Origin of the sequence: Desulfobulbus oralis (genome assembly GCF_002952055.1) — a bacterium.
In the GTDB taxonomy this organism is placed as follows: Bacteria; Desulfobacterota; Desulfobulbia; order Desulfobulbales; family Desulfobulbaceae; genus Desulfobulbus; species Desulfobulbus oralis.
The window spans coordinates 1,201,422-1,259,092 of the sequence record NZ_CP021255.1; the positions used below are offsets into that span (position 1 = coordinate 1,201,422).

The 57,671-nt window shown below is 57.5% G+C and carries 49 protein-coding genes, 1 tRNA gene and 4 pseudogenes (2 of these 54 cut by a window edge); 45 read left to right on the forward strand and 9 right to left on the reverse strand.

Annotation, left to right across the window (positions count from 1 at the left end):
- The 12 genes from hpsN to larAH5 form a co-directional block, all read left to right on the forward strand.
- Positions 1-99: the final stretch of a sulfopropanediol 3-dehydrogenase gene (hpsN, locus tag CAY53_RS05330; protein ID WP_104936247.1), read on the forward strand. 1,215 nt of this gene lie to the left of the window's left edge; 99 of the gene's 1,314 nt are visible here — the last part of the coding sequence; the start codon falls outside the window, past its left edge; the stop codon is at positions 97-99.
- Between the two features lie 19 nt (positions 100-118).
- The gene (locus CAY53_RS05335) at positions 119-889 is read left to right on the forward strand and encodes an SDR family NAD(P)-dependent oxidoreductase (protein ID WP_104936248.1); all 771 of its coding nucleotides are present in this window, start codon (positions 119-121) and stop codon (positions 887-889) included.
- A gap of 33 nt (positions 890-922) precedes the next feature.
- Positions 923-1,924, forward strand: coding sequence for an alcohol dehydrogenase catalytic domain-containing protein (locus tag CAY53_RS05340; protein ID WP_017865925.1), 1,002 nt, complete (start codon positions 923-925; stop codon positions 1,922-1,924).
- A gap of 70 nt (positions 1,925-1,994) precedes the next feature.
- A complete protein-coding gene (locus CAY53_RS05345) occupies positions 1,995-3,065 on the forward strand; it encodes an ABC transporter substrate-binding protein (RefSeq protein WP_219842732.1) in 1,071 nt (356 codons plus the stop codon).
- Between the two features lie 98 nt (positions 3,066-3,163).
- Complete coding sequence (locus CAY53_RS05350; RefSeq protein ID WP_104936250.1) at positions 3,164-4,006, forward strand: ABC transporter permease; 843 nt, start codon at positions 3,164-3,166, stop codon at positions 4,004-4,006.
- Positions 4,003-4,782, forward strand: a complete 780-nt coding sequence (locus tag CAY53_RS05355) for an ABC transporter permease (RefSeq protein WP_104936251.1) — start codon at positions 4,003-4,005, stop codon at positions 4,780-4,782. The genes CAY53_RS05350 and CAY53_RS05355 overlap by 4 nt, the downstream gene beginning before the upstream one ends.
- Entirely contained in the window at positions 4,779-5,543 is a 765-nt protein-coding gene (locus tag CAY53_RS05360; protein WP_104936252.1) for an ABC transporter ATP-binding protein, read from the forward strand. The genes CAY53_RS05355 and CAY53_RS05360 overlap by 4 nt, the downstream gene beginning before the upstream one ends.
- A gap of 9 nt (positions 5,544-5,552) precedes the next feature.
- Positions 5,553-6,326, forward strand: a complete 774-nt coding sequence (locus CAY53_RS05365) for an ABC transporter ATP-binding protein (RefSeq protein ID WP_104936253.1) — start codon at positions 5,553-5,555, stop codon at positions 6,324-6,326.
- A 72-nt stretch (positions 6,327-6,398) separates the two neighbouring features.
- On the forward strand, positions 6,399-7,361 hold the full coding sequence (locus CAY53_RS05370) for a tripartite tricarboxylate transporter substrate binding protein (RefSeq protein WP_104936254.1): 963 nt from the start codon (positions 6,399-6,401) through the stop codon (positions 7,359-7,361).
- A gap of 87 nt (positions 7,362-7,448) precedes the next feature.
- Positions 7,449-9,011: a tripartite tricarboxylate transporter permease gene (locus CAY53_RS05375; protein ID WP_104936255.1), complete on the forward strand. Its 1,563-nt coding sequence runs from the start codon at positions 7,449-7,451 to the stop codon at positions 9,009-9,011.
- Positions 9,004-9,465, forward strand: coding sequence for a tripartite tricarboxylate transporter TctB family protein (locus CAY53_RS05380; RefSeq protein ID WP_104936256.1), 462 nt, complete (start codon positions 9,004-9,006; stop codon positions 9,463-9,465). Before CAY53_RS05375 ends, CAY53_RS05380 begins: the two co-directional genes overlap by 8 nt.
- Before the next feature lie 53 nt (positions 9,466-9,518).
- Entirely contained in the window at positions 9,519-10,772 is a 1,254-nt protein-coding gene (gene larAH5, locus CAY53_RS05385; RefSeq protein ID WP_104936257.1) for a nickel-dependent malate racemase, LarAH5 family, read from the forward strand.
- Positions 10,773-10,907: 135 nt separating this feature from the next.
- On the opposite strand, the gene CAY53_RS05390 is transcribed toward larAH5, so the two are convergent.
- The gene (locus tag CAY53_RS05390; RefSeq protein WP_104936258.1) at positions 10,908-11,642 is read right to left on the reverse strand and encodes an IS5 family transposase; all 735 of its coding nucleotides are present in this window, start codon (positions 11,640-11,642) and stop codon (positions 10,908-10,910) included.
- Positions 11,643-11,784: 142 nt separating this feature from the next.
- Positions 11,785-11,943: a hypothetical protein gene (locus CAY53_RS05395; RefSeq protein ID WP_104936259.1), complete on the reverse strand. Its 159-nt coding sequence runs from the start codon at positions 11,941-11,943 to the stop codon at positions 11,785-11,787.
- A 304-nt stretch (positions 11,944-12,247) separates the two neighbouring features.
- Between CAY53_RS05395 and CAY53_RS05400 the strand changes: the two genes are divergently transcribed.
- The 14 genes and pseudogenes from CAY53_RS05400 (at position 12,248) to CAY53_RS12905 (ending at position 27,228) form a co-directional block, all read left to right on the forward strand.
- A complete protein-coding gene (locus CAY53_RS05400) occupies positions 12,248-12,481 on the forward strand; it encodes a helix-turn-helix domain-containing protein (protein WP_104936260.1) in 234 nt (77 codons plus the stop codon).
- A pseudogene (locus CAY53_RS05405) lies at positions 12,478-14,607 on the forward strand (type I restriction-modification system subunit M). Before CAY53_RS05400 ends, CAY53_RS05405 begins: the two are co-directional and overlap by 4 nt.
- Complete coding sequence (locus CAY53_RS05410) at positions 14,604-16,070, forward strand: ATP-binding protein (RefSeq protein WP_104936261.1); 1,467 nt, start codon at positions 14,604-14,606, stop codon at positions 16,068-16,070. Before CAY53_RS05405 ends, CAY53_RS05410 begins: the two are co-directional and overlap by 4 nt.
- A gap of 414 nt (positions 16,071-16,484) precedes the next feature.
- Positions 16,485-17,258, forward strand: a complete 774-nt coding sequence (locus CAY53_RS05420; protein WP_104936263.1) for a restriction endonuclease subunit S — start codon at positions 16,485-16,487, stop codon at positions 17,256-17,258.
- A 79-nt stretch (positions 17,259-17,337) separates the two neighbouring features.
- Positions 17,338-17,751, forward strand: a complete 414-nt coding sequence (locus CAY53_RS12530) for a restriction endonuclease subunit S domain-containing protein (RefSeq protein ID WP_146106413.1) — start codon at positions 17,338-17,340, stop codon at positions 17,749-17,751.
- Positions 17,748-18,896, forward strand: coding sequence for an ImmA/IrrE family metallo-endopeptidase (locus tag CAY53_RS05425; protein WP_104936264.1), 1,149 nt, complete (start codon positions 17,748-17,750; stop codon positions 18,894-18,896). Before CAY53_RS12530 ends, CAY53_RS05425 begins: the two co-directional genes overlap by 4 nt.
- Positions 18,893-19,386: pseudogene (locus tag CAY53_RS05430) on the forward strand (DUF4411 family protein). Before CAY53_RS05425 ends, CAY53_RS05430 begins: the two are co-directional and overlap by 4 nt.
- Entirely contained in the window at positions 19,383-22,418 is a 3,036-nt protein-coding gene (locus CAY53_RS05435) for a type I restriction endonuclease subunit R (RefSeq protein WP_104936266.1), read from the forward strand. The pseudogene CAY53_RS05430 and the gene CAY53_RS05435 overlap by 4 nt, the downstream one beginning before the upstream one ends.
- Positions 22,419-22,433: 15 nt before the next feature.
- Positions 22,434-22,992: pseudogene (locus CAY53_RS13885) on the forward strand (Fic family protein); the annotation flags it as partial.
- A gap of 33 nt (positions 22,993-23,025) precedes the next feature.
- Complete coding sequence (locus CAY53_RS05445) at positions 23,026-23,577, forward strand: hypothetical protein (RefSeq protein ID WP_104937455.1); 552 nt, start codon at positions 23,026-23,028, stop codon at positions 23,575-23,577.
- Positions 23,558-25,951: a TOTE conflict system archaeo-eukaryotic primase domain-containing protein gene (locus CAY53_RS05450; protein ID WP_181040440.1), complete on the forward strand. Its 2,394-nt coding sequence runs from the start codon at positions 23,558-23,560 to the stop codon at positions 25,949-25,951. The genes CAY53_RS05445 and CAY53_RS05450 overlap by 20 nt, the downstream gene beginning before the upstream one ends.
- Before the next feature lie 46 nt (positions 25,952-25,997).
- Complete coding sequence (locus tag CAY53_RS05455; protein WP_104936267.1) at positions 25,998-26,240, forward strand: helix-turn-helix domain-containing protein; 243 nt, start codon at positions 25,998-26,000, stop codon at positions 26,238-26,240.
- A 73-nt stretch (positions 26,241-26,313) separates the two neighbouring features.
- Complete coding sequence (locus tag CAY53_RS05460; RefSeq protein WP_104936268.1) at positions 26,314-26,928, forward strand: IS630 family transposase; 615 nt, start codon at positions 26,314-26,316, stop codon at positions 26,926-26,928.
- Between the two features lie 123 nt (positions 26,929-27,051).
- Positions 27,052-27,228, forward strand: coding sequence for a hypothetical protein (locus CAY53_RS12905; protein WP_181040441.1), 177 nt, complete (start codon positions 27,052-27,054; stop codon positions 27,226-27,228).
- A 130-nt stretch (positions 27,229-27,358) separates the two neighbouring features.
- Here CAY53_RS12905 and CAY53_RS05470 read toward each other — a convergent pair whose 3' ends face one another.
- Together CAY53_RS05470 and CAY53_RS05475 are read right to left on the reverse strand one after the other, a co-directional pair.
- Positions 27,359-27,826 carry a GNAT family N-acetyltransferase gene (locus CAY53_RS05470; RefSeq protein ID WP_219842736.1) on the reverse strand — a complete coding sequence of 156 codons (468 nt, stop codon included), beginning with the start codon at positions 27,824-27,826 and terminating at the stop codon, positions 27,359-27,361.
- A 23-nt stretch (positions 27,827-27,849) separates the two neighbouring features.
- Positions 27,850-28,332 carry an MlaD family protein gene (locus CAY53_RS05475; RefSeq protein ID WP_104936270.1) on the reverse strand — a complete coding sequence of 161 codons (483 nt, stop codon included), beginning with the start codon at positions 28,330-28,332 and terminating at the stop codon, positions 27,850-27,852.
- Between the two features lie 198 nt (positions 28,333-28,530).
- Between CAY53_RS05475 and CAY53_RS05480 the strand changes: the two genes are divergently transcribed.
- The 6 genes from CAY53_RS05480 (at position 28,531) to CAY53_RS05505 (ending at position 32,086) form a co-directional block, all read left to right on the forward strand.
- Positions 28,531-28,605 (forward strand) — tRNA-Gly (locus tag CAY53_RS05480).
- Between the two features lie 61 nt (positions 28,606-28,666).
- Positions 28,667-29,098 (forward strand): 50S ribosomal protein L13, encoded by a 432-nt coding sequence (rplM, locus tag CAY53_RS05485; RefSeq protein WP_017865911.1) that lies wholly within the window; start codon positions 28,667-28,669, stop codon positions 29,096-29,098.
- An 11-nt stretch (positions 29,099-29,109) separates the two neighbouring features.
- A complete protein-coding gene (gene rpsI, locus CAY53_RS05490) occupies positions 29,110-29,502 on the forward strand; it encodes a 30S ribosomal protein S9 (RefSeq protein WP_104936271.1) in 393 nt (130 codons plus the stop codon).
- A 159-nt stretch (positions 29,503-29,661) separates the two neighbouring features.
- Positions 29,662-30,702 carry an N-acetyl-gamma-glutamyl-phosphate reductase gene (gene argC / locus CAY53_RS05495; RefSeq protein ID WP_104936272.1) on the forward strand — a complete coding sequence of 347 codons (1,041 nt, stop codon included), beginning with the start codon at positions 29,662-29,664 and terminating at the stop codon, positions 30,700-30,702.
- On the forward strand, positions 30,702-31,472 hold the full coding sequence (truA, locus tag CAY53_RS05500; RefSeq protein ID WP_104936273.1) for a tRNA pseudouridine(38-40) synthase TruA: 771 nt from the start codon (positions 30,702-30,704) through the stop codon (positions 31,470-31,472). The genes argC and truA overlap by 1 nt, the downstream gene beginning before the upstream one ends.
- A 2-nt stretch (positions 31,473-31,474) precedes the next feature.
- Complete coding sequence (locus CAY53_RS05505; protein ID WP_017865908.1) at positions 31,475-32,086, forward strand: Maf family protein; 612 nt, start codon at positions 31,475-31,477, stop codon at positions 32,084-32,086.
- A gap of 3 nt (positions 32,087-32,089) precedes the next feature.
- Here the strand turns inward: CAY53_RS05505 and CAY53_RS05510 are convergent, their stop codons facing one another.
- From CAY53_RS05510 to CAY53_RS05520, 3 genes are all read right to left on the reverse strand, one after another.
- Positions 32,090-33,403 carry a TRAP transporter large permease gene (locus CAY53_RS05510; RefSeq protein ID WP_104936274.1) on the reverse strand — a complete coding sequence of 438 codons (1,314 nt, stop codon included), beginning with the start codon at positions 33,401-33,403 and terminating at the stop codon, positions 32,090-32,092.
- Positions 33,400-33,993: a TRAP transporter small permease subunit gene (locus CAY53_RS05515; RefSeq protein WP_104936275.1), complete on the reverse strand. Its 594-nt coding sequence runs from the start codon at positions 33,991-33,993 to the stop codon at positions 33,400-33,402. Before CAY53_RS05515 ends, CAY53_RS05510 begins: the two co-directional genes overlap by 4 nt.
- 82 nt (positions 33,994-34,075) lie before the next feature.
- Positions 34,076-35,395, reverse strand: coding sequence for a TRAP transporter substrate-binding protein (locus CAY53_RS05520; RefSeq protein WP_104936276.1), 1,320 nt, complete (start codon positions 35,393-35,395; stop codon positions 34,076-34,078).
- A 1,117-nt stretch (positions 35,396-36,512) separates the two neighbouring features.
- On the opposite strand from CAY53_RS05520, the gene CAY53_RS05525 reads away from it, so the two are divergent.
- From CAY53_RS05525 to CAY53_RS05535, 3 genes are all read left to right on the forward strand, one after another.
- Positions 36,513-36,758 (forward strand): hypothetical protein, encoded by a 246-nt coding sequence (locus CAY53_RS05525; protein ID WP_104936277.1) that lies wholly within the window; start codon positions 36,513-36,515, stop codon positions 36,756-36,758.
- Between the two features lie 253 nt (positions 36,759-37,011).
- Complete coding sequence (locus CAY53_RS05530; protein ID WP_104936278.1) at positions 37,012-38,472, forward strand: sigma-54 interaction domain-containing protein; 1,461 nt, start codon at positions 37,012-37,014, stop codon at positions 38,470-38,472.
- Between the two features lie 404 nt (positions 38,473-38,876).
- Positions 38,877-39,362 (forward strand): C-GCAxxG-C-C family protein, encoded by a 486-nt coding sequence (locus CAY53_RS05535; RefSeq protein ID WP_104936279.1) that lies wholly within the window; start codon positions 38,877-38,879, stop codon positions 39,360-39,362.
- A 315-nt stretch (positions 39,363-39,677) separates the two neighbouring features.
- Here the strand turns inward: CAY53_RS05535 and CAY53_RS05540 are convergent.
- Positions 39,678-40,583: pseudogene (locus tag CAY53_RS05540) on the reverse strand (IS30 family transposase); the annotation flags it as partial.
- Positions 40,584-41,582: 999 nt separating this feature from the next.
- Here CAY53_RS05540 and CAY53_RS12535 point away from each other — a divergent pair.
- From CAY53_RS12535 to CAY53_RS05580, 8 genes are all read left to right on the forward strand, one after another.
- A complete protein-coding gene (locus CAY53_RS12535; RefSeq protein ID WP_146106414.1) occupies positions 41,583-41,897 on the forward strand; it encodes a transposase in 315 nt (104 codons plus the stop codon).
- Between the two features lie 145 nt (positions 41,898-42,042).
- Entirely contained in the window at positions 42,043-42,990 is a 948-nt protein-coding gene (locus CAY53_RS05550; protein WP_104936282.1) for a tripartite tricarboxylate transporter substrate binding protein, read from the forward strand.
- Between the two features lie 55 nt (positions 42,991-43,045).
- The gene (locus tag CAY53_RS05555) at positions 43,046-43,492 is read left to right on the forward strand and encodes a tripartite tricarboxylate transporter TctB family protein (protein ID WP_181040442.1); all 447 of its coding nucleotides are present in this window, start codon (positions 43,046-43,048) and stop codon (positions 43,490-43,492) included.
- 20 nt (positions 43,493-43,512) lie between these two features.
- Positions 43,513-44,997, forward strand: a complete 1,485-nt coding sequence (locus tag CAY53_RS05560) for a tripartite tricarboxylate transporter permease (RefSeq protein ID WP_104936284.1) — start codon at positions 43,513-43,515, stop codon at positions 44,995-44,997.
- A gap of 36 nt (positions 44,998-45,033) precedes the next feature.
- Positions 45,034-46,806 carry an adenylyl-sulfate reductase subunit alpha gene (locus CAY53_RS05565; RefSeq protein WP_104936285.1) on the forward strand — a complete coding sequence of 591 codons (1,773 nt, stop codon included), beginning with the start codon at positions 45,034-45,036 and terminating at the stop codon, positions 46,804-46,806.
- A 15-nt stretch (positions 46,807-46,821) separates the two neighbouring features.
- Positions 46,822-47,151 (forward strand): 4Fe-4S dicluster domain-containing protein, encoded by a 330-nt coding sequence (locus tag CAY53_RS05570; RefSeq protein WP_104936286.1) that lies wholly within the window; start codon positions 46,822-46,824, stop codon positions 47,149-47,151.
- A gap of 11 nt (positions 47,152-47,162) precedes the next feature.
- Positions 47,163-47,852, forward strand: a complete 690-nt coding sequence (locus CAY53_RS05575) for a Crp/Fnr family transcriptional regulator (RefSeq protein WP_104936287.1) — start codon at positions 47,163-47,165, stop codon at positions 47,850-47,852.
- A gap of 896 nt (positions 47,853-48,748) precedes the next feature.
- On the forward strand, positions 48,749-49,723 hold the full coding sequence (locus tag CAY53_RS05580; protein WP_104936288.1) for an omptin family outer membrane protease: 975 nt from the start codon (positions 48,749-48,751) through the stop codon (positions 49,721-49,723).
- A 333-nt stretch (positions 49,724-50,056) separates the two neighbouring features.
- Here the strand turns inward: CAY53_RS05580 and CAY53_RS05585 are convergent, their stop codons facing one another.
- Positions 50,057-55,165 (reverse strand): alpha-2-macroglobulin family protein, encoded by a 5,109-nt coding sequence (locus tag CAY53_RS05585; protein WP_181040443.1) that lies wholly within the window; start codon positions 55,163-55,165, stop codon positions 50,057-50,059.
- A 331-nt stretch (positions 55,166-55,496) separates the two neighbouring features.
- Between CAY53_RS05585 and CAY53_RS14090 the strand changes: the two genes are divergently transcribed.
- Entirely contained in the window at positions 55,497-55,688 is a 192-nt protein-coding gene (locus tag CAY53_RS14090) for a hypothetical protein (protein ID WP_104936290.1), read from the forward strand.
- Positions 55,689-56,487: 799 nt separating this feature from the next.
- Positions 56,488-57,671: the 5' portion of an aldehyde dehydrogenase family protein gene (locus CAY53_RS05600; protein ID WP_104936291.1), read on the forward strand. 304 nt of this gene lie beyond the right edge of the window; only the first 1,184 of its 1,488 coding nucleotides appear in the window; its start codon is at positions 56,488-56,490; its stop codon lies off the right edge, out of view.

Below are 57,671 nucleotides of genomic sequence, written 5' to 3' on the forward strand. Positions count from 1 at the left end.
CTGGAAGGCATGGAGGCCCACGCCCGCACCGCGGACGCGCGCCTGGCCAAATACGCCCCGGGCCAGAGTTTCGACCTGGGCACTCCAGTCAAGGAATAGGCCTCCGTGAGGTGCAATCATGAACAGCATTACCAAACTGTTTGATCTCTCAGGCCGGACGGCCATGGTGACCGGTGGCAATTCCGGCATCGGCGAGGCCATTGCCCGTGCCTTGGGTCTGGCCGGTGCTCGTGTCATTTTGGTGGCCCGGCGGGCTGAAGTACTGGCCAAAGCCTGTACAGACATGCAGACGGCGGGTATCAATGCCCAGTTGCTGGCCGCCGACCTCTCCACCCCGGAACAGGCGCTTGCCTGTGGCAAAAAGGCCCTTGAGCAGTTCAGGCGGATTGACATCCTGTGCAACGTGGCCGGCGTCAATCTGCGCCAGCCCTTCATGGACGTCAGGCCTGAGGCCTTTCTTCTGCACATGAACCTGCATCTGGCCGCACCCTTCTTCCTCACCCAAACCCTGGCGCCGGCCATGGCCACACGGCAGTGGGGCCGCATCATCAATATTGCCTCTCTGCAATCCTATCGTGCCTTTGCCAGGAGTGCGCCCTACGGCGCTGGCAAGGGCGGCGTGGTGCAGCTGACCCGCGCCATTGCCCAGGAATGGAGTTCCTGCGGCATTACCTGCAATGCCATCGGCCCGGGCTTTTTTCCCACGCCACTGACCGAACCGGTGTTCTCCGATCCGGACTTGGCAAACAAAAACGCGGCACAAACCTGCATCGGCCGTAATGGGCAGCTTGAGGACCTTTACGGTTGCGCGGTCTTTCTGGCCAGCGATGCATCGGCCTATATTACCGGCCAGACCATCATGATCGACGGTGGCTTTACGGCACGCTGAACGCACAACTCCTTCATCCACACAGGAGGCGTCATGAAAGCACTGGTTTACAAAAAACCGGAACTGATGGCTCTGGAGGACTATCCCGATCCCGTGCTCGCCAGCGGAGAAGTCATCATCAAAATTGAATCATCCGGCATCTGCGGTTCGGACATGCATGCGTACTTTGGCCATGACCCGCGGCGCATGCCCGGTTTGGTCATGGGACACGAAGTCTCGGGAGTCATCCACCAAAGCGCTTCGCCACTGTACAAACCCGGCAAAAAAGTGACCGTCGACCCGCTGATCACCTGCGGCTTCTGCTCCTACTGCCGCACCGGGCGCGACAATCTCTGCGAAAACCGCACAATGATTGGGATGAACCGACCCGGCGCCTATGCCGAATACATGGCGATCCCGGCCGCCTCGGTGGTGCCCATTCCCGAAGACATGCCGCACAGGGTGGCGGTGCTGACCGAGCCGGCCGCAACGGTCGTCCATGCCCTCAGCATCTCGGAAGCCCGCATGCACCGTCCGGTACAGGAACAGCAGGTTCTGGTCATTGGTGGCGGTGCCATTGGCATGCTGATGGCTCTTCTCCTGACCTCGCGTGGCGTCCGCCACGTGGATCTGGCAGAAACCAACGCTCTGCGCCGGGTCTCTGCCGCCGAGCATCTGCCGGCCCGTATTATAGATCCCGTGGACACGCCCCCTGCGGAATCCTCCTACAACTTTGTGGTCGATGCGGTGGGTCGCAAGGTCACGCGCGACATGGCCATCCAGGCGCTCAAGCCAAACGGGGTGCTGATGCACATGGGTCTGCAGGACTGGAGCAGCGAAGTGGACATGCGCAAGATCACCCTGGCCGAGCTGATCGTGCTGGGCACCTACACCTACAGCTATGCGGACATACAGGCCACGGTCCAAGCCCTGCACGATCAGGTCTTTGGCGATCTCGGCTGGGTTGAGTATCAGCCCCTGGCCGATGGCCCCGGGGCCTTCGCGATGCTGGCCCGGCACAAGATCAGGGCGGCAAAAATAGTGCTGCAACCCTGAGCGCCGGCAGGCTGCCTGTGCTGCGGTTTCCCATATCAACAAGCGCCGGAAACGGCCAAGGAGCAAGACCATGAAAAAATCGACTCTTGGAATGCTCGCGCTGTGTCTTTCCCTGTTCTGCGCCATACCCCAGGCTCCCGCGACCGACAAACCCGAAGTACGCACCAGCGCCCAGCCCTGCCTGCACGGGCTGCCGCTCTGGTACGCCGACAAGGCTGGCTGGCTGCAGGACGCGCCCTTTGTCAACAAATTCATGCTTTTTTCCTCGGGTGCGCCGCAAACCGAAGCTCTGGCCGCCGACCAGTGGGATATTGGCTCCATGGGCACTGTGCCCACCATGATGGCCAGCATACGCTACGGTTACAGGCTTATCGGCATTTCCAATGAGGAGGGCTTTACCAACGACCTGTGGGTGCGGCCTGATTCACCGCTTTTGCAGCATAAGGGTGTCAATCCGGAATACCCGGATATTTACGGATCCGCCGAAGACTGGAAGGGCAAAAAAGTCCTTGTCACCACCATTTCCACAGGCCATTACGCCCTGACCTCGACCCTGAAACGTCTGGATCTCAGGGACAGCGATGTTAACATCGTGCACATGGAGCAGGGCCAGGCCATGACCGCCTTCACTGCCGGCGAGGGCGACATTCTGCAGCTCTGGGCGCCCTTGAGCTACATGGCCGAGGTCAGGGGCTGGAAACGCGTTTCTTCCGGCAGGGCCGCAAAGGTGGCCGTAATCGGCGGCATTGGCGTGCGCAAGGATTTTGCGGAGCAGCACCCCGATCTGGTGGTTGCCTGGCTGGATCTGTACATGCGTGCGATTGAGGGCATGAAGGCCAAGCCGGACCAGTATGTCGATCCGCTGCTCTCTTATTTCAACGAATACTGCGGCTTAGACATGAAGAAGGACATGGTGCAGAAGGAGTTTCAGTATCGTCCGCTGTTCACGGTTTCCGAGCAGATCGAGGCTATGGAAAACCCGGAAAAGCTGCCCAAATGGCTGCAGGGCGTGGCTGAATTCATGCTCTCCCAAGGCCGTATCCGGCAAAAGGAGTACGACCGTTACCTTAGGGAGAACTTCTTTATTGATCCGTCCTTTATGAAAAAACTGGCTGTAGAGCGGGCCAAAACGCAATCATAACCGGAAAATTTATTGCCTCGGAATTGCCTTGGCGTCTTCTCTCCATCCCTGGGGCGCCAGGGCAGGCTCTCAGGAGCAGACAGGCAGGAGGAAGTCATATGCCGGACGCCATTCCCCCCAATCTGGATGAAATTCTTGATCTTGAAGTAAAAAAGGCCAATTATTTCGCAACGGCCGCCAGGGAAAACTGGATTTCCGTGATCAGCTTCATCATGTTTCTGGTCGTCTGGGAGCTGATCTGCGGCCTGGAAATAATCGGCCCCTATCAACTCGTTCCACCCTCGGAAGTTCTCACCGTTTTTTTTGAAAAAATCACGGAATCCAGTCCGGACGGCGCCCGACTGCACGAGCACGCCATGGCCAGTCTCACCCTGGCTTTTTCCGGTTTCATCGTTGCCATGCTTATCGGCGTGCCCCTGGGCTTGCTCATGGGCTGGTATCCCAAAGTCAACCTTCTGGTTCGTCCCATCTTTGACGCCATCCGGCCGATTCCTCCCATTGCTTGGATTCCCATAGCCATTTTGTGGCTGGGCATTGGCATCAAGGCCAAGGCCTTCATCATTTTTCTGGCGGCTTTTGTGCCCTGCGTCATCAATTCGTTCACCGGCATCCGGCTGACCAATCCGGTTCTGATCCGGGTGGCCCTGATCTATGGCGCTTCCGATTTCGAGACGTTCCGCAAGATCGGTATTCCGTCGGCTGTTCCCATGATTTTCACCGGCATGAAACTTTCGCTCAACGCCGCCTGGACCACCTTGGTTGCGGCCGAGTTGCTGGCCGCATCCACCGGCCTGGGTTTCATGATCCAGCAGGGCCGCCGTCTGGCCCGGCCGGACATTATCATCGTGGGCATGCTCGCCATCGGTTTTCTGGGCGCTTTGATGTCCTGGATGCTGACTAAGATCGAGGCCCGTTTTGCCTCGTCAAGGAGGCTGGCATGAAGGGCAAGGTCATTTTCCCGGGCTCTCAGCTTGTTCCTCTTGCCTCGCTCGGCACCTTTGTGGCTCTGTGGGGCCTCGTCTCCCTGTACGCTGACCCTGAATTTCTGCCTTCGCCCCGGCGCGTGTGGAACGAATTTCTCTATCTGCTGGACAACCCCATCGGCGGCAACAGCATCTGGGCTCACATGGGCTACAGTCTGCGCCGGGTCATGATTGCCTTTGGCCTGGCAGTGTTGCTTGGGCTGCCCTTGGGCCTGTGGATGGGCTGGAGCCGCGTCTGCGAGAAAATCGTGACTCCTATCTTCGAGGTGCTCCGGCCGATTCCTCCCATTGCCTGGATTCCCATCGCTATCCTGTGGCTGGGCGTGGCTGAAGGCTCCAAGATCTTCATCTGCTTTGTGGGTGCCTTCGTCATCATGGTGCTCAATTCCTTCACCGGCATGCGCTACGTGGATCCCCTTCTGATCGACGCGGCCAGGTCCTTTGGCGCCACCCGCTCGCAGCAGTTCTTCAATGTAGCGGTACCATCCTGTATGCCCTCGATCTTCGCGGGCGTGCAGAATTCCCTGTCCATGGCCTGGATGTGCGTGCTGGCAGCCGAAATGGTGGGTGCACGCGAAGGTGTTGGCTTCATCATCATTCAGGGCATGGATCTCAACAAGTCGGCCATGATCGTGGTTGGCATGATTCTGATCGGCATTGTCGGTTCGCTGCTGGCCATGGTGTTCCGCTGGTTTGAACGGTTCGTCTGTCCGTGGCGGGGAGAGCTGGTATGAGCAGAAAAATAAAAATCGAATGCCAGAGCGTGTCCAAGGCCTTTCACGTGCCTGGCCAGAAGCATCTGCTACACGTGCTGGACCGGGTTTCGCTCAAAGTCTATGAAAACGAATTTCTGGTCATCCTGGGTCCAGGACAGAGTGGCAAGACCGTGCTGCTCAACTGTGTTGCCGGTCTCCTTGAACCCACGCGGGGCGCCATTCTCATCAACGGTCAAGCGACCGCCGGCCCAGGTCCAGACCGGGGCATGGTCTTCCAGCGCTACGCACTTTTTCCCTGGAAAAACGTGGAAAACAACGTGGCCTTCGGCCTCGCCGTCCGCGGCGTGCCCCGTGGGGAGCGCCTGGACACGGCACGGCGCTACATTGAACTGGTTGGTCTGAAAGGCTTCGAAAAGGCCTATCCGGCCCAGCTTTCCGGCGGCATGAAGCAGCGGGCGGGCATTGCCCGCGCCTACGCCAACAACCCGGACATTCTTCTGATGGACGAGCCCTTCGGCGCGCTGGATGCGCAGACTCGCTACGCCATGGAGCAGGAACTGCGCAGCATCTGGGAAAAGGAAAAGCGCACGGTCTGCTTTGTCACCAACAACATTGAGGAAGCCATCTATCTGGGCGACCGCGTGATCGTCATGTCCGCGTTGCCTGGCCGGGTGAAAAGCGAATATCCCATCGACATTCCCGCACCGCGCGCCTACACGGAAACCGCTTTTCTGGCCTTGCGCAAACACATTTCCGCAGATACCGATCTGGTCCTGTAGGAGGGCGGCATGCAGACTGGAACCAAGGGAACCTACGCCAAAAATCGTGCAATCAAGGTCCGCGTCAGCAATCTGACCAAGTACTACGGCGATCTGCTGGTACTGGATAACATCAACTTTGACATCTACAAGGGTGAATTGCTCTGCATCGTTGGGCCCACAGGCTGTGGCAAGACCACCTTTCTGAACTGTCTCTCCCGCTTCATTCCCATCACCACGGGGAGCATTGATGTGGACGGCCAGCCGGCTGATCCCAGGCTGCACAACATTGCCTTTGTCTTTCAGGAGGTCTCGGCCATTCCCTGGCTCACGGTGGAGGACAACATCCGCTTCGGCCTGCGCGTCAAACGGTTGCCGCACGAGGAAATCGAGCGAAGGACCGAGCGCATGCTGGAGATTGTGGGCCTCACAAGGTACCGTGCCTACTATCCGCAGCAGCTTTCGGCCAGCATGGAGCAACGGGTGGTCATCGCACGCAATTTCGCCATCAATCCGGACCTGCTGCTTATGGACGAACCCTACGGTCAATTGGATGTGAAGCTGCGCTACTATCTGGAAGACGAACTCATGCGCATCTGGAGGGAGCTGGGCAGCACCGTGGCCTTCATTACGCACAACATCGAGGAAGCGGTCTATCTGGCGGAGCGGATTTTGATCCTCTCGCCCAAGCCTGCGACCATCAAGGAGGAAGTCATCGTGGCACTGCCCCATCCACGGCAGTACGACGATCCGGAGTTCGTCAAAGTCCGCGATTATGTCACGGAAAGCATCAAGTGGTGGTGATGGGGGCACCCGTCAGACATTGCCGCCGGGCAAAACCCAAGGAATGCAACTCTTAAGCACAAGGAGATTCAGATGAAAATGACAAAAACATGGTGTCTTTTCCCTGTGGTTCTGATGCTGATCCTGGTCGCTCCTTTGCTGGCGTCCGCAGCGTATCCCGAAAAGCCGATCAACATGATCATTGCCTTCACGGCAGGCGGTTCCAGCGATGTGCAGGCGCGCATCATGCAAAAGTACTGGAACAAGTATGTCAATCAGCCCTGGGTTTTCGTATACAAACCCGGTGCGGGCGGTATCATTGGTTTTACTGAAATCGCCAAGGCGAAGGCTGACGGCTACACTATCGGTGGGCTGAACGTACCGCACATGGTTCTCCAGAATCTGGCGCAACGTGCCGCTTTCGACATTGACAGCTATGAATATTTGGCCCAGGTGGTCAATGATCCCCAGTGCGTCGTGGTGCTCAGGAAAAGCAGATTCAAAAGCCTCGCCGAAATTCTCGACCACGCCAAGGCCCATCCGGGCAAGTTGAAGGTGGGACTGGTCGGGCCTCTCAGCGGGCATCATATGATGTTTCTTGAATTCAAGCGTCTCTTTCCCGAGGCCAGATTCAGTCCGGTCTTTTACAAGGGCGCTGCCGACCAGAACGCTGCCCTGCTCGGCGGCGAGGTGGATCTGATGTTTGGCAACATCAACGACGTCATGCGTTCGATTGACGAGTTTAATGTGCTCAATGTGGCATCTGAAGAGCGCAATGCCTTTCTCCCTGAGGTGCCGACGCTGAAGGAGCAGCATGTCGATTTTGTTTCCGATATTCGCCGGGTATTCGCCGTGCCTAAAAACGTGCCGGCAGACAGACTCGCCTTTCTGCGCGAGGTTTTCCGAAAGATCTGTGCGGATCCCGAATACCTGGCCGATATGAAAAAGGCCGGGCAGCCGGAGGAATATCTGGATAGTGAGGCCACCCATGCCTACATCCTGAAACAGGAGGCCAGGATCCGCAGATTGCTGGAGGAAGAAAATCTGCTCCAGTAAACCGCGACGGTGCGGGCTGGGAGGTAGTGGCAGCCCCAAGGCGAAGAATATAAACAAAGTCGGCGTGTTTCCCTTCAGGAGGGCCCAATGACCGAATTCATCCTCCCCTCCCTGCTAAATTTGGCGGATCCCCTGAGCATATTTCTGATGGTTGCGGGCCTTGCAGGCGGCATCGTCATCGGCGCCTTGCCGGGGCTGTCAGCCACCATGGGCGTGGCCCTGATGGTACCGATCACCTTCGCCATGTCGCCCGCTCAGGGCCTGGTCATGCTGGGGGCCATCTACGTCGGCGCCATTTACGGTGGCGCCAATTCGGCCATTCTCATCTGCACGCCGGGCACGCCATCTTCCGTAGCCACCACCTTTGATGGCTGGCCGCTGACCCAGCAAGGCAAAGCGGACAGCGCCCTGTATACCTCGCTGCTCGCATCCGCCTTCGGTGGGATTGTGGGCGTGTGCTTTTTGCTCTTTCTTGCGGCCCCTCTGGCCCGCTTTGCGCTGAAATTCGGTGGACCGGAGAATTTCTGGCTCTGTCTCTTCGGTCTGAGCACCATTGCCGTTATGAGCCCTGGCAACATGGGCAAGGGCGTTGTTTCCGGCGCCATTGGTCTTCTGGTCGCCACCATTGGACTTGACCCCAATGTCGGCGTGCCTCGTTTCACTTTTGGCAATTATGGGTTGATGCAGGGCATTTCCGTTATTCCCTGTATGATTGGATTGTTTTCCTTCTCACAGGTTTTGTACCTTGTCGGCACCAACAAGACTTTTGTGGCGGAATACAATCCGCACAGCGGCACCTTCATGCAGGTGTGCCGGCATCTGAGCGGCCGTTGCAAGGCGATCCTGCTCCGCTCCTCGCTGATCGGTTCCTGGGTGGGCATGCTGCCCGGTGCGGGCGGCGAAATTGCCTCGATCATTGCCTACAACGAAAGCAAGCGCTGGTCAAAGACCCCGGAGATGTACGGCAAGGGCTGCATAGAAGGCGTAGCCGCTTCGGAGAGCGCCAACAACGCCGTCATTGGCGGCGCTCTCATTCCTCTGCTCACGCTGGGCATTCCCGGTAGTGCCGTAGCCGCGGTTATTCTGGGGGCACTGATGGCCCACGGCATCCAGCCGGGATTCAAAATCTTCACAGAAACCGGCACGCTGGCCTATACCTTTATCTTTTCCCAGTTTGCCGTCAACCTGCTCGTGGTGCCTGTGGGGTTTGCCCTGTGCCGTTGCATGGCGCGGCTTCTGACCATCCGCCTGACTTACGTGGCGATCAGCATTGTAACGCTGTCCTTCATTGGCGCCTATGCCATTGCCAACAGCATGGTGGATGTCTGGACCGTGGTGGTCTTCGGTTTTGTGGGCTATTTCGGAGGCAAGGTGGGCATGGATGCCGGCGCCATGGCGCTCGGCGTCATTCTCGGGCCCATGATTGAGGAAAATCTGGGCAAGTGTCTGGATTTGGCCCATTCTGTTGACGGTGGCCTGCCGGCCATCATGTTTGGCGGTCCCATCAATAAGGTGCTCATAGCCGCTCTGCTGCTCTCCTTATCGACCCCCTTTCTTTTGCGCCTGAAGAGACTACGCAAACAGGAGCTGAAGGCCGCGCACCGCTTCCAGCGGGAACACAAAATGAAAGGAGGTGAAAGACATGCGTAAAAGTTCCAGCGACTTTCTCTGCGGTCTCGCTTTTCTTGCCGTCAGCATCGCCTTCGCCCTGCAGATGGGCACCTTGGAGGGCAAGAGTCTGATCTTCCCGCGTACCCTGGCAGCGGTCATTGCGCTGGGTGGATTGTGGTTCATGGGCAAGGGGCTGATCCTGCGCCGCCTGGAAAAGAATCCCCATCCCCACGGCGACCCAGTGGCTTGGAAGCTGGTCACCATTATCGCTGTGGTTTCCATGGGCTATGCACTGCTCATCCTGTGGCTGGGCTTTTTCAGCGCCACCTTCTTGTTCGTTGTCACAGCATCATTGCTCTTGGGCGACAGAGCGCGTGGCCTGTCCTGTTTATTGGGCGTTGGCGTGCTCTACAGTCTGATTTTTGTAGCTCTGATTTGGCTCGTTTTTGTGAAACTGCTCAGCGTGCCCACACCTTCGGGGCTGCTGTTCTGAAGAGCCTTGTCCGTTGTCGGCTTGGCTCCGCATGTGTAACGAGAGCTATTCCCATGAAGTACAGCATCAGATATGGGCCAGGTGCGTTGAGCATCATCCTGCCCGATTCCTTGCACGTTGACGTATTCACCCCCCGTTTCGCTCAACCGCTGGCCGATCCCCTGGCCTTGTTCGCCCGTGCTCTGGACAATCCCGAAGGCGTGCCGCCGCTGGAGGCCATGCTTGAGCCACGCTCCGTCGCCATTGCAGTGCCGGACGAAACGCGGCCCTTTCCCCTGAAAGCGCTCCTGCCCGCCCTGTTGGACCGGCTCTTTGCGGCTTTTCCCAAGCTGGCGCATGAAAAGGTTCGCATCGTGGTCGGCGGCGGCCTGCACGAAGCCCCGGATCAGGCACAGCTTGCGCGCATTCTCCCCCAGGATTTACGTGGCTGTTCGGTAGTAAGCCACGACGCGCGCCGCTCCGCAGTGCGGCATATGGGTTGGACCAGTCGTGGAACGCCGGTGGAAATCAACACTGCCTATGCCGATGCCGAATTGAAAATCGTGATGGGCATGGTGGATGTTCACCAGTTTGTGGGCTTTACCGGCGGTGCCAAGGGCGTGGCAGTGGGTTGCGCCTCTGCTGCCATGATTACAGCCAATCACCGGATGTTGAGCGAAGCGGGCGCCTTTGCCGGCAACATCGAGGGCAATCCGGTGCGGGATGATCTTGACGAGGCGGGTGCGATTGCCGGCGTGAAGCTGGCCATCAACGTGGTCCTTACGCCCGAAAAAGAGATCGCTGCCCTGTTCGTGGGCGATCCGCCCCGGGTCATGCGTTCAGCTGCGGCTGAAAGCCGTCGGCTCTGCGGCCTTTCGCTGTATGACCGATACGACATCGTTATAGCCTCCTGTGGCGGGGCTCCCAAGGACATCTGTCTCTACCAGGCCCAAAAGGGGCTGGAACCGGCTCGTCATTGTGCCCGGCCGGGAGGTAAAATACTGCTGCTCGCCCAGTGCCCGCAGGGTATCGGCGACGAGCGCTACACGGCCTATGTGGCCCGATTTTTCAGCCATGACGCTGTGTTGCGCGATTTCAGGCGGCACGCATTCGCCATGGGGGCACACAAGGCTTTCCTGTTTGCGCGGACGGCTGCGGAACATGAGCTGGTGCTGCATACCGATCTGCCGGATGCCGATACGGCCCGATGCCTGCTTAACAAGGGCGATGCCCAGACGACCCTGAATGGCTGGTTCCGGCAGATTCCGGCCGCCAAAGTGGCCATTTTGCCCTACGCCAATACGACTTTCTTTCGGCGCACAGACTGATCCGTTTAGTTTCCTCAGCCCCGACTGTCGTCATTGGAGGCGGCCGGGCTGTCACCCGTTGTTTTTATCGTCACTTAGTACGGCCGCTGCACCGTCTCTGTCAGCTTCGGAAGGGATGTCCGGGCTCAGTCCTTATTAATCGAGATAGCATATGACGGAAGCCGCGAGGCACAGAGCTGAAAAGAAGGTATGCGCGCAGCGGTCATAACGCATGGCTATTCTCCGCCAGTCCTTGATCCTGCCAAACATGATCTCAATCTTGTGCCGCTGTTTATACAGATCTTGATCGTACGGGCAGGCTTTCTTCCGGCTCCTTCTGGGCGGGATGCAGGGCGTAATGCCTCTGGCACGCAGGGCATCACGGAACCAGCCGGCGTCATAACCACGGTCCGCCAGAAGCGCCCTGGCCTCGGGCAAAGCATCCATGGCATCCATAAGCAGGGTGGCTCCTTTGTAGTCGCTCACCTGGCCTGCCGTGAGCGTCGCAGAGGGCATGGTTTTGGAGTTCAGCCCGCCCTTTGTACGTCCGATGCAGCGGGAAAGAGCCCTTTTTTGAGCAAACTGGCGGCGGTACGATGCGCCTTGAGGTGGGTCGCATTGATCATCACCTGGCCATCCCCGCTGTTTTTGCCAATTCGGTAAAAATATTGTTGAAGACGCCCATCCGGCTCCAGCGCAAAAAACGATTGTAGAGCGTCTTGTACGGGCCATACTCGCGCGGCGCATCTTGCCACTCAGGCCATGTTTGATGACATAAATGATGCCGTTGATGACTTTCCGGTTATCGACCCGCGGAATACCATGAGAACGTGGGAAGAAGGGCTTGATACGTTCGAGTTGTTCGGCAGAAAGGTAGAAAAGTTGGCTCATGGCGTCCTCCCTGAGCACAACCAACCAGATTTTCTGCTTTTTGGCAATTAATAAGGCCTGAGCCTAGTGGACGGGTTTTGTTTTTCTGCGTCTTGTCATCGAATTACACCGCTTTCAGGGTGTTGGCGCTGCCGCTCCCCGATCACTCTATTTTCGGAAAACTTGTCATATCCCGCTTCTCTTTCACCTCAAAACTCTCCGCGTTCTTACCCCCAAACTCCTGCCCACGTCCAGTGTCCTGCATTTTTTGCTGTAACCGCTGTTCGGCGATCTCATCGGTAAACTGGTTGATACTCTTCATGATTTATATCAAACAGGTCGTTGATGTACTGGCCGGTCGTTCCTTATGGGTTCTACCCTTACTTGCCGGAGACCCGGAAAACATGTCGGGGGATGCCGGTAAAATTTTTTCGTGCTGGCCTGCTGAGGAGAACTGACCAGGTGGCGGCGGGATGTTTCGAGAAATTTGAAAAGAATCACCATATTCCAACTTTTCACATGCTTTGTCACCTGCTATATTGGAAGGCCGTCATTGTACCTTGGACAAATTACATTCGCTCGCCGCCGGTGAGTTGAGGGCGCATCAGGAATTTAGGCAATCCGATATGGCAAAGGCTCCGGAAAATTTTGCGGAGACGGTCAAAGGAGTCCGCCAGCAACTGGGGCTCAGCCAGGAAGAGCTGGCCCATGAACTGGGCGTGAGCTTTTCCACGATCAACCGCTGGGAAAACAGCAAGACGGTTCCTTTCAAGCTGGCGAGAAGGCAATTCGAAGCTTTTTGTAAAAGGATGGCAGGACAGGGCAAGCTGAATCTCGATAACAAGGATATGCAACCATGACCCCAGGCAATTTTCAGCAACTGGCGAATTTCATCTGGTCGGTGGCTGACCTGCTGCGTGGGCCGTACCGGCCGCCGCAGTACGAACGGGTCATGCTGCCGCTGACGGTGCTGCGCCGTTTCGATGCTGTGCTGGCCCCCACCAAGGAGGCGGTGCTCAAACGCTGCGAGACCTTGAAGGATAAAGACCCGCAGCTGGTGGACCGGGTATTGAACGAGCTGGCAAAGGACGAGGACGGTAAACCGCTGGGCTTTCACAATCGCAGCCAGCTCGACTTCCGTAAACTCAAGGGCGACCCGGACAATATCGGCCGTCACCTGGCCGATTATATCAACGGCTTCTCCGAGAACATTCGCAAGATCTTCGAACGTTTCGAGTTTGATAAGGCGATCGAAAAACTTGAAGAAGCCAACCGCCTCTACTAGGTGGTTGCGCAGTTCGTCGAAATCGACCTGCATCCACGCCGCGTGGACAACATTACCATGGGACTGGTGTTCGAAGACCTGATCCGACGCTTCAACGAGGCAGCCAACGAGACCGCCGGTGACCACTTCACCCCGCGCGAGGTCATCCGCCTGATGGTCAATCTGCTGCTGGAACCCGATACCCAGGTGCTCACCCAGGCGGGCAAAATCGTCACCATCTGCGACCCGGCCTGCGGCACCGGCGGCATGCTGGCCGAAAGCCAGCACTGGCTGCGCGCCCACAACGAACAGGCCACGGTCAAGGTCTACGGCCAGGACTACAACCCGCGCTCCTACGCCGTCGCCGCCTCCGACCTGCTGATCAAAGGGCACAAGGACAGCCTCATCGAATACGGCAATACCCTGACCAACGACCAGTTTTCCGACATGCGTTTCGACTACCTGCTGGCCAATCCACCCTTCGGCGTGGACTGGAAAGGGGAGAAGGCGGAGATCGACCGCTGGCCCGACTTTCGCGGCTACAACGGCAAGTTGCCGCGCATCAACGACGGTGCGCTGCTCTTCCTGCTCCACATGATCGCCAAGTTTCAGCCGTGGCAGCAGGGCAACCGCGACAAGCCCGGCTCGCGCATCGCCATCGTCTTCAACGGCTCGCCGCTCTTCACCGGCGGCGCGGGCAGCGGTGAAAGCGAAATCCGCCGCTGGATCATCGAACACGACTGGCTGGAAGCCATCGTCGCCCTGCCCGAGCAGATGTTCTACAACACCGGCATCGGCACCTTCGTCTGGGTGCTGAGCAACCGCAAAGAGGCACACCGCAAGGGCAAGATCCAACTGATCGACGCCCGCGAGCGCTGGACGCCGATGAAACGCAGCCTCGGCAACAAGCGCCGCTGGCTCGATGAAAAGGCCATCGATGAAGTGACCCGCGAGCACGGCGCGCTGACCGAATCGAAGACAAGCAAGATCTTTGACAATGCCGATTTCGGCTACCGTCGCGTCACCATCCTGCGCCCGCTGCGCCTCAAGTTCCAGTTCACCCAGGAGGCCAAGGAACGCTACCTCGACACCTGCCCTGAACTGCTCGATGCCGTGCTGGCCATCGAAGAGGTATTCGGCAGCGAGCCGCATTACGACTGGAATCAGGTTCGGGACGAGGTGCAGAAGATTGTCAAAAGGTTGCCCGGCGATGTCGAAGGCTGGGCCAGGGGTGCCAGGGGCACGGCACAGAAAAAGGCCTTCCGCGATGCCTTCACCGAGGTTGCCCCCGAGGCCGAGCCGGTTATCGCCAAGGTGCACAAGGAAGCCGCGCTGGATATCGAAGCCCTCTTTCCCGGTCAAACCCTGCCCGAACTTTCGCCCGATGAGCTGCAATCCTTGTTGGGACTGCACCCGACGGGCAAAGGGAAATATGTTGAGTACGAGGCCGACTCCAACCTGAAGGATTTTGAAAACATCCCCCTCAAGGAAGACGTGATCAGCTACGTGCTGCGCGAGGTACGCCCCTATGTGGCGGACGCCTGGGTCGACCGCGACACCCTGGACGAGCAGGACGGCGGTATCGGCAAGGTGGGCTATGAGATCAACTTCAACCGCGAGTTCTTCCAGTACCAGCCGCCGCGCCCACTCGCCGAGATCGATGCGGAGCTTGCTGCGGTGGAGAAGCGGATCATGGGGCTGTTGCGGGAGGTGACGGAGTGAGCATCGACCGACCGGAAAGCGAGTTGCATGGCATCTTGGCCGAGTTGCGCAAACTGCCCAGCGAAACCGAGTGGGTCGAGTTCAAGCACAACAATGACGAACCGGACGAGATCGGCGAATACCTCTCCGCCCTGGCCAATGCTGCCGCCCTGACCGGGAAGGTGAGCGCCTGGCTCGTCTGGGGCGTAAGCAATGACACCCACGAGGTCATTGGCACTACATTCAACCCAACGGCGGCCAAGGTCGGCAACGAGGAGCTGGAAAGCTGGTTGCTGCATCTGCTCTCACCCAAGATCAACTTCCGCTTTTACACGGTTCAGCTCGAAGACAACATGGTCGTCCTGCTGGAAATCAGTGCGGCCTTCCGTCATCCGGTGCAGTTCAAGGGGACAGAGTTTATCCGCGTCGGCTCCTACAGAAAGAAGCTGAAGGACTTCCCGGAAAAAGAGCGCGAGCTGTGGCGGGTGTTTGATCGCACGCCCTTTGAAAAGGAGATCGCCGCCGAAAATATTGCTGCCGAGGAGGTGCTCCGGCTGCTCGATTATCCCGCCTATTTCGACCTGCTCTCTCTGCCGCTTCCCGAGGGGCGGGACGGTATTCTGTCCGCCCTAGCGGCCGACGACATGATCGCTCCGGGCAAGGGCGGCAAATGGAATATCACCAACCTCGGCGCCGTGCTGTTCGCCAAACGGCTGGCCGATTTCCGCACCCTAGCCCGCAAAGCGGTGCGCGTTGTTCTCTACAAAGGTGAAAACCGTGTAAAAACCGTGCGCGAGCAGGAGGGCAGCAAGGGGTACGCCGCCGGATTCGAGGGGCTGATCGGTTTTGTCACCAACCTGCTGCCCAGTAACGAGGTCATCGGCCAGGCCCTGCGCAAGCAGGTGCCCATGTTCCCGGAACTGGCCATCCGTGAGTTGGTGGCCAATGCCATCATCCACCAGGACTTTCACCTGACCGGTACCGGCCCCATGGTGGAGCTCTTTGCGGGCCGCATGGAAATCACCAACCCCGGTCTGCCGCTGGTGCAGACCGACCGCTTTCTCGACAGCCCGCCCCGCTCCCGCAACGAAGCCCTGGCCTCCTTCATGCGCCGCATCGGCATCTGCGAGGAGCGCGGCAGCGGCGTGGACAAGGTGGTCATCCAAACCGAGGTCTTTCAGCTTCCCGCACCTTTTTTTGAAGCCACGGACGAACACACCCGCGTCGTCCTCTTCGCCCACCGTGAGTTCAAGGCCATGGACAAGACCGACCGCATCCGTGCCGCCTACCTGCATGCCTGCCTGCGTTACGTGCAGCGGGACTACATGACCAACACCAGCCTGCGTGAACGCTTCGGCATCGACGAGAAGAACAGCTCCATGGCCTCCCGCATCATCAGGGATACTGTCGAAGCCGGTCTGATCCGCTGCCATGACGAGACTGTCGGCAGCCGGGCCAGAAAATACCTGCCGAGGTGGGCATGATGAAAAAAAAGACTTTTGCTTGACCGTTGTTTGACTGGACGCCGCCACCCAGGGGCCTTGTCCTGCTCTAACATGCGCTATTCCCACAGGTTTGGCAGATTCCCATTGCTTGACCGTTGTTTGACTGGCCAGCCCGAATCCCAAGTGGCGGAGAAGCGGGTTACGGGCCTCTTGCGGGGGATGCCGGTGGCTTCAGTTGTCAAGGAATGCTTGTCTACTGCCGAGGGCGGGCAGTGGCCTGGGGCGGCAACTGTCAAGGCATCCTTGACAGTTCAAAACGGGGACGGTCACAGCGCCCATTTCAGGGGGATCGCGGAGCTGGAGCGGATTGAAAAACAGCTTGAACAGAAAAAGGCAAGGCGATGAAGCCGGGCGTAATGATGGCCTCACACGAAGGCACGAAGACACGAAGGATTGAAACCCGGCGACTCCGCTTTCTTGTTTGATACGAAATCGGGTGCCACTCCGTCCAGTGGTGTTGAAGAGTACTGGGATGGCGACATCAATTGGGTGACGCCAGAAGATTTGGGGAAACTTGAAAGCCGATACATTCAAGATACTCGTCGCCGCATCACAGAAGAAGGGTACAAAAATTGTGGTGTAAGCCTTGTTCCCGCGGACTCCTTGATCTTGTCAAAACGAGCACCGATTGGGCTGGTGGCTATTCTGTCCGTCGATGCCACATGCAACCAAGGTTGCTTCCTCCTTACAAAGCAAAATGGTGTCGATGAACGGTTCTATTATTACGCACTGCTTTACCTTCGGCCATTACTTGAGATTCTAGGCCGTGGCTCAACTTTCATGGAATTATCCGCAGATGACCTGCGATCTGTGCGGCTACCATACCCCGATGTCGAAACCCAACGCCTGATCGCCGGCTACCTCGACCGCGAAACCGCGCGCATCGATGCGCTGGTGGCGGAAAAGGAAAAGATGCTGGCCCTGCTGGAAGAAAAGCGCGCCGCCCTCATCAGCCGCGCCGTCACCCGCGGCCTCGACCCCACCGCCCCCCTCAAACCCTCCGGCCTCGACTGGCTGGGAGATATTCCGGCACATTGGGAGGTTTGGCGCCTCAAATATTTGGCAGAAGTGCGCGGCGGTTTAACCCCCTGGGCAAAAAGTATTCGCGAAACGACCTTATCGAAATGGTATATCTCAGGGTTGCTAATGTGCAAGATGGCTACTTGAAGCTTGATGAAATGCAAACAGTCGAGGGGTTACCCCAGAGGAAGCTGAAAATTACCTTCTCCAGCATGGCGATGTTCTGATGAACGAAGGCGGCGACATTGATAAATTAGGCCGTGGTTGTGTATGGCGGGAAGAGATAAAATCATGCCTTCATCAAAACCATGTTTTCTCTGTGCGACCACGCCTTGTCGAACCTGAATGGCTTGCACTTTGGACCTCTACGCTTGAAGCAAAGCGTTACTTTGAACAACGCGCCAAAAGATCGACCAATCTGGCGTCCATCTCAGGAACAAATATCAAAGAGTTGCCCGTTCCTATGCCTTCCATGGATGAGCAGCTCAGCATAAAAACACATATCGAGATTTCAACGAAAAAGATCTTGGCGATTCAGTTGGAGATGCAACAGTCCATCGAACGACTCAAAGAACGCCGCGCCGCCCTGATCACCGCCGCCGTGACCGGCCAGATATCTGTCGAGGAGATGCAGACATGAACACCGTCCCCGCCTCCATTCCAGTTTTGCGCTGGGCAGCGGATCGGGCCTGTCTCTCCGATGCCATACTGGAAAAGCATTTTCGCAAATGGCCACTGTGGCTCACCGGCGAGGCGCAGCCAACCTTGAAGCAATTGGAGAACTTTGCCCGACTCACTCACACCCCCATCGGTTATTTCTTCCTGCCCGAACCGCCGGAACTGGAACTGCCTGTGCCGGATTTCCGCACCTTGCGAGATGAAGCCATGCTTGAGCCCAGCAGCGCCTTGCTGGATACCCTCTATCTCTGCCAACAACGGCAGGAGTGGTTCCGCGACTATGCCCGCATGCACGGCCTGCCCCGGCTGACTTTTGTCGGCAGCGTGACCCTTGCGGATCAAGCTGAGGATGTGGCTGAAGCAATGCGGCAGTCCTTGTCTCTCTCCATTGCCGAGCGGAAGGGCCTGCCGACCTGGATGGATGCCCTGCGCCAGCTCATCGCCAAGGCCGAGGAGGCCGGGGTGTTGGTAATGGCCAGTTCCATTGTCGGCAGCAACAGCCATCGAAAACTGAACGTGGATGAATTTCGCGGCTTTGCCCTGGCCGATGATTTGGCGCCGCTGGTGTTTTTGAATGGCGCGGACAGCAAGGCAGCTCAGATGTTTACCCTGGCCCACGAATTAGCCCATATCTGGCTGGGTGAAAGCGGGGTGTCCGATCCGGAGGCGGGAAATATCCCCGAGCAAGGGATTGAAAAATGGTGCAACCAGGTGGCCGCTGAACTGTTGATGCCGCTGGATGAACTGCGCCAGGTGTATGAACCTGGTTCGTCAGTGGCCGCGGAGATTCAACGTCTGGCCCGCCTGTTCAAGGTGAGTACCCTGGTGGCCTTGCGCCGCCTGTTCGATGCAGGATTTATCGATCAAACCACCCTGTGGCAATGCTACCGCAAAGAGGTCGAGAGAATCAGGGGACTGGAGCGTAGCAGTGGCGGCGGTGATTTTTATCGCACCCTGGGTGCGCGTACCGGCAAACTCTTCGCCCGGGCGATTCTCTCCAGTACCCTGGAGGGGCAGACCCTGTTTCAGGACGCCTTCCGTATGCTTGGTGTGCGCAAGACTTCCACCTTTTATGAAGCTGCACGCGAGTTGGGGGTGATGCTATGACCTACCTCCTCGATGCCAATGTGTTCATCCAGGCCAAGAACCTTCACTACGGGCTGGATTTCTGTCCTGCGTTCTGGGAGTGGTTGATCGATAACAATGTCTCCGGCCGGGTATTCAGCATCGACAAGGTGGCTGATGAGATCGCCGCCGGTGCGGATGAACTGACCGACTGGATGCGAAATAGCGGTAACGGCCTTTTTCTGAAAACCGATACGGCGATAGCTGCCCAATCCGGCAGAGTAAGCGCCTGGGCTACCGGCCAGCAATACGAACCAGCTGCAATCAATACCTTTTTGCAGGTAGCGGATTTCTATCTGGTAGCGCATGCGCTGGCAGGCGGGCATGTGGTGGTTACCCACGAGGTGCCTGCCAATTCCACCAAGCGAATCAAAATTCCCAACGCCTGTATCGGACTGGATCTGCGCTTCATGACCCCTTACGAAATGTTGCGAGGGAGAAGGCGAAGTTTGTTTTGGGGGCGAAACCATGAAGCAAACCTCCGAAGCCGCCTTTGAAACCGCCATCGAAGCGGTGTTGCTGCATGACGGCTACAGCAAGCTGGCCTCCGGCGCTTTCGATACCGAGCGGGCCATCTTCCCCGGCGAGGCGCTGACCTTTATCCGCGAGACCCAAGCCAAGACCTGGGAGAAACTCGAAGCCCTGCACGGGGCGGAGACCGGCGAGCGGGTACTCTCGGCGCTCACCAAATGGCTGGACACCCACGGCGCCCTGACCACCCTGCGTCACGGCTTCAAATGCTTCGGCAAGACCCTGCGTATCGCCTTTTTCCGCCCGACCCACGGACTCAACCCGGAGCTGGAGGCGCGCTACCGCGCCAACCGGCTGGGCATCACCCGGCAGCTCCATTTCAGCGGCAGGAACAAGAAATCGCTGGATGTGGTCTTATCGGTCAACGGCATTCCGGTGGTGACCCTGGAGCTGAAAAATGCCCTCTCCGGCCAGACGGCGGCCAACGCCATCCACCAGTACCGTCACGACCGCGACCCGCGCGAGCCTATCTTCCTCTTTACCAAGCGCACCCTGGTGCATTTCGCCGTGGATACCGAAGAGGCGCACATGACCACCCGCCTGGCCGGAACCAGCACCCACTTTCTGCCCTTCAACCGGGGCTGGAACGGCGGCGCGGGTAACGCACCGGACAGGCAAGGACGCAACTACAAGACCGCCTACCTGTGGGAAGAGGTGCTCTCGCGTGACAGCCTGCTCGACCTGCTGGCGCGGTTCCTTCATCTCGAGATTGACGAAACGGTCAGCGACGAAGGCAAGAAGGTGCGCAAGGAGACGATGATCTTCCCCCGCTACCACCAGTTGCAGGCGGTACGGCAGATGGTGACGGCGGCGGGCAGCGAAGGCGTCGGCCATAACTACCTGGTGGAACACTCGGCGGGCAGCGGCAAGAGCAACACCATCGGCTGGCTGGCGCACCGGCTCTCCTCTCTGCACAACGAGCGGGACGAGCGCATTTTCGACAGCGTGGTGGTGATCACCGACAGGGTGGTGCTCGACCGCCAGTTGCAGAACACCATCTACCAATTCGACCACCGTCAGGGGGTGGTGCAGAAGATTGACGAGGACTCGCGCCAACTGGCCGAGGCACTGGAAGCGGGCGTGCCGATCATCATCACCACCCTGCAGAAATTCCCCTTCGTCTCCAGACAGTTGATGAAACTGGCGGAGGAGCGCGGGGCAGGCAACAGCTATCTGCCGACGCGCAACTATGCGGTGATCATCGACGAGGCGCACAGCTCCCAGTCTGGGGAGACGGCCACTGAGCTCAAAGGTGTTTTGGGCGGTGCTGAATTGATCCGCAAAGCGCTGGAAGCGGCCCAGGAAGAAGGTGAGGAGGAACTGGAGCGGTTGTTTCGCGCCATGGCCAAGCGCGGCCGCCAGCCCAATATGAGCTTTTTCGCCTTCACCGCCACGCCTAAACATAAAACCCTGGCGATCTTCGGCCGGGGTGGCGAGCCTTTCCACCGTTACACCATGCGGCAGGCCATCGAAGAAGGCTTTATCAAGGATGTGCTGAAGAATTACGTCAGCTACAAGACCTACTACAAGCTGATCAAGAAGGTCGAGGACGATCCCAACGTCGAACGCAAGAAAGCGGCCCGGGCGCTGGCCCGTTTCATGCGCCTGCACCCACACAACATTGGCCAGAAAACCGAGGTGATGGTCGAGCACTTCCAGCAGCATACCCGCCACAAGATCGGCGGCCACGCCAAGGCGATGGTGGTCACCGGTTCGCGGCTGGAGGCGGTGCGCTACAAACAGGACTTCGACCGCTATATCGGCGAGAAGGGCTATCCCATCAAGAGTCTGGTGGCCTTTTCCGGCACGGTGGAAGACGACAAGGTGCCCGGGAAGACCTACACCGAGGTCGAGATGAATAGCGGCTTGCAGGAAAAGGAGCTGCCGGAGAGCTTCGCCAAAACCGATTATCGGGTGCTGCTGGTGGCGGAGAAATACCAGACCGGTTTTGACCAGCCGCTGTTGCACACCATGTACGTGGACAAGCGGTTGGCCGGGATTCAGGCGGTACAGACCCTTTCGCGCCTGAACCGCACCCATCCGCTGAAGGACGACACCTTCGTGCTTGATTTCGTCAACGACCCGGATGAGATCCGGGAGGCGTTTCGCCAGTATTACGACGGCTCGATCATGGGGGAGGAAGTCGACCCGGATCGGCTGTATGAGGTGAAAGCCGGGCTGGACAGGTCGGGCATCTATTTGCAAGACGAGGTGGACGAATTTTCGCGCATTTTCTTCGCGCCCAAGCGCCGCCAAAGCCCGGCCGACCACAAGAACATGAACGCCCTGCTGGATCAGGCGGCGGCCCACTTTGCCCAACTGCAAAATGATGAAGAGGAAGAGGCTGATCTGTGGCGCGGCAAAACCCAGGCGTTTCGCAATCTCTACAGCTTTTTGAGTCAGGTCATTCCCTATCAGGACAGCGATTTGGAAAAGCTCTTTACCTATCTGCGCCACCTGGCCTTGAAACTGCCCAAGCGCAAGACCGGGCCGGGGTACCAGTTTGACGAGGAGGTGGAACTTGACTACTACCGGCTGCAGAAGATCAGTGAGGGCTCGATCAATCTGGCCGAGGGGTATGCCAAGCCGCTCGACGGGCCGCGGGAGGTTGGCACGGGCGAGGTTCGGGAAGAATACGTCACGCTCTCCCGCCTCATCGACATCATCAACGAGCGTTTCGGCACCGGGTTGAGCGAAGCCGATCAGCTTTTCTTCGATCAGATCGCCGAGGCGGCAAGCCAGAACGAAGCCTTGCGTAAAGCCGCCGAAGTGAACTCCCTCGACAAATTTCAGCTGGTCTTTCGCCAGGTGCTGGAGTCTTTGTTCATTGAGCGCATGGAGCTCAACGAGGAGCTGTTTACCGACTACATGAGCAAGCCGGAACTGCGGGACCTTGTTTCTACATGGCTTGGCAGTCAGGTATATGACCGGCTGGGCGGCTCAAAAGACGGCATTGTCTCTTGGAAGACGTGAGGCGGAAGAGACAGCATGAAATATCAGCCGCCTGCACCGTCACCGGCGATCCTGAACCGGGTCGCCGCCATCAGCGGAGCCATCGGGCGGTTCCGTGCTCGCCGATCAGGCCGGAGCCTTGCGGCTGCGGCGCATCAACCGTATCCGCACCGTTCACGGTTCATTGGCCATCAATGGCAACACTTTAAGCGAGGCGCAGATCGCCGCGTTCTGGAGGGCAAGCGGGTGATTGCCCCGCTCCGCGAGGTGCAGGAGGTGAAAAAGGCCCTGGCTGCCTACGAACGCTTCTGCACTTGGAAACCAGAGGCCGAAAAGGACCTGCTGGAGGCGCACCGGATTCTGATGTCCGGCCTGGTCGACGGGACTGTATTGGCATGGCGGCGTGGCGTCATAGCGGGAAACCAAGTAATTCACATGGCTCCGCCCGCCGATCTGGCGCCACATCTGATCGCCGCTTTGTTCCGTTGGCTGGCCACCACCGACGCCCATCCGCTTATCGCCAGCCCGGTCTTTCACTACGAGTTCGAACGCCTGCACCGAGGGCAACGGCCGCATGGGGCGGCTGTGGCAGAGTGATTCGGGCCATCAGGAGCAACCAACGGATTTCATGAAAAAATCAAACAAGAAAAAACCGACCTGGACCGATCTCAAGCGCCAGCTTGCCGGCTTCGACCGTCCGGAGCTGCTGGCCCTGATTCAGGACCTGTACGCAGCCAGCAAGAACAATCAGGCTTTTCTCCATGCCCGCTTCGCTCTGGGCGAGGATGTGCTCGAACCGTACAAGGTCACCATCGACCGCTGGGTTTGCCCGGATGTCATGCGCAATCAGGATATCTCGGTCGCCAAGGCCAAGAAGGCAATCTCCGATTACAAGAAAGCCATAGGCCGGCCGGAAGGGCTGGCTGAGCTGATGGTGTTCTATTGCGAATCCTGCACGAACCTGCTCGGCTACTGCGGCATGGATGACGAGGGCTATTTCAACGCCTTGGTGCGCATGTTCGAGCAAGCGCTGAAGGCGACTGCGGAGCTTGAGCCAGATCGGCAGAAAGCATTTGTCGAACGGCTTGAATGTGTCCGGCACGAAGGCCACAACTGGGGCTGGGGCGTTGGTGATGCCATGGACGATCTGATGGCGGAGTATGGATTTGCCGAAGAATAACCAGAGACTGAATGAACGAGACGAGCTGCGGCGTCTGCGCGAGGAGAACGCCCGCCTCAAGAAACTGCTGACCCGGCACGGTATCGCCTGGCAAGAACCGGCCATCCCTGAACCCGTCCCTGCCCCACCCGAATCCGCACTGCCCCCAACCCATTTCACTACAGACGACAAGATCGCTCTGTTCCGCCGCCTGTTCCGGGGGAGGGAGGATGTCTATCCCCAACGCTGGGAGTCGGCCAAGGGAACGTCCGGCTATGCACCAACCTGCGGTAACAAGTGGAAACCTGGCATCTGCCACAAGCCCCGGGTGAAATGCGGCGATTGCAACCAACGCCAATTGCTGCCCGTGACCGATCAGGTGATCTATGACCATTTGGCCGGGAAGCAGACCATCGGCGTCTATCCGCTCCTGAGCGACGACAGGTGCACCTTTCTGGCGCTTGATTTCGATGAGGCTGACTGGCGGGAGGATGCCCAGGCTTTCATGCGATCCTGCCGGGAACTCGGCATTCCGGCGGCGCTGGAGATTTCCCGCTCCGGCAATGGCGCTCACGCCTGGATCTTTTTTGCCGGGCCGGTTCCGGCCCGCGAGGCCCGGCAGCTCGGGGCCGCACTGATCAGCCATACCTGCGACCGCACCAGGCAATTGTCCCTGACCAGCTACGACCGTCTGTTTCCCAATCAGGACACCATACCCAAGGGAGGCTTCGGCAACCTGATCGCGCTGCCCCTACAGAAACAGCCGAGGGAATCAGGGCGCAGCGTGTTCGTTGATGAACACCTGCAACCTCATTCTGACCAGTGGACCTTTCTGGCTTCCATCCGTCCCATGTCCCGGCGGGACCTGGAAGACGCCATTTTGCGGGCCAGCGGCGGCCGCCATCCCCTGGATGTGGCCTTTACCACCGAGGAGGAAGACAGCAAGCCCTGGCAGCGACCATCATCCGTACCCGTCCGGATTGCCGGTCCTTTACCGGATTCTCTGACCCTGGTGCTGGCCAACCAGATTTTCATCGCCAAGGCCGATCTGCCCCAGCCGCTGGCCAACCGCCTGATCCGCCTCGCGGCCTTTCAGAATCCGGAGTTCTACAGAGCCCAGGCCATGCGCCTGCCGGTGTGGAACAAGCCGCGCATCATCGGCTGCGCCGAGAACTACCCCCTGCATATCGGTCTGCCGCGAGGCTGCCTCGATGCGGTGCTCGACCTGTTGCAAGAGAATGACATCTGTCCGGAACTGCAGGACGAGCGCCTTTTGGGACGGAAGCTGACAGCCAAGTTCACCGGCGCCTTGCGCAGAGACCAAAAAGCAGCATTGCGGGCGATGCTCAAAGACGAGATCGGCGTGCTCTGTGCCCCGACGGCCTTTGGCAAGACGGTCACAGCTGCGTCCCTGATCGCGCGACGCAGAGTGAGCACACTGGTACTGGTCCATCGCACCGAATTACTGCGCCAGTGGCAGGAGCGATTGACCGGGTTCTTGGAGTGTCCGAAAGGAAGCTTGGGCATCATCGGCGGCGGCAAGAAAAAACCCTCCGGCAAGATCGACATCGCGGTCATGCAGTCCCTGTCACGTTGGGAAGATCTTGGCGAACTGCTCGACCAGTACGGACAGATTATCATCGATGAATGCCACCACCTGTCGGCCTTTTCCTTCGAGGCAATCCTCAAGCAGGCCAAGGCGAAATACGTGGTGGGTCTGACCGCCACCCCGATACGCCGCGACGGGCATCAGCCGATCATCTTCATGCAGTGCGGGCCGATCCGCCACAGTGCCGCCAGACCGGATACCGCCCCGGCGCGACTGGAGGTCTGGCCGAAAGCCTTTCCCGCTCAGGAGATCCCGCCGGATTCACCGATTCAGGATGTGTTCCACATTCTCGCTGGCGATGAGACCCGCAACCGACGCATCGCCGAAGATGTCCTGACATCCTACCGCGAAGGGCGAAAGGTGCTCGTACTTACCGAGCGAACGGATCATCTGCCGCTGTTGCGGGAGGCCTTGGGGGATGAGATCAAGCACTGCTTTGTTCTGCATGGCCGTTTGTCGAAGAAGCAGCGAGCGACGGTGTTGGCCGAGCTGGAGGCATTGGACGAGTCGGTACCGAGGGTGTTGCTCGCGACCGGCCGTTTGATTGGTGAAGGCTTCGACCACCCGCCACTCGACACCCTGGTGCTGGCCATGCCGATCTCCTGGAAGGGAACCTTGCAGCAATATGCCGGACGTCTGCACCGGGAGCACGCCGACAAGCAGGATTTGCGTATCTACGACTATGCCGAGACCGATCAGCCTCAGCTCAACCGCATGTGGAACAAACGCCAGCGCGGCTACCGAGCCATGGGGTACGAGATCAAACCGGTGGAGACCGTTTTTTAGAGCATTTCAACTTTCAAATTATTCAAGAAAAGTTTAGATTTGAGACATGAAAACAGCCAGTTCAGAACTACGTGCGGTTGCGGTCAAGGCTTATGGCGCGGGCGTTTCACGGCAACAAATCGCTGACATCCTGGGCTACCACCTGAACAGTGTGAGCCGGTGGATTCGTGAATTTGAACGGGAGAAGCGGCTTGAGGCGCGCCCACGCGGGCATCGGGTTGCTATTTTCTCCGAGGCTGAACGCCTTGAACTTGTTGAACTGATTGGGAAGCAGCCGGATATCACATGAGAGGAACTCCGCTCGCACTTCGCAAAAGATTGCTCGTTGAATGCCATTCACAAGCTCCTAAAAAAAATCGGCTTTGTCGTTAAAAAAAACTCTGCGGGCCAGCGAACAGGAAGGCCTGGATATAGCCCAGGCCAGAGGGGCATGGGCAGAGTTTCAAAAAACACCTGACCCAAATCGCCTGGTTTTTCTCGATGAATCCGGTGTAAAAACCAATATGACCCGATTGTATGGCCGCGCTTTAAAGGGCGCGCGTTGTCATGACGCAGCACCCCACGGGCACTGGGAGGCAGTGACGGTTTTATCTTCCATCCGGCTGGACGGGACGACAGAGTGTATTGTCTTTGCAGGAGCTGTGGAGAGGAAGATGTTCGATGCATATGTCAGGAGTATGCTTGCCCCTGCTCTGCGGCCCGGTGATGTCGTGATTATGGACAATCTTTCCGTTCATAAATCGCAGGCTGCCTGTGATGCCATACAGGCAAGGCACGCTGAATGCCTGTTCTTACCGGCCTATAGTCCCGACCTGAATCCCATCGAAAAGATGTGGAGCAAGGTGCAGCAGATATTGCGGGGGATCAAGGCCAGAACCAACGAAGACCTGGTTGCGGGAGTCGGGGAAGCCCTGGACCGCGTTTCTGCAAACGATGCCCAGGGCTGGTTCAGATCTTGTGGCTATATACAATCTTAAAGTTGAAACGCTCCAGTACGGCCGCCGCATCGTCTCTGTCAGTTCAGGAAGGGATGTCTGGGCTCAGTCCTCATTAATTGCAAAAAGCAGGAAATCTGGTTAGTTGTGCTCAAGGAGGATGCCATGAGCCAACTTTTCTCCCTTTCTGCCGAACAACTCGGAGGTATCAAGCCTTTCTTTCCACGTTCACATGGTATTCCGCAGGTCGATGACCTGAAAGGCGGCATCATTTATGTCATCAAGCATGGCCTGCAATGGAAAGACGCGTCGCGTGAGTTGGCCCGTATAACAGCCCGTTGAAAAAACCGCAGCAATGCGCACTGCGAGTAAAAAACCTCGTAAGACAGAAAGGAAACTCACTGATTATTCGTCACTTGGAATTTGCAATTCCTGTAGCCTGAAACCTGAAATATAGTTTTTCAACAGGCTGCTAGGTAACATTGTCTGGACATCTCAGAGTGAGACGCAGCATGTCAAAGAGCTGTATCCCGTTTTCGAAAATTGGCTCAGGGTAATTTTTGACGAAGAAGTCATGGTCAATACTTGTGACCCGGAAGCCGTGCCTCTGGTAGAAGGCCAGTTGATAACCAAACGTTCCAGTACCTACTTCTATTTGGCCTGCGCCAGATTCACAAAAGAAATCAATGATCCATTTCAGGAGCGCTGTGCCGTAGCCGGATTTCTGATGGGCTGGCTGCACAACAATATTCATTATCTCATATGTACCGGCGCCACGTGGTTTGACTACGCATGCGCCAACAACAACCTCACCATTTGAAGCAACGAAGCACTTTGCCCCTGGAAGATACGAACGAATCTTGTCTGATAACGGGTCGGCGAGCAGGAGCAAGTCCATTGGAGCATCCGATGCTGGAACTTCTTGGATCAATAGCGACATTTTTGCTCTATTGCTTAACACGATCAGTTGCCGCCTGTCTGCTTTTTGATGTAGCGCCAAAAGTCCGAGCGCTCCAGATCCGTGACGTTGCGGGCGAAGTGCAGCACCTGCCAGACCAGATAGGAGTCCACACCGTCGATGATGGCATTTTCTTTCAGCGTGACGGCAAGCTCGCCGCCCAGATCCCCCAGACCACGTACCAGCATGGCCGCGTGGGTGCTGCTTGCCGGATCGGTGTCGATATAGCAGGCCAGGGGCGGCTTCAGCTCCGTCCACTTGTCGCTGTCGATGCGGATGCGGACCGCGGCCCGGCCATCCTTGATGCCGACATCCCTGACCGTGCCGATGACGATGCCGGACTGATAGACTTTGTCGGCCTTGGCGATGCCCTTGCCGTCGGCAAAGAGCACTGTGAGCTCCTTGCCCGCCGGTTTGCAGGCAAAGGCCAGGGCAGCGAGGAGAAAAAGCACGGCAAAGTTTCGGCAGATACGCGCAGATCGTTTCATGGCAAACCTTCAGGGAGAATTGAGTGATTCGTTTTCCTTACCGCTTTTTTCCGGACATTTCGACAGCAAAAGCGGAAAGGGGCAGGGCCAATGCTGCAAAAGGGAGCCGGCTGGTGGAGGCAATCTTCTTTTTCACTTTCCTGTTGACAGCCAGGATCAGAATCGGTATATCCGTTCCTCGCAACGCTTAAAGCGCAGGCGGGAATAACTCAGTGGTAGAGTGCAACCTTGCCAAGGTTGAAGTCGCGAGTTCGAATCTCGTTTCCCGCTCCATAAAAGGTTCAAGGCTCGAACCGAAGTTCGGGCCTTTTTTCTTCTATCAGGATTTGAACGGATGAAAACCTACTTCACCCCGGTCGAGAAGATTGAACGGAAATGGTATGTGGCCGATGCCGACGGCAAGACGCTGGGGCGTGTGGCTGCCGAGGTGGCTGTGTTGCTGCGCGGCAAGCATAAGCCAAGCTTCTGCACTTTTCAGGATAACGGCGACTTCGTCATTGTGGTCAATGCCGAGCGCATCCACCTGAGCGGTGACAAGCTGGAACAGAAGGTCTATTACCGGCATTCCGGTTATCCGGGTGGTCTCAAGGAAACCACGGCCCGCGAGTTGCTGGCCAAGGATCCGGAAGAGATGATCCGCAAGGCTGTTCGCGGCATGCTGCCCAAAAACAAGCTGGGGCGGGCCCAGTTGAAGAAGCTCAAGGTTTATGCGGGCCAGGAGCATCCGCATCAGGCCCAGAAGCCGGAAATTTACGAGATTCGCTAACAGGAGCACGTATGGTTCAGGAAAAAACCTACGCAACCGGCAAAAGAAAGACGGCAATCGCCCGTGTCTGGCTGAAGCCGGGGAGCGGCAAAGTGGCTGTCAATGCCATGGAGCCGGCCGAGTATTTCGGTAATCTCTACTATGAACCCAAACTGAGCAAGCCCTTTGCCGTGACCAATACCACGGACAACTACGACGTGGTTGCGACTGTGGCAGGCGGCGGCAAGAGCGCCCAGGTTGACGCGCTGGTACATGGTATTGCCCGTGCCCTGCAGGAAGTGGATCCGGAAATGCGGCATTCCCTGAAAAAAGCCGGTCTTCTGACTCGCGATCCGCGTGGCAAGGAACGTAAAAAGTACGGCCTTCGTTCTGCCCGCGCCCGGTTCCAGTTCTCCAAGCGTTAATCGGCAAACTGTTCTTTCGCATTTTGTCGTTGATTTTTCAGGGATAACGAGCAGGCTCGTTATCCCTTTTTTTTATTGTTTCAGCAGGTGGCGCTCAGAACGGGACAGCCGCTGCCTCGCTCATTTTTCCACTCTTGTCTTGAACGAGGAGGATTCGTGATGCTCGATGTCGGCATTATAGGGGCTTCCGGCTATACGGGCGTTGAGTTGGCCCGGATTCTTGCGGTGCATCCCGAGGTCAGGCTGACGGTGGCCACTTCCCGCCAGTATGCGGGCAGAAAAATGGCCGAGGTTTTTCCCAGCCTGGCCAAGCGGCTCGATGTGCTCTGCGAGAATCTGACGGTGGACGAACTCCTGCCGCGTGCGGATTTTTTCTTTGCCGCAGTGCCGCACAAGACCGCCATGGACATTGTGCCCAAGCTCTTGGCAGCCGGCAAAAAGGTGGTGGATCTGAGCGCCGATTACCGCCTCCACGATCAGCGGGTCTATGAGGAGTGGTACCAGCCCCACAGCAGTCCGGAGTTTCTGGCCGAAGCCGTGTATGGCCTGCCGGAGCTGTACCGTGACCAAATCAGAACAGCGAGACTGGTGGCGAATCCGGGCTGCTATCCGACTTCGGTCATCCTGGCGCTGACCCCGCTGTTGCGGGAGGACCTGATTGAGCCGGGCACCCTCGTCATCGATTCCAAATCCGGCACCTCGGGAGCAGGCCGCAGCGCCAGTGTCGCCAATCTCTACTGTGAGGTGGCGGACAGCTTCAGGGCCTACAAGGTGGGTGGCAAGCATCGCCACACCCCGGAAATCGAGCAGGAACTCAGCCTGGCTGCAGGAGCTCCGGTGCGTGTGACTTTCACGCCGCATCTGTTGCCCATTTCCCGCGGGATCCTGAGCACCAGCTACGCCACGCTCACCCCCAGGGGGGCAAAGGCCGACATCTTCGCACTCTATGAAGCTGCCTACAAGGACGAACCCTTTGTGCGCGTGCTGGCGCCAGGTGAGCAGCCTGCCACCCACAACGTGCGCGCTTCCAATTGCTGCGACATTGCCTTTGCGCTCGACCATCGCACGGGCCGCATCATCGTCACCTCGGCTATCGACAATATTGGCAAGGGCGCATCCGGCCAGGCCGTACAGAACATGAATCTCATGCAGGGCTTTGCCGAGGGTACCGCACTGATGGGGCCGGCCTGCTTCCCCTGATGTCTCGTCTCATCAGGCTGCTGCTGGCCTACGACGGTACGGCCTATTCGGGCTGGCAGCGGCAGGCCCAGGGTGAAAGCACGGTGCAGGCCACGCTGGAGGCAAGACTGGCGCTCATCTGCGGTCATGCGGTCACGCTGCACGGCGCAGGCCGCACGGATGCGGGGGTGCACGCTCTGGGCATGGTGGCCCACTTTCAGACCATGGTCAGTCACCCGCTGGCCGCCTTCTCCAGGGGCCTGAATGCCCTCCTGCCGCCGGATATCCGCATCCTGGAGGCACGCGAAGCCGGGCCGAACTTCCACAGCCGCTTCAGCGCCTGCGCCAAAATCTATCGCTACGATTTTTATACCGGCCAGATTCTGCCGCCTACCCGGCGGCTCTACCTGGGCCATATTCCCGGTGATTTCGATGTGATCCCGGCTAGGGCCGCGCTGGCTCTGCTCTTGGGCAGCCATGATTTTCTGTGCTTTGCCCACGCGCCCGACCTGCATGAAGGCGGCCGCGGCACGGTGCGCACCCTCTATGCCGCCACTTGTGAGGCCATGCCGGATTTGCCCGGGGGCTGGTCACTCAGGCTCAAGGGCGACGGCTTTTTGCGGCAGTCGGTCCGTATCATGACCGGCACAATCGTGGAAATCGGCCAGGGTAAAAGAATGGTCGCCAGCATCCCGGCCATTCTGGCCGCAAAAGACCGCCGTCTGGCTGGCAAAACGGCACCCGCCTGCGGCCTTTTTCTGGAACAGGTCCTGTATCCTGAAGGAGTGTAGCCATGTTTGTCGCTGCCTGTCCCCTTGTCCTGGCCTCTGCCTCACCCCGGCGACAAGAGCTGCTGCGCGTGCTGGGCCTGGATTTTGTCTGCATTCCGGCCGAGATCGACGAAAGCGCCTGGCCCGGTGAGGATGCGGCCGGTTTTGCCACACGCATGGCCCGGGAGAAGGCCGGAGCGGTGGCCCGGGCGCAGCCTGCCGCTGCCTGTGTGATCGGCGCCGATACCGTGGTTGCCATAGATGGCCGCGTTCTTGGCAAACCGCAGAATCATGCCGAGGCGCTGGCCTTTCTTTCGCTGCTGAACGGCCGGACGCACACCGTAATCACGGGTTACAACGTCAGGGTGGGGCAGCGCGGTCTCAATCTTTCCGGCCATGTCTGCAGCCGGGTACAGTTCGGCAATTTCCCGGAAGAGGTCTTGGCCGCCTATGCGGCGACCCCTGAGCCCATGGACAAGGCCGGGGCCTATGCCATGCAGGGCGCGGGCTGTTTTCTTGTGAGGGCTGTCGATGGGTCCAGCAGCAATGTCATCGGCCTGCCGGTCGGGGAACTGGTGCAACTGCTCCTGCAGCAGCAGATTATTGCACCAGTTGGCGGGAGCCTTTGCAGATGAAGCTTAATGGAAACCGCCCATCATACCTCGAACAGGGCCCAGGACGATGTCCGGCCAGATGCAGATGGCCAGAATGGCAATGACCATCGTGCAGATGAAGGGAAATGCGCCCCTGTAAATGGTCATGATCGGGATATGCCTGCACACACTGCGCACCACGAAGACGTTCAGTCCTACGGGGGGCGAGATGCCTGCCAGTACCATCATCATGGTCACAAAAACACCAAACCACACCGGGTCGACGCCGTACTGTTGGGTGATCGGAAACATAAAGGGCATGGTCAGCACCAGGATCGACGTGGATTCGAGGATGCAGCCCAGTATCAGGAACAAAACGAACATGGCGAACAACAGCGTGTTGTAGGACATGTTGAAGCCCACAAACATATCAACCATATGCCGGGTCGTGCCGGTGGTGACCATGAAGCGGGCCATGAGCCAACCGCCAATAAAGAGGAAGAAAATGGCGGCACTCATCTTGGCTCCTTCCTTGAAGGCAGGTACAAGTAATTTTTTGGTTAAACGGCCCATGCACAGGGCAATGAGCATAACGCCGATCACACCCAGTGCAGCGGCTTCGGTGGGGGTGGCCAGTCCGCCGTAAATGCCGCCGATGACGATCATGAAGGTGAGCATGACCGGAATTGCGGCGGGAAGGCAGTGAATACGTTCCTTCCAAGTGGCATGCAGTTGTTTGGGCCCCATGGCGGGGGTGATGCAGCACCGGATTACGCAATACAAGGAAAACAGCGCCGTAGTCAGCAGGCCGGGACCAAGAATAGCTATAAACATTTCACCTGCCGACTGATCTGTCAAAACGGCATAGATGATGACAAAGACTGATGGCGGAATAATGGCAGCCAGGCCTCCAGATGCGGCAATGGCGCCAGAAGCCATTCCTTTGTCATACCCTGCCTTTTCCAGTTCAGGAATGACCGTGGAGGCCATGGTGGCAGCCGCTGCCGCAGTGGACCCGGTGACTGCGCCGAAGCTGGCGGCGGCCATGATGCCTGCTGCCGCAAGACCGCCGGGCAGGAAGCCGATCCATCGCCGGAAAGCGACAAACAACTCGCTTACAATGCCGGTATGATAGGCGATGGACCCCATGAAGATGAAGAGCGGGATGCTCATTAAAGAAAAGTTGCTGGCCTGCTCCCATGCCACAAACATGGTTTGGGTGGCTGCGTTGACTGGCCCTAGCGTGAAGCATAAGCCGGTGCTGGCAACCACGCACATGGCATAGGCCATGGGCATGCCGAGTACGGCAAGGGCAAGCATGGTAATGATTCCTGCATAGCCGAGCATGACCATACTCATGATTTGCCTCCTGCGCGAAGTTTGCGGTAGCAGTCAATTGCATTGCTCAGCAGCGCGAGGGCCAGTATCAGAAAACCCAAGGTCATGATCACGCGCATGGGCCAGAAGGGGGCGCGGAAGTCCGTGCCGCTTTCCTGCATAAGATACGACGTGCGGATTTCGATGCTGCTGCGGATGGTTGCAGCCAGCATCCACAGAAAGCAGAGTGAACGGGTCAGCATGTCGCAGATCAGTTGGGCTTTCTTGGAATAGCGAGCGTACAGGATGTCAAGCAGGATGTGGCCGCGGTCCAGTTCTACCCGGGGCACGGCGAGAAAGATGCCTGCAATGAGGAAGAGCCCGCTGCCTTCGATAGCCCAGGAGAGGGGCGTAGCAAAGAAATTGCGGCCTGTTACGTCGATCAGGATGACGATCAGAATGGCCGGGTAGAACAGGTACATGCTGAATCCCAGAATGAAATTGGCCAATTTGTCCACAACTTTCATCCATCGCGTGGGCGGCGGGGCGGGCACCGGCTCGACCGATACATCCTCCGACGCCAGTTCGGCCCGGCCGGTTGTCGGGTCGGTATGGTTTTCTTGAGCTGTCATAGGCTGATTTTCCTGAAAAGAAATGGTGTCCGGGGCTCCGACAAGCGAAGCCCCGACGGACTGTGCTGACCGATGTGCCGGCTTAAAAACCGTCAATGATGCCGTGGATCATGTTCTTGGGATCCTGCACGTATTCACGGATCTGCCGGATGCTCATGGCGTTGTACTTGGCAGCTGCGGCGCGGAAATCCCTGACGAACTGGTTGCCGGGCAGCCCTTTGCCTTCGCAGTCCTTGGCAAAGGACTTCCAGACTTCGTCGCCCACGGCAACCCAGCGTTTCTTTTCCTCGGGTTCCAGAATGATGATTTCGTTGCCTGCGGCCTTGAGACCTTCAAAACCGCGGTCCTCAAGCTTGGTGTAACCTTCGGACATGTGGTTGGCTGCCAGACGGAATTTGAAGTACAGTTCCCGCTGCATTTCTTTGGAGAAACCAGCCCATGTTTTTTTGTTGATGCCATAGCTTATGGCAGTGTTGGCCATGCCGGTGACCGTGATGTATTTGGCCACTTCGTGGAATCGCCAGGGAATCATGCTGCCTACGGCCCAGGCCACACCGTCAACGACGCCGCGCTGCAGACCAACAAAAACGTCGGGCGTGGGGATAGCGACGGGAGTTGCGCCTAGGGCAATGAGCGTGTCACGCATAACGCGGCTGCCGAAACCCATGATGCGTTTACCTTTGAGGTCTTCCAGTTTGCGTATAGGCGTGGTGCAGATGAGCCCCTGCACATCGAAGTGGGGGATCCATGCCAGGTGTATCTGCTGGGCCTCAAACTCTTTTTTGAAGTATTTCGGGTACATTTCCTCCATGATCTGGGTGGCCACCACCACGCTGTTGGATAGAAAGGGCAGACCGTCGGCGTGGAACAGATTGAATGCACCCTGATTGTGGATGTGGTAGGCCTGGCCAATGTCGACCAGACCGGCGCGGAGAGCTTTCCAGCCGTCCACCAGGCTGTGCAGGGACTGGCCGAAGTAACGATCGAATCTCAAGCGGCCTTCAAAGAGATATTCCAGATAGCTGAAGGTTTCCCAGTGAATGCCATGGCCGATGTCGCCGGCGTTGGGATAGTAGCAGGAGCACTTGAGGGTAATGGCGTCCTTCTTGAAATCCCCGGGTTTCATCTGGGCCTTGTCTTCGGGCTTCAGCGGGCGGTCCTTGGCCTCGGCACCGTAGTAGATCCAGCCCGTGTCGTTATCGGCTGTCCGCTCCGGCGTGATTTGCGTTACATAGGGCATGTTGCCGGGAGAGGCCTCAAAGTCGGCTGGCGAGTCCCCTTCGGCAAAGGCCAGCTTGTCCAGCAGGGAATTGCCAAAGGAAGCGGCAACGGCCGTGGCAGCGGCGTTGCGCAAAAAGGTGCGGCGGGTTTGGGAGAAGGGAACTGTGGTGGCAGATTTCATAAGTTTTCTCCTGAATGAATTATGTTTGAGGCAGTTGCGACCGCGTGTTCAGAGGTTGCTTGGTGCTCGGGCGGTTTACATACACACAACTGTCCCGCAAAACTCCCGCAAAACATTGATGAGTTGCGGGACAGTTGTGTGTTGCTAAAAAGAAAGTGTTGCAAGAAGCGGTAATAATGCTGCAATTGCAATATGTGTGCCAAAAATATAGGATATTTTTTATATTAAATATTCTTATTCCAATTATCGAATATTTTTATAAAAAGCCACAGGTTAGCATCAAACGGAGCAAGAGACCGGAAATCAGGTTGCCATGACGTTCCCGGAAGTGTCCCTTATGCGGTACACAGTGTCCTGCCCGATGACAAGGTGATGGTTGCCCAACAAAACGGGAAAAAGGCAAACCTGCGTGGAGTGGTGGTGATTCTCTGGTCGGGGGCGGCTTTTTCGTTGGGTAAAATGAGCTGATTTGCGGGGCAGACTTCCGGGAGCGTCGGCATGGATCGGGGCAATTTGGGCAAGGATGGCAATTCCTTTCGTGAAAACGACAGGTCAGGTACAAGACCAGACCCGCCGGAGCGAACCAGGGGGCATACCGTTCTTCAACTCTAAAATCTTTTAATCCATGGAAAACTGAGCCAAAGTCCGTACACGGGCTTTTTTGAGCTGCTGCCATGCCGGTAGAAGGCGATCTGTTGCATGAGTTCATCATCTTTGAGTTGAAAGCGCTGCCGCTACGGTTGGACGGGAAGATTGGCGCACAGATTGGATGGTTACTCGGTAAGCGCAAAAAATGTGCCGCTTGTGACCGGTCGCGGCAGGACGTCGCTGCATGCCGATTTGTGTATTACGCTGTGATTGGGCAACTACCAGGTTTTTTTACTCGGTGGACGGATTCCGGTGTCGGAAGCATGGACGGACGCCATGGTCCGAACTGGAGCCGATACAGTGCACATGTGACAGATTGGTCAGAAAATGGCGCAGATCGTGAGTCGCATCCGATGTGGGCTCCCAGCGGGCATCGGATCAATGCGTGACAAATCACCGCACCTCCTGTTTTCTGGAACAGATATTGCCCTTGAAAGAACAACCTGTTCACGCTTGGGAGGAAAGCCTTATGATGCAGAGAGCACTTGCAGCCGAAGTCACGCTCAGCTTGAGCGTGGAACCGTCTCGGGAGGAGCAGGAAATCTGCACTGCGGAGGGTATTCCGCTTGCCGTGGTAGACCGCGAGGCGGAATTGTTTGGCACGAGCTACGCTATCACGCTTGATCACAAGTGCTTTCTGGTCATTAAACCGGTCTGGCTCGGATTTTGCGGTCCGCGGCGGGAAGGTACTTGGCCTACAGAAATGTCTGAATAAAATATATAATAATATCGGAGTGATGAACAGTTGAGAAGATGGTGAAACGATTTGTTTGACACAGGGTCGGTACAGAATGTACCAGCGTGGAGCAAGTCGTGCGGCGATTGCCGGTCTCTGGCAGGAGCGACCCAGAGGCAGGCAAGGGCATTGCGTCACTGGGTAAATTTGGGTAATATGCCAAAATATCACGTAAAAAAGGAGAATATTGGTCCAAAGCCCATCCCGCCAAGACGCAAAAGAATAAACTACCATGCAGTTCTTCAATCCCAAAATCGTCAACTCCATGGAAAAACTGGCCCAAAGTCCGTACGCGGGTTTCTTTGAGCTGCTACATACCGGCATCGCCCTCATGTCGGCGGAGGGCAATTTTCTGTACAGCAACAAAGCCTTCATCAAGCTGTTCAACCTGCCGGTCGACATCATTGGCAAGCATGTGTCGGATTTCTTCCTTACCGCCGAGCAGGGCGTTATGAGCGCCATCCGCGACCGGAAGATGGTTGTCTGCTCCAGCCTGACCACCACCAACGCCGAGGGCATTTCCTTCCGCTATCCGCTGATGAACGATCAGGCCGAGCTGCTGGGCATCATTCTGGAGAGTATTCCCAGCACCTTCGGCGAAACCACGCTGAGTGACCTCATGTCCAGCGTGCGCGAAATTGAGCAGAGCACCAGCTACCTTGAGCAAAAGGCCAACCGGAAGCACGGGATGCTGCACACCTTTGACAGCATCATCGGCGAAAGCAAAGCCATTCTGGAGATGAAGCGCTACGGCCGACGTTTTGCCCGGAGCAAGGAGCCGGTTCTGGTGATCGGCGAAAGCGGTACGGGCAAGGAGCTGGTGGCCCAGGCCCTGCACTCGGCCAGCCCCCGCGCCAAGAACCCCTTCATCGTGGTCAACAGCGCGGCCCTGCCCCGGGAACTGATGGAATCCGAGCTGTTCGGCTACGAAGGCGGCGCCTTTACCGGGGCCAGGGCCGGCGGCGTGGTGGGCAAGTTTGAACAGGCCGACACTGGCACCATCTTTCTGGACGAAATCGGCGAGCTTCCGCTGCCGGTGCAGGCCAAGCTGCTCCGAGTGCTGGAAAGCGGAGAAATCCAGAAGATCGCCCACCGCGGGACGCTCCACTCTGACTTCCGCCTGATTGCAGCCACGAACCGGGACCTGAACCACTATGTGGAGGAGGGCCGCTTCCGCGCCGATCTATATCATCGGCTGAACATCTTTGAGCTGAAGGTGCCGCCGCTGCGCGATCGCATCAGCGATATTCCCCTGCTGGCACGCCGCTTCATCGAAACGGAGGTTGGCCGTAAACGGTCCACGGAGATCCGCATTTCCAGCGAGACCTACCGCGCGTTCAGCCAGTACCCCTGGCAGGGCAACGTGCGCGAGCTCAAGAATGTACTGACCTATGCCCTGTACGCCCTGGAGGACAGCGACAACGTGCTTTCCCTGGAGCATCTGCCCCCGCGCTTTCTGCGCACCCTGGAGCTGGCCATGGAAAGGGACGAGGAAGCGCCGCTTGTGGAAATGCAGAATCTGGCCCAGGCCAATGCCCAAGCCGAGCGCAAGACGCTGGTGAACATGCTGGAAAAGATGCGCTACAACAAGACGCTGACCGCCCGGGCGCTGGGTATTTCCCGCAACAAGCTGTACCACAAACTGCATGAATACGGGCTGCTTGAGGGTCTGGCGGATTCGAAGGAAGAGTGAGCGCAGCCAATGACGCCCGCGAAGAGCCGCCCCGGATGCCGCCCTGCCGGCCGGAGCGGTTTTTTTGTGGCCGGATTGCCACTGCCGGAGACACTCTGTTGCGAAAGTGTCTCCGGCAGTGTGCACTTGGTGTACATGGAGCCGGGCGGCGCTGGCTTGTCCAACCGTCTGTGCGCCGTTTTTGCGGCAATGGCTGGCCGCTGGTCGAAGCGGTTTTGTGCCCGCAAAAACAAGGCATTGGCTTGGCCGCGCCAGCCCCCACCTGCCGGCTGGCATGTTCCTTGCTTCGCTGCCGATCAGTGCAGGTGGGCGGCGGACCGCAGGAGCATAGGGCCTGCCGCCCGGACAGGATGGCCGGACTGGCCCCGACGCAGGGGCCGGCAGGCAAATCAGGGAGGCAATAAGTGGAAATTGCAGAGGATTTTACTGAGCTCGTGCGCAAAAAGGCGGAAAAACACTACCGCCAGGGCCGCTTTTTCTGTGGTGAATCGGTGCTGCGCGGCATTGTGGATGTGAGCGGCCAGAAAGAGCGGCGGGCTCTTGTGGCGCTGGCCTCGGGCTTCGGCACCGGCATGGGTGAGGCCGGCTGTGCCTGCGGTGCGGTGGTGGGCGGCATTATGGCCCTGGGCCTCTTCTTTGGCCGTACCATGCCCGGCGATCCCAAGGTGAACGCCTGCATGGCGTTGGCCCGAGAACTGCACGACCAGTTCCGCGCCAAACACCGGAGTGTCTGCTGCCGCGTGCTCAATCGGGGCGTGGTGCATGACTCGCCGGAGCAGCAGGAAAATTGTGCCCAGCGCACAGCCGACGCTGCGGGAATAGCGGCCGCGATCATTGCCCGGGAGCTGAAGAGGCAGGCCCGGGACGCTGAAAAAAAAGCAGGCCCATAAGAGGACAGCGCCATATCAGAAGAAACGGCAGCACGCATTTCCCGTGCATTCGTTCTGCTCACCGCAGGCGGCACCTTTCTGCATGCCATCTGTGCCGGTTTCCTCGACAATTACGGCATCATGCTGCCGTATCTGGTGCAGCGGGCCGGCATTTCCTATGCCACGGTCAGCTTTGTGATTGCCTTGGGCCTGCCGCTCTTCGGCCTGTTGGTCCTGCGCAGCTCCGCCCGGCGGGTGCTCTGTCTGGGCGCGCTGATGATGCTTTCCGGCCTGCTGTTGCTGCCCCTGTGCCGAAGGCCCCGAGGCTGACGCTGGGCGTTCTGCTGCGTTCCTGAGCATCTTCTTCGTGATCTTGTGAAAGCTGATGCCCCTGGGAAAGTACTGCCGCAAAAGCCCGTTGCTGTTTTCGTTCGTCCCACGTTGCCACGGGGCATGTGGTTTACAAAAATACGTGCGCAGGCCAGTGGCCAACTCCAGAGCCCTGAAGCCTGCCACTTCCGAACCATTATCCAGCGTCAGGGTCTGCCTCAGCTTTGACGGCACAGCACGCAAGCAGGAAATGAGCCCCGCATTGAAGGACGCGGCTGTCTTGTCTTGTACCCTGGCCAGCAGCAGAAAGCGGCTCCTGCGTTCGTTACAGGTGAGCAGCGCTGCTTTTCCTTTGGAGGCACAGACAAGGTCTGCTTCCCAGTCCCCAAAGCGGGTTCTCCCGGCAACAATCCCCGGCCGCTGGCTGATATCAATACGTCCGGGGAACAGGCGCCGTCCCTGGCCATACCTGGCTTGCCGCCTTCGCCTTTTGTGGGCACGGCGTAAATGGCGGTAGCTGGTATCGCCGAATTGTGCCGCTGCATAGACCCAGCGGTAGATAGTCTCTGTACTGATACGCATTTTTTGATCCTCTGGATACTCCAGACGGATGCGGCCCGCGATCTGCTCGGGAGACCAGTTTGCACGCAACTTTTCATCGACCCAGGCAAGCAGTTCGGGCCGATTCATACAACGGTAATGCCTTGCTCTCTTTCGCCTTTTGTGGGCGCGCCGCTCTGCGCTCTGCGCACGATAGCCTCGTTTTGCAGAGCCCACGTTGCGGCTCAGTTCCCGGGAAAGCGTGCTGTGACTCCTGCCCAGGCCTCTGGCCATTTCCCGGCAGCTCAGGCCCATGGACACAAAGAGTTCGATCCTGATGCGTTCTTCCAGAGTAAGATGGCTATGGGACATGGCGGGCTCCTTCTGGCTGAGTGGTTGTTCGTGCTTCCACACTCTACCAGAATCCCGCCTTGTCCTTTTAACTTTTCATGCCCCTACCAGGTGGTGCGTTTGGAATGAGAATCTACCGGCTCAATGGGTCGGGAAATGCCCAGCATTTGGCTGCCCACAGGGTGGAGATGCCGCCTTTATCCGAGGAGTCATGAGGCAAATGGCCCAGAACCATCTGACCAGAGATATCCTGGTGGCGTGAAGCGCGGCGTTCCGGCAATTAAGGCCAGCCTGATGTCGGCAGCGTGCTCATTGGCAGAACCTGCATGAGGCAATGAGGTCGTCGCCCCTGAATAACTTTCAACCATATGAAATATTGGGATATTACTTCGTACAGCCCAAAAAGCCGATTGCAGGGCCTCTTTGGATATGTTCCGAAGTCCTCTCGAAAATATTCCCGGGTCGGAACCATGAATTGTATCGCCTGAGCAGCCCTGATCGACCGGGCACTGCCTGAACAGGAGTTCGGCGCAATCCATTTAAGAACATGGCCGGCCCGGCTTCCCATCCATCCTGAGGGCAGGCCTGTCCTGCTTCAGCCACGCTTTCAGACCCTCTGACAAAGAAACCGTGCGGCGTTGCTGGAAAACCCGTACTACCAGTATTTCTGCGGGGATGCGTACCTTTGTCATGGCTACCCATTGTTCCGTCTTCGCCTTGCCGATAGCGCAAAGCCATCGGCGAGAAGGCTTGCGAGCTGATTTTGCAGGTGACGGAACAGGTTGGCCTGGCCAGTCGGAGGGCTCAGGGCAGGCAGCCTTGAGCGGGTCTGCATCGACATCACCGTGTAGGAACAGGTGCCTGGCTATCCGACAGATGCGCGCCTGCTCAACAGGAGCCGTGTGCGGCGTGTCGGGAAATATGCTGTGCGGCTGCGGCAGAACTGCAAGCAGCCTGACTCCCGTGGCCTCGATGTGGTTTGGCCAGCTTTGCACGCTCGCCAGGTGAAACGGGCGCGGCGTGGACTGCATCGATAAAGGCAAGGCGCACAGAGGGCAGATCGAGCTGTTCTTCAGGTGGATCAGGCAGCGTCTGAACGTGAGGAGTTTTGTGGATACAAGCACCAGCGATGCGAATGCAGTTGCGGTTCGCCTTGTGTGCCTGTCTTCTGGTGGCGTTTCTCAAGTTCAGAAGCCGCCAGGGGCATGCAGTATTGCAGATTTTGCGACCCGTGCAGCGCAATGTGCTCGAGCAGCGGGATCTGGCGGGGCTCCTTTGCCCGAACAAACAGAAAATACCATTAAAAATCAAACAATTAGAATTACTCCAATTTAATGGGGCAGCAGTGATACGCCAAATCCGAATCAAATGACGAGGAGCCAGAAAATGTCATTTTTATACGCCAGATTATAGAATTTTTTGTACAGAAAATTAAGAATACAAGAGAAGCAGAAAATCATTATAACGAGAGGAGACAGGTATGATAAAATTGTTATCTGGTTCGATTATGTGCATATTTTTGCTGATTACATCCCTTGCTCACTCAGCAGACTATCCTGATCATCCTGTCAATATACTCACCATGACTAAACCAGGTGCACAAATTGACTTACTTACACGTGCATTAGCTGAGCAACTGAAAAAAACATGGGACCAACCTGTCATTGTATCCAATAAACCGGGTGGTTCGCACGGGAGCGTTATGGCCAGCGAGTTAGCGAACGCACCCAACGATGGGTATAGTCTTGGCGTTTCTGCAACGGGCGCTTTCACTTATTCTCCAAACTTTCTCCATACCACCTACAAGCTGGATGATTTTCATTATTTCACACTACTCGGTCTGAACCAGAGTGGTATCATTTGTGCTCCTGATCGTCCCTGGAAAACTCTGAAAGACGCATTCATATGGGCAAAGAAGGCAAACAAAGGCCTAACCTATATGTTTCAAGGATCGGATGATCGTGACGTCATGAGACGCATTGCACAAAATGAAGACGTCAAATTATCTTTGATGCCCAGTACTGGTGGCCCATCTGTTATAACTGCCGTTATGGGTGGTCATGCTGATCTTGGACATGTTGGAGCCATTCTCTTTGATTATGTTACTGAGGGTAAAATCAAGTGTCTCGCAGCATCAATACCGGTACGTTTTACAGAACTTCCTGATATTACAACTCTCAAGGAACAGGGATGGAACGAATCTGTTGAAATGTATCTAGTGCTTGTTGGCCCAAAGAACTTACCGGAGAATGTCGTAAAACGCATAGACGATGCCGTACAATCTTTAAAAGAAAATCAGAAATATAATACATTTGTACAGGAAAAGCTTCATATTATTCTGACTGATTACGGTCATGAATATGCACAGAAGTATATGGAAGAGACCTCTTTCCGTTTTGCAAAAGAAAAGGAAGCCTCTGAGAAATAATCATCATACACAGCGAATATCTGGCTCTCCAATATCACCCACCTCGGAGAACGCTATGACAACTATCCAGCGTGACACTATTTCCTATACTGTTATTGCTTTGGCCAGTGGAATTCTCCTTCTCTGGATCATACCTGCCTTTTCACCCGAATATCCCGGATACGGAGCACCGGCCACGCTTGTCCCAGATATAGCAGCCGGGTTCATGCTCGGGCTTTCCCTGCTTGGCCTGCTCAAAATTGCATGGACAAGAGCCGGTTACGAAAGAACGAAGGTGGATGGCGTTCATTGGCTGCATCTGGTCAAATTTTTCGTTCCATGTGGCATAATGATGCCTGCCATGCACTACTTGGGTTTCATCCCTGCCGGAGTCCTCTTTCTGCTTGTGATTCAACTCAGTTGCGGACAACGCCATCCTGTTCCACTGGTTCTGGTCGCTGTCCTGCCGGTTGTGCTTGTCTACCTGCTTATGCGGTACGTGCTCAGTGTTCCCATGCCATAATCGGACCTCGGGGGCAAGCCATGCTTGACATTATTCTTGCCGGTTTTGGCAATGCCCTGCACCTGGACAACGTTTTGTTCGTCCTGCTGGGCGTTATCGTGGGGGTCATGGCCGGCGCCATACCTGGCATCAATGGACCCATGGCCATTGCCCTCTGTATCCCGCTTTCCTATTATATGTCGCCTGTGGCCGCCATCGGCTTCCTTGTCGGCGTAAACAAGGGGGCCTTTTTCGGTGGCTCGATTCCCGGCATCTTACTGAACACGCCCGGAACTCCGGAATCTGCCGCGACCACATGGGATGGGCACCCTTTGGCTCTGCAGGGCAAAGGAGAAAAGGCTCTGCGGGCAGCTCTGTATTCGTCGGTAACCGGCGACGCCTTTGCCACCCTGCTTCTTGTACTTGTCGCCGCCCCCCTCGCTGCCGTTGCTCTCTACATGGGGCCTCCGGAGATTTTCGCGCTCGTCTGCATGGCAATGACCATTATTGCCGGTCTTGGCACAAAATCCCTGATCAGAGGCCTTATTGCCGCTGCGCTTGGCGTACTGGTCAGCATGATAGGTATTGAGCCTGTTTCCGCTCTGCCGCGCCTTACCTTTGACATTACACCGTTGGAACGCGGCATTTCACTCATACCCATCGGCATAGGAATGCTGGCCTTCTCCGAAATCATCATACAGCTCGAATGCCTTGTCGGTGGCGAAGGACGCCCAGAAGTCATTTCCTTTTCCATCTGCAAGGAAGATCGGAGTATCTCCCTTAAAGAATATCTGCGCTGTTTCAAGACGCTGATTTTTTCCGCCTTTGCCGGTTCCGTAGTTGGTGCTTTACCCGGACTTGGAGCTCCGGTGGCCTCCTTCTTCGCCTATGATCAGGCCGTCAAGCGCTCAAAGCATCCAGAGACCTTCGGCAAGGGTGAAATCGAGGGCATTGCGGCATCCGAAGCAGCCAACAGCGCCGTAGCCGCATCAAGCCTCATCCCGCTGTTCACCCTTGGCATTCCCGGCAACATGGCCGCCGCCCTGCTGATCGGGGCCTTTGTAGTGCATGGAATGACCCCGGGCCCACTCATGTTCGAGCAAAACACCGAATTTATCTATGCAGTCTATGGTACCATCATTATCGCGAGCTTTTTTCTGTTCTGCGTCGGAAGAGTGGGTATCAGATTGTTCTGTAGATTGATGCAGGTACCCCCCCCGGTGCTGTATCCCATCATAATATTCACCTGTACAATGGGTTCCTATCTCTCCCAATATTCAGTTTTTGATATAATACTGATGATAATATTTTCTCTCCTCGCCTATTTTATGAGAAAATTCGATTATTCTTTGATATGTCTGATAATTGGCTTCATTCTGGCTCCTATCTGGGAGACATCATTACAACAGATTATCATTGCATCAGAGCAGGATCCATTCATGTTTATTAAGCATCCACTTGCCGACATTCTTATATTGATAACCATATTCATTATCATAAAAACTGCTTTTATAGCAAATAAATAACTGGAACACCATGAATTATCACAAGGAGTCACTTCCATGGCACGCATAAAGACAGCACATGCCATCACCTTTAATCCTGAAAATCTCGCTGGTATAGAGCGTGTTGAAATCACGGCCGATCTGCTCGTCATCGGCGGAGGCAATGCTGGTTGCTTCGTGGCAACGGAAGCAGCCAAAATCAACTCCAAACTCAAGGTCATCATTGCTGAAAAAGCCGATATTAGACGATCAGGTGCCTGCTCAGCCGGTATGGATGCAATAAATACTTATATCCCGAAAGGAAAAACACCTGAAGACTTAGTTCGCTGGAGTCGTGCTCAGGTGGGCGGAGGGCCTCTGCGCGAAGATTTGGCCCTGTCCAATGCCCGCGAACTCAACGAGTGTGTGGAAGACTTGGAACGCTGGGGGCTTCCCATACTCAGGGACAAACAAGGGAACGCTTCCTATCGGGGGAAATGGGATATTTCCATTCACGGTGAACAGCTTAAACCCATTATGGCCGAAAAGGCGCTGGAGAGCGGTGCGGATGTCTACAACAGAGTGGCGATCACATCGTTGCTCATGTACGATGGATTCTGTAGCGGAGCCATGGGATTCGGCATACGCGACGGAAAGTTTTACATTTTCCGGGCCAAGGCGACTGTGGTCTGCACAGGTGGAGCCGGGACACTCTACAAATCGTATACTGCCGATTCCACGGACAGTGGTTCCCAGATTTGGATGTGTCCGTACTGTGTGGGAACAGGGTATGCCATTGGTTTCAGAAAGGGCGCTGAGCTGACCAGTATGGAACAACGTTGGGTCGCGACTCGCTCCAAGGATTTCTGTGGACCGATCGACACCATTTCCGTGGGGTATAAATCGGCCATTATCAACTCCAGGGGTGAACGAGTTATGGAACGCTACAAGGACCTTGGGGGGGATGCTGCGCCTCGATATATTCGCGCCAACGCACCCATGGAAGAATGGCTGGCAGGACGTGGCCCGTGTTACTGCGACACAACTCATCTTCAGCCAGAAGAGGCGGAAGATTTGCTTATTGACTACCTCAACGAAAGGCCATCCTTTGTTTTGTTTCTGGCCAGCCGAGGCCAGGACATTACAAAAGAGCCCATCGAAATCTACGGTTCTGACCCCTACATTGTTGGTGGACACACCGGCAGTGGCTTCTGGGTTGACACAGCGCGCATGACAACCCTTCCCGGCCTCTTCGCCGCCGGAGAGACCGCAGGGGGCAACCCGAATAAATTTGTCGGCGGCTGTGCTGCAGAAGGCAAACTCGCGGCTCGTGGGGCCATCACCTGGGTAACAGGGAAAAAGCTGCCCCCCCTTGATGAGCGCCAGGTGCAGGATGAAAAGGACAGGATCTATGCACCAATTCTCACTAAAGATACAGACGGCATCAGACCCATAGAAATGAAGGAGCGTCTGCAACGACTCATGGACGAATACGCAGGTGGTATCAGTCAATATTACCGAACTAATGAGGAACGCCTTGACTATGCTTTGAAACACATAAAGATACTGCAATCGCAATTCGGCTACCTGAGAGCTGCGGATCTGCACGAGCTGATGCAGGCCCATGAAACCATGGACAGGGTCGACGTGGCCGAAGCTGTTGTGCATCATCTGAAAGCTCGAAAGGAAACCCGCTGGCCGGGATGGCAGACGCGAAGTGATTACCCAAAACGTGACGACAGGCATTACGATTGTTTTATCGAATCAAAGCGTGATCCGGATACAGGTCATATTATCACATTCACGCGCCCCTATACACAGCTCATATCTGGCAACAGACGCCAGGCATAGAATGAGGCATACATTATGCCACCGATAGTAAATGTAAAAAAATGCAATGGATGCAAGGGACGAGCAGAGACGTTTTGCGAAGAGATCTGTCCCGGAGACCTTATGATGCTCAATCCCGAAACAGGGAAAGCCTGCCTGCGCTCACCGAGAGATTGCTGGGACTGCATGTCTTGCATCAAGGCCTGCCCTACAGGAGCGCTTGAAATTAAAATTCCCTACCAGCTTGGATATCACAAGGCCAGACTCAAGCCGATTATGGGTAAGAATAGGATTACCTGGAAATGCCGTGATATCAATGGCAAAGAAACAACATTCTCCTTTGAAAACAGAAAGCCTGTCACCTAGCCGAGGATAGCGTGCAAAATTTCTGGCATCTCGAAAAGGAAAATTTTTTTGCGGGTCTTGAGAATGAAAAAAGACAGTTCCTGACCCTCTCCCGACGCCAGGAACTGGAAAAGAATAAAACCGTCTTTATCGAAGGCGATGCCGGAATCTCCTGTTTCTATATAGAATCCGGCTTGATAAGAATTTTCAGTGAAGTGCCTTCCGGAAAAGAATCCACTCTTTTTCTCCGCCAGGGCGGCGAAATTTTTGGACTTGCAGAAGTCATGAATCGAACGCCACGGGTGGTTTCGGCACAGGCGCTTTGCAGATCAATTATCCACACGATAGAGCAACCTGACTTCGAACGGCTTCTGGAAGGAAACTTTTCTCTTGTCCGCCGGGTCATAAGCATTCTCGGGCGTCGGTTGCGATATATGGGCAAACGCCTCAGCAGCCAGAATGGAGATGTTGCGCACAGACTGGCTTTTTTACTCATAACCTTGGCATACGAGAATCTGAAGAAGACATCCAACTGGGAAGTTCCCTGTCTTCTCCCCCATACCATATCTCAAAACCAGCTTGCTGATATGATCAGCTCGACTCAGCCAACAATCAGCTTAGCCCTGCATGAATTCAGAACCAGCGGTCTGATTGCCGTATCGGGTCGTCGCATTACGCTGCTCAAGCCGATGGCCCTCATACTCAAATTCATAGAGGATTGATCTGTCAGCCTGTTTGATTTTAATCCTCCGTCGAGGAGCCAAAAAATTAGCGGCCGCCTGACACGTTCTCCGTCTCTCCGGTAAGTGCCGGCACTTTTCGCCCTTTCAGGTAAGCGGTCTGTACATCCCCGGCGATACGGCGGTTGTGGACCGTATCGCCCGAGAGTATTGCGGAACATATCCTGAGTCGGTGTATCGGCGGAATCTCCTGTCGGGCAGCACCTACGACCAGACCTCCAGTTGCACCGGGGCGGTTTCCGGGCGTGCTTTGGAAACCCGGTCCATGCCCGGCTACCAGGTGCTGCCCGACAGGAGCGATCCCTGCGTGTGCAGCTCTTTGTTACCGAAACAGACAATGTGTCCCTCTACAGTTCTGGAGTTCCCCCAAAACCACGCTGTACCGCCTGGTGCTGGCGCAATAAAGGTATGTTCGCTCAGGATCAGGGCCTTGTTGGCAGGAGCAGAGCCTGAACCCGCTCGGATTGTTGCACTCCTTCCGGTACTCTTGCTGTTCGCCCTCTTGGCCAGAGGGCAGGATGCAGGAGAGAACTGACCGCTGTGAACATCCGTGCCGTGGACAAAGGTGTCTCCAATGCACTGATGCTCCCGCAAAATTCGGCAGCAGAAAATTTGCAGACTTTTTTCTGCAAGGCGGCTTGCCAATCAGGGAGTCCCGGTTGACAATATGGGACTGATTCGTGTACACACAATCAAGACGTAGGGAATGTTGCGATCACATCCCGGCTTGGGAGCGCGTGTCACCTGCAAAAACCTGGGGGCAGGGAAGCGCCACTTCATGCCGGCCTTCGGGACTTCTCGAATTTGCCCGATCAAGTTTGAAAGGAGCGCAAGCGGATGCGCTTTGTTACATCACTTGTTCTACAAGGAGCAGAAGCATGAAGAAGAAAAATTGTGTGGCAATGCTCGCAGCCGGTCTGTCCCTGTCTGTGCCGGTGTGGGCCAACGAGGCGGCCCTTCCCGGCGAGTCTGAAACAAGCATCCAGATTGAGCAGGAAATGCTTGTCGTTAAGGCGCATATGGGCGTCGGTTACCTGAATGGCGATTCCTCCGAGCTGGTCTACGGGGAGAATGGACGCAAGCTCAGCGAACTCAACTGGGAACTGGACGATGTCCCCATGCTGAATGTGGGCGGCTCCATCAGCCCCCGCTCCTGGCTCACCATATCGGCCGATTTCTGGACCCGCCTGAACCGGGGCAGCGGTACCATGGATGATTACGACTTCTTGGCTATCAACTACGATGGCTATACCCACTGGTCGCATCATGACAATACCGACCTGACCCAGGGCTTCATGTTCGACCTCAACGCTGCCTTTACCTTCTACACCTTTGAGGAAACCAGCTTCAGCGCACTGGTCGGCTACAAGTACGACACCTGGGAATGGGAGGCCAGGGGCGGTAACTATTTCTATTCGGACTACGTACTTTTCGACACTGTCGGTTCATTTTCGCCCGATGAAAAGGTCATCACCTACAAGCAGTGGTTTCATGTGCCCTATATCGGTGTAGGCTTCCACTCTACGGTAGGCCCGGTCTTTTTCATGGGCAGGGTGATCGCCTCGCCTTTGGTTTTTGCCGGGGATGAAGACATACACCATCTGCGCAACCTGCGCTTTGAAGAGGACTTTGACGTCTCTTCCATGTATGGCCTGGATCTCGGCCTCGGTTACAACATCACCCCCAGTCTCGCGGTATCCGCCATGTTCAGGTATCAGAAATACGAGGAAGCCAAGGGCGATACCACGGTCACCGATCTGACAACCGGCGAGAAACGCTACTTCTCCGGTGATGTTGCCGGAACAGATCACAGCTCCAGTACGGTTTCTCTGGGACTGCAGTATCGCTTTTAACAACCAAAGACAGATCAGGAAATAGGAAACAGGGCGCGGCCGATGTGGCTGCGCCCTGTTTTTTTGTTATATCCAGGGCAGAAACGAGCCTGCTTTGACCAGCCTCTGCCCTGCTGTTTTGATTGCTTATCAGTGAACTTGTGTGGAGAGAAACGCTGATGGAGGCGCCAATGCAACGCTGCTTGGTATCGGTCATTGGCAGCGGGCAGCAGGAGAGCAGACGAGCGGGACTGATTCCTGTTGCGCCTCCGAAATCAGTCCCCTGTTTGTTGTCCCCGGCCTGCACCCCCGCTTTCCGGGCAGCAGCAGGCTGGGGCTTTTCGTTTTTCCTGCCTACTTCGCCCGGCCTTCCACCACCCTGATGAGGCCGCCGCCCGGGGCAAAGCCGTTGACGGCAGGCCGGTACATGTCTGCTGCCGAAAGGGAGGGCCAGGTGTAGAGACCAGGCGTCACCGCCCGCACCCGGTAGAACAGGTCCTGCGGATAGGTGTAGGTGGAGTCCCTGTAGCGGTAATCTGTCAGGTTCAGGGCGGCCACGTAGCGGTCTTCCCGGAATTCCTGATGCACGATCTGACTGCTGGCCATGCTTGCCGTCACATTTTTGCCGTCAAGCTCCAGTTGTTCCATGCCCTCGCCACGCACCAGATTGAGATTCTCGATCTCGAGTCCGGCCGGGATATGGTCTTCCACCAGCACATTGGCAATCGGGCTGGAGCTGAGCACGTGGATGTGCACGTAGTAGCTTTCGCCGCTTTGCATCCGGTCGCCGATGAAGGGCGTGCCGTCGGCAGTAAAGACCCTGCGTGACAGGCTGATGCCCTGTTCCCGGGCCTCCGGCCGCACCCTGGCGCGGCCGCTCACCACCAGCTCCGCATAGAGAGGCCTCTCCGAGTTGTTGGTCACCTTCAGTCCTGCGAGCACGTCGCGGGGCGCCACCTGCAGGGTCACGTTATCGCTTTCCTCGAGCTGGCGCGGATTCGCGCCACCCTGCACCGTGGCCCGCCACGGCCGCCGGTTTTCCTGCTCGTCCGCCTCGAGCACCCCGCTGCCAGCGAGAAAGACCGCCATCTGTTCCTGGGTGCTGAACCAGCGCTGCTGCTTCAGGATATTGGCCAGCCGTATGAGCAGATTGTCCCGGCCCGTTGCCGGAATTCTGTGCTTTTTGAGGAGCGCGTAGGACAGGGCCACATCGGTCAGATCGCTCCCATAGTCGCCCCACCAGCCTTGGATCCGCGCCTTTTGCAGGCCCTCATCAATGGCGATCCTGCCCTTTTTCTCGTCGCCCATCAGGTGCAGGGCCAGGCCCAGATGAACCAGCGAGAGGCCGGAGGTGGCCGAGGCGCGCAGCTCATGGAGCCGGCGCAGGGTGCTGAGCGGCGCTCTGGCATCCCGGGCCAGCACATAGGCTCCATAGGCCAGGACATTGAAGCGGCCGGCTCCGGCGTAGGTATCCGACCAGACCCGGCGCTCCTGTGGCTCGTAGGCTTTGCCGGAAACGCCGCCGATCCCTTCCTGCAAATACTTCAGGAGAAAATCCATGGTCTTCCGCCGCATCCCGGCCGGCACCTCGAAACCGCGTTCGCCGGCATCCTGCAGAAAGTTGCCCACATAGGCGGAAAGCCAGTATTCGCCCTGACCGCCTCCCCAGAGGCTAAAGCCGCCCTCGGTTCCCTGAGCGGCCTCCAGCTTGCCCATGGACTGGCCCACGATTTTGGCGCGTTCCTTGAGTGTAAAGGGCTTCAGGCCCAGCCGCTGCGCCATGTTTTCGTCGATGAAGAGGTGCGGATAGGTTGTGCTCGTGGTCTGTTCCACGCAGCCATAGGGATAGACAAGCAGGCCCTGCACCGCGCTCTTCACGTCCAGAGGCGGCTTGTCGGAGATATTGACATGGGCCAGCACGGTGGCCGGCAAGAAATCGGCCAGATCTTCCTTGATGGTGACAAGCGCTCCGGGCTGGATTTCGGCGAACTGCCCTTTCTGCTGTACCGGCGTGAGCGGCTTGACCTCCAGGGCGAAGCTGCGGTCCAGAGAGAGCGGGCCCACCCCGGTCCGGCCGCTGACCTGCACGCGCAGATCGGCAAGGCCCAGGAACTGCCGGTCTGCCGTCAGGTTGAAGGTCAGTATTTTCTTTTCCTGATCGGCAAGCTGCACATCCTGCTCCGGATTCTGCACCAGAATCCCGGTAACCGGCGGCATGCGCACCTTCAGGCTGGCCGGGCCGCCGGAGAGGTTGTGCAGATCCAGTGCGACCCGGGCCTCGTCGCCCCAGTTCATGAAACGCGGGGCCGAGAGCTCGGCGATCATGGGCGCCGCCACCACGACCTCGCGGTCGGCCGAGCCGTAGCTGTCCTCGGTGGCTGCCACGGCCATAAGCCGGAGGGTGCCGTTGAAATCCGGCACCGGCAGCTTCACCGTGGCCTTGCCCTGGGCGTCCAGCTCCACCGGGCCTGAGAACAGATCCACCAGTCGCACCTTTTTGGGCAGCCCCTTGGAAGTTTTGGGCGCGGCATCGCCGCCAAAGCGCAGGCGGCCCTTCCGGCCTGCCATCTTTTCGATCAGGCGGCCGTAGATGTCGTGCAGATCCGCGCCGTAGCGCAGTTGTCCGAAGAAATAGCGGAAAGGATTCGGAGTGGCAAAGTTGGTGATATTGAGAATGCCCACATCCACGGCGGACAGGGTCAGCAGCGCCTTCCTGCCGGCCGCCGCCGGCACCTCGACCTGCACCTCCAGGTCTTGCTCGGGCTTCATCTTGTCCGGAGCGGCCACGGCCACCTTGAGCCTGCGCTCGCCGCGCTCCAGGGGCAGGGGCGCCAGGCCCAGGGCCCGGGCCGGCGTAATGCTGTCGCCTTCGCTGCCAGGCCGGAACACCAGCACGTTCACGTACAGATCATGGCTCTTCCAGGCGGCATCGATCGGAATGCTGAGCGTGGTGCCGCCCTTGGGCATGGGCAGGCGTTTGACCCAGAGCGTGCGGCTGCCCTCCACGGTCACCAGCGCCTCGCCGCCATGCGGCGGAGTGATGGTGAGCTGGGCCTTGTCCTGACCTTCGCGGTAGGCGGGCTTGTCGAAGTCCAGTTTCACCTTGTCCGGCCGCATGCCCTGATCTTCGGCAGTCTTGGCGCTCCAGCCCGCATAGAAGCGGTATTTCATGGTCTGGCCGCTTGCCGGGTCGCTGATCTCCAGCCGGTAGCGGCCGTAGTTCACGGGCACCGTCACCTTGCCGCGCTGGTCTGCACGCAGGGCGAGCGGGGCGCTGTGCACCAGTTCTTCGGTTTCGGTAAAGCCGTCCGACCAGCCGCGACCGTCCTCGTAGCGCCAATAATAGTGCCGGTCCTCGTGAAAGAGCCGGACCGGCAGCTCGGAGGCTGCCAGGAGCTGGCCCGCCTCGTTCACGCGCACCACTTCGAAGGAGACCATCGCGCCTTCCGGGGCATAGTCGCCAGAAAAGAGCGGCCGCACGCCCACAAGCGTTTCGGCAGGCCAGAGCACGCGTTCAAGAGAGCGCACCACCGGCCGGCCCCCGCTTTCCAGCAGGCTCACGGTCGTCCGCACGCTGATGGGCGAATGCTGGTCACTTGCCGGAGCAAGCTCCACGTCCAGCTTCGCCTTGCCCCTTTCGTCGAGTTTGGCCTCCGTCAGCTCGCGCCGCTCATGGAAGCTGTCCTCATTGGCATCGCCAAAGACAAAGCCAGGCAGGCTCTGGCTCAACGGATTCACGCAGCGCTGAAACTGCACCACACCCAAAAGCCGGTTGCCGGCAGCCGGTGCGCCATAGAGATAGGTGCCGGTGGTGGCCAGGGTCAGCTTGCCGTCCGCCCGCAGGCCGCTTTCCGGAGCAGCCAGACTGAGCTTCATGCGCTCGGGCAGAAATTCCTCCACACCGAAGCGGAACACCGTTGCCGGCACTTCGTCCGCCGGGTCGGCCCGCAGCTCCAACTGCCAGAAGCCGGTGGGCGCATCCAGCGGCAGCTCAATGCGCTCCTGGTAATAGCCGGACAGATCGGCGCTTTTCCACATGGAGCTGAACTGCTTCTTGCCATCCGGCCGCTTCAGAACGGCCTGCAGCGGCAGAGGGGGCAGTGCCCGGCCGTCGGCGTCCCGCGCCAGCACCGAGAGGTCGAAGTGCTCGCCGGGCCGGTACAGATCGCGGCCCGACCAGGCAAAGAAGCGCACCGGCTTGCCCGGCTCGCCCTTGATGCTGTATTCGGACAGGTCCAGAGCCGGTTCCTTGAGCGCAATCATGGCCACCTGAGCGCCGAGCTGCGCCTGAATGACCGCCGCGCCTTGCGGACGCTGGTCAAAATGCGCGCGGCCCTCGCTGTCGGTCGTGCCCTTGGCCAGCACTTTGCCGCTCTGGTCCAGCCAGCGCAGCGCCACCCGCGGCACGGCCTTGCCGTCTGTCAGCGAACTCACGTACACATCCGCGTTGTCGGTGAAGAGCCGCGCATGCAGGCCCAGGTCGCTCACATAAAAATAGGTGGTCTGATACTCATAGCGAAAGCGGCCGGGCTGACTCATCACCGCTACATACACGCCGGGCGCGGCCAGTTCCTTCAGGTCTTCCACGGGCAGAAAGGTCACGGCCCGGCGGTTGGCTTTGCTCTCCGTGACGAAACGGGCGGCATAGACACTTTCGGTCATGTTGTGGAGCTGGTCCAGATCCCAGTTATCCACGGCACCGTGCAGTTCCGATTTCCCCTCCGACTCCTGCCCCCGCGGTGCGGCAATGACCTTGTCCAGAAATTCGGGCAGATGGTCATCACGTACGCGGAGAAACTGTACGTCCACCTCCGGCACGTTGACCGTCACCACCGGCAGGCCGCCGTTCTGCCTGGCCGGCAGCACCATGCCGCGGCTGGCGAAATAGTAGGCCGGGCTTACGGCCGCAGTACGAGCCCTGAAGCTGTGCACTTTGCCCAGACGATGCCCCGCCTTGTCCGCAAGTTCCCCATCCACCTGCACCCTGTAATCGGCCTCCGGCGTCACATGGGGAAAAAAGAGGATACGCGGGTTTTCGCCCAGCACCCATTTGCCGTTTACCGCCGCGCCAGCCGGCATCTCGCCCGATACTTCCCTGATTTCGCCGGGAGACAGACGGGCCTCGCCGCTTGCTTCCTCTGTGTCCGAACCCTCCTGAATCTGCGGCTGCATGACCCGGATGAAGCGGTCATACGACTGCTTGGGGTCCAAAGGATTGCTGAAGGTCAGGGCCAGGGCAGGAGAGCCGTCCAGCTCCCGCTCGCTCAGGCTGATTAGTTGGAAGGCGCTGTCCGACTCGGCTGTCCCGCTTTGTGTCGGGGCTTTTTCCTGGGCGCTGGCTGCGGATTTTGTCTGCCCTGCCGCATGAAACAGATCCCGCCAGCCAGCCGGAGCAGGGCCGGCTGTCAGCAGAACGCCTGCGGCCAGCAAGAGGGCCGTAAGCCACAACGGTCTTTTTTGCATGATACTCTCCTGAACAAAGGTGTGTGAGGGGGCCCCGGCCCAATCCGGACAGTCTCCTGTATGCCGCATGTACTGCCCTATTCTGCGGCTGACTGCAAGCTTTTTGCTGCGGAGATGAAAATACCATGATCTGGCATGAAAAGACTGCCCTGTTACCAATGTCTCGGAAAAATATACGCTGATTGGCGCTATTCTCTGGAGGTTACTCCTTGACAGCACAGGCGGGATCGTTTCTATAACCCGTGATAAATGCTGTTATACGGTATGGTTTTAAATAAATTCATCTTGCGGTAAAAACTTGGCATCGCATGCCGGCGTTAGGGGGAAAACCGTGCAAACATCCCTTCGCTTTGGCCTTTCTCCCTGTTGCTGTCTGCTTTTCTTGTTTGTTCACTGCTGCCATTCCGGCCTGATCTGCCGCCGCCTTGCCGCCTCCGCGCTGGAGCAGTTGGGCATCGGCCATCTGGCCCGCAAGCTATACACGGAAATCAGCGGCGGCGAGCGCCAACTGGTGCTCTGCTGACCCAGCAGCCCCGCCTGCTGCTGGACGAACCCACCTCGTATCTGGATCTGGGCAATGTGGTGCAGCTGCTGTCGCTGGTGCGTTTGCTGGCGGACAGCGGCCGGCAAAGCGCCCCTGCGCAGTAAAGGCGGGGAGCACAACCTCAAAAAAGAGAAATCCATGTTGACATGAAGAAAGAGCTGCAGTCCGGCAGGCTTTGTGGCCTGTGCCACGTTGCTGTGTGTCCCAGGTGTAGGGGCGGAGGCGGGCCCGTCCCCGGAGGGCGGCCAGACTGGCCAGGTCAAGGCGCCGGGCTGCGAAGTGTATGAGCTGGGTGAGATACGGATCCACGGTCAGCGGGAATCTACGGTCAGGGACGTGATTATGATCGCTGATTTAAGGTGTTACTGCTGCCAAGCTGCTGGCCGGCAGGGGGGGATAGGATACCGATGCGATTCCTGAGCAGGCGGGCAAGACAGGGGCCTTGCCGGTCATTGTGCTCAAAAGCAAGCGTAAAGAGCGGCGTGGTGACGACAGCTTTATAAGGTCAGGTGCCTGGTAGCAAACGCCTTTCGCCACTTGAAGCGGTGGCGTGGCACAGCCACCCGATGGGCTAAGCATACGGCTTCGTTTGTTTCCTGCCATCGGTTCATATCGGGTGCCTTGTGTTATGACTCCAATCTCGTGAGTATACGGTCTAAATTCATCTGATGGTACAAGGGCAGGCCTTGCCCCTGCCTTCTTTATACCATAGGTGTAGGCGGTTCCGGTTTTCGGGACGCATGCGCAACATTTTGGCAATACCTAAAAGGAGGACGCCATGAATGAGGTCAGGTTGCAGGACAAGTATCAGCTGTTTATCGATGGCGAGTGGCGGGATGCCACTGACGGGAAGACCATTGCCTCAGTCAACCCGGCCAACGGCGAGAAGCTGGCCGAATGTGCGGACGCCACGAAGGAAGATGTGGATGCCGCCGTTGCCGCCGCCTGGAAGGCCTTTGAGACCTGGAAAAACGTTCCGGTCAACGAACGTGCAGTTATTCTGAACAAAATAGCGGACATCATCGACGCCAACGCCGAGCATCTGGCGATGGTGGAGACATTGGACAACGGCAAGCCGATCCGTGAAACGCTGAACGTGGACATTCCGCTGTCTTCTCAGCATTTCCGGTATTTTGCGGGCTGCATCGTGGCGGAAGAGGGCAGCGCGAACATGCTGGGGACGGACACCCTGAGTCTGATTCTGCACGAGCCGATCGGCGTGGTGGGCCAGATCGTGCCGTGGAACTTCCCCTTCTGCATGGCGGCCTGGAAGCTGGCACCGGTTCTGGCGAGCGGCTGCTGCACCGTGTTGAAGCCGTCGAGTACGACGGCTTTGAGCGTTCTCGAGTTCGCCAAGCTGGTCAAGGACGTGATTCCGCACGGCGTGTTCAACATCATCACCGGCGCGGGTTCGCGGGCGGGCCAGTACATTCTGGACCACAAGGGTTTCCGCAAGCTGGCTTTTACGGGCTCGACCGAGGTTGGTCGCAACGTGGCGCAGGCCGCGGCGGACAAGCTGATTCCGGCCACGCTGGAACTGGGCGGCAAGTCGGCCAACATCTTCTTTGACGACTGCGACATGGAACTCGCCATGGATGGCCTGCAGATGGGTATCCTGTTCAACCAGGGTCAGGTTTGCTGCGCGGGATCGCGCGTGTTCGTGCAGGAAGGCATTTATGACAAGTTCGTGGCCGAGGCGGTCAAGCGCTTCAACAAGGTGAAGGTTGGCCTGCCGTGGGAGCCTGATACCCAGATGGGTTCCCAGATTGACAAGCGCCACATGGAGAAGATCCTGCGCTATGTCAAGATCGGGCAGGAAGAGGGTGCGAGGGTGCTGTGCGGCGGCGTACAGGCGACGGAAGGGGAGCTGGCGAAGGGCTGTTTCCTGAAGCCGACGCTGCTTGGCGACGTGAAGAACAATATGCGCGTGGCGCAGGAAGAGATCTTCGGGCCGGTGGCCTG

Bases quoted from the DNA above. Each gene is read 5' to 3' on its own strand.
- CAY53_RS05335 (WP_104936248.1), top strand. From the start codon at position 119: ATGAACAGCATTACCAAACTGTTTGATCTCTCAGGCCGGACGGCCATG.
- CAY53_RS05340 (WP_017865925.1), top strand. From the start codon at position 923: ATGAAAGCACTGGTTTACAAAAAACCGGAACTGATGGCTCTGGAGGAC.
- CAY53_RS05345 (WP_219842732.1), top strand. From the start codon at position 1,995: ATGAAAAAATCGACTCTTGGAATGCTCGCGCTGTGTCTTTCCCTGTTC.
- CAY53_RS05350 (WP_104936250.1), top strand. From the start codon at position 3,164: ATGCCGGACGCCATTCCCCCCAATCTGGATGAAATTCTTGATCTTGAA.
- CAY53_RS05355 (WP_104936251.1), top strand. From the start codon at position 4,003: ATGAAGGGCAAGGTCATTTTCCCGGGCTCTCAGCTTGTTCCTCTTGCC.
- CAY53_RS05360 (WP_104936252.1), top strand. From the start codon at position 4,779: ATGAGCAGAAAAATAAAAATCGAATGCCAGAGCGTGTCCAAGGCCTTT.
- CAY53_RS05365 (WP_104936253.1), top strand. From the start codon at position 5,553: ATGCAGACTGGAACCAAGGGAACCTACGCCAAAAATCGTGCAATCAAG.
- CAY53_RS05370 (WP_104936254.1), top strand. From the start codon at position 6,399: ATGAAAATGACAAAAACATGGTGTCTTTTCCCTGTGGTTCTGATGCTG.
- CAY53_RS05375 (WP_104936255.1), top strand. From the start codon at position 7,449: ATGACCGAATTCATCCTCCCCTCCCTGCTAAATTTGGCGGATCCCCTG.
- CAY53_RS05380 (WP_104936256.1), top strand. From the start codon at position 9,004: ATGCGTAAAAGTTCCAGCGACTTTCTCTGCGGTCTCGCTTTTCTTGCC.
- larAH5 (WP_104936257.1), top strand. From the start codon at position 9,519: ATGAAGTACAGCATCAGATATGGGCCAGGTGCGTTGAGCATCATCCTG.
- CAY53_RS05390 (WP_104936258.1), bottom strand. From the start codon at position 11,642: ATGAGCCAACTTTTCTACCTTTCTGCCGAACAACTCGAACGTATCAAG.
- CAY53_RS05395 (WP_104936259.1), bottom strand. From the start codon at position 11,943: ATGAAGAGTATCAACCAGTTTACCGATGAGATCGCCGAACAGCGGTTA.
- CAY53_RS05400 (WP_104936260.1), top strand. From the start codon at position 12,248: ATGGCAAAGGCTCCGGAAAATTTTGCGGAGACGGTCAAAGGAGTCCGC.
- CAY53_RS12530 (WP_146106413.1), top strand. From the start codon at position 17,338: ATGAACGAAGGCGGCGACATTGATAAATTAGGCCGTGGTTGTGTATGG.
- CAY53_RS05425 (WP_104936264.1), top strand. From the start codon at position 17,748: ATGAACACCGTCCCCGCCTCCATTCCAGTTTTGCGCTGGGCAGCGGAT.
- CAY53_RS05435 (WP_104936266.1), top strand. From the start codon at position 19,383: ATGAAGCAAACCTCCGAAGCCGCCTTTGAAACCGCCATCGAAGCGGTG.
- CAY53_RS05445 (WP_104937455.1), top strand. From the start codon at position 23,026: ATGAAAAAATCAAACAAGAAAAAACCGACCTGGACCGATCTCAAGCGC.
- CAY53_RS05450 (WP_181040440.1), top strand. From the start codon at position 23,558: ATGGATTTGCCGAAGAATAACCAGAGACTGAATGAACGAGACGAGCTG.
- CAY53_RS05455 (WP_104936267.1), top strand. From the start codon at position 25,998: ATGAAAACAGCCAGTTCAGAACTACGTGCGGTTGCGGTCAAGGCTTAT.
- CAY53_RS12905 (WP_181040441.1), top strand. From the start codon at position 27,052: ATGAGCCAACTTTTCTCCCTTTCTGCCGAACAACTCGGAGGTATCAAG.
- CAY53_RS05470 (WP_219842736.1), bottom strand. From the start codon at position 27,826: ATGTCGCTATTGATCCAAGAAGTTCCAGCATCGGATGCTCCAATGGAC.
- CAY53_RS05475 (WP_104936270.1), bottom strand. From the start codon at position 28,332: ATGAAACGATCTGCGCGTATCTGCCGAAACTTTGCCGTGCTTTTTCTC.
- rplM (WP_017865911.1), top strand. From the start codon at position 28,667: ATGAAAACCTACTTCACCCCGGTCGAGAAGATTGAACGGAAATGGTAT.
- rpsI (WP_104936271.1), top strand. From the start codon at position 29,110: ATGGTTCAGGAAAAAACCTACGCAACCGGCAAAAGAAAGACGGCAATC.
- argC (WP_104936272.1), top strand. From the start codon at position 29,662: ATGCTCGATGTCGGCATTATAGGGGCTTCCGGCTATACGGGCGTTGAG.
- truA (WP_104936273.1), top strand. From the start codon at position 30,702: ATGTCTCGTCTCATCAGGCTGCTGCTGGCCTACGACGGTACGGCCTAT.
- CAY53_RS05505 (WP_017865908.1), top strand. From the start codon at position 31,475: ATGTTTGTCGCTGCCTGTCCCCTTGTCCTGGCCTCTGCCTCACCCCGG.
- CAY53_RS05510 (WP_104936274.1), bottom strand. From the start codon at position 33,403: ATGAGTATGGTCATGCTCGGCTATGCAGGAATCATTACCATGCTTGCC.
- CAY53_RS05515 (WP_104936275.1), bottom strand. From the start codon at position 33,993: ATGACAGCTCAAGAAAACCATACCGACCCGACAACCGGCCGGGCCGAA.
- CAY53_RS05520 (WP_104936276.1), bottom strand. From the start codon at position 35,395: ATGAAATCTGCCACCACAGTTCCCTTCTCCCAAACCCGCCGCACCTTT.
- CAY53_RS05525 (WP_104936277.1), top strand. From the start codon at position 36,513: ATGATGCAGAGAGCACTTGCAGCCGAAGTCACGCTCAGCTTGAGCGTG.
- CAY53_RS05530 (WP_104936278.1), top strand. From the start codon at position 37,012: ATGCAGTTCTTCAATCCCAAAATCGTCAACTCCATGGAAAAACTGGCC.
- CAY53_RS05550 (WP_104936282.1), top strand. From the start codon at position 42,043: ATGATAAAATTGTTATCTGGTTCGATTATGTGCATATTTTTGCTGATT.
- CAY53_RS05555 (WP_181040442.1), top strand. From the start codon at position 43,046: ATGACAACTATCCAGCGTGACACTATTTCCTATACTGTTATTGCTTTG.
- CAY53_RS05560 (WP_104936284.1), top strand. From the start codon at position 43,513: ATGCTTGACATTATTCTTGCCGGTTTTGGCAATGCCCTGCACCTGGAC.
- CAY53_RS05565 (WP_104936285.1), top strand. From the start codon at position 45,034: ATGGCACGCATAAAGACAGCACATGCCATCACCTTTAATCCTGAAAAT.
- CAY53_RS05570 (WP_104936286.1), top strand. From the start codon at position 46,822: ATGCCACCGATAGTAAATGTAAAAAAATGCAATGGATGCAAGGGACGA.
- CAY53_RS05580 (WP_104936288.1), top strand. From the start codon at position 48,749: ATGAAGAAGAAAAATTGTGTGGCAATGCTCGCAGCCGGTCTGTCCCTG.
- CAY53_RS05585 (WP_181040443.1), bottom strand. From the start codon at position 55,165: ATGCAAAAAAGACCGTTGTGGCTTACGGCCCTCTTGCTGGCCGCAGGC.